A 53,750-nucleotide genomic window follows, 5' to 3' on the forward strand; every position below is an offset into this window, starting at 1 on the left:
CGTGGTCGTCATGTACGCCGGCAAGAAGGTGGAAGAGGCCGACGTGGTCGACCTGTTCGACCGCCCGCTGCACCCCTACACGCGTGCGCTGATGGCCTCGATGCCCGCCATGAGCACGTCGAGTGCGCGGCTGCACGAAATTCCGGGCATGGTGCCCGCCGCGCACGAGCTCGGGCGCGGCTGCGCCTTTGCCGCGCGCTGCGCGCAGGCGCGCGAACGCTGCCGCCGCGAGACACCGCCGCTGTCCACGCAGGGCGACGGCCACGTGGTCGCCTGCTTCGCGGTGCAGGAACAATGGACCGACGAGGCTGCCGAGGTGAGCGCATGACGACGACAACGACAACAACATCCACCAAGGCGCCGCTGCTGCAGGTGCGCGAGCTGCGCAAGCACTACATCTCGCCGCGGCGCTGGCTGCGCCCGGCCAAGCCGGCCATCCAGGCGGTCGACGGCGTGTCGTTCACCGTGGGGCACGGCGAGACGCTGTCGCTGGTCGGCGAATCGGGCTGCGGCAAGACCACCACGGCCAAGTCGGTGATGCGGCTGGTCGAGCCCACCTCGGGCTCGGTGCGCCTGAACGGCGAAGAGCTGCTGACCCTGCCCGCGAACGCGATGCGCCAGCGCCGGCGCGACCTGCAGATCATCTTCCAGGACCCCTACGCCTCGCTGAACCCGCGCCTCACGGCCGGCGACATCGTGGCCGAGCCGCTGCGCAACTTCGGCGACGTGTCGGTGGCCGAGCGGCGCGAGCGCGTGCAGTGGCTGTTCTCGCGCGTGGGCCTGCGGTCCGAGGCGGCGAAGAAGTTTCCGCACGAGTTCTCGGGCGGCCAGCGCCAGCGCCTGGGCATTGCGCGCGCGCTGGCGCTCAACCCCAAGCTCATCGTCTGCGACGAGCCCGTGTCGGCACTCGACGTGTCGGTGCAGGCCCAGGTGGTCAACCTGCTGATGGACCTGCAGGCCGAGTTCGGCATCGCCTACCTCTTCGTGGCGCACGACCTCGCCGTGGTGCGCCACATCAGCCATCGCGTGGCCGTGATGTACCTCGGCCACATCGTGGAGATCGCCGACCGCGACACGCTGTTCTCGGCCCCGCGCCATCCGTACACCGAGATCCTGCTGTCGGCCGTGCCCGTGCCCAACCCGCGCACGCCGGCACGCCGCCTGCTGCTGCAGGGCGATCCGCCGAGCCCGGCCAACCCGCCCTCGGGCTGCCGCTTTCACACGCGCTGCCCGATGGCGCAGGCCGTGTGCAAGGAGAAGACGCCCGAACTGAGCGAGCGCCCCTCGACTTCCCAGGGCGGCCACTGGGTCGCCTGCCACTTCCGTTGAAAGCATTGCCCTCATGACCGACAAGACACCCCACTACGACCTCTTGATCCACGGCGGCACCGTGATCGACGGCACCAAGGCGCCGCGCTTCGACGCCGACGTGGGCATCGTCAATGGCCGCATCGCCGCCATCGGCAAGCTCGCGGGCCACACGGCCGACCAGACGCTCGACGCCACCGGCCGCATCGTCGCGCCGGGCTTCATCGACTCGCACACGCACGACGACCAGGCCGTGCTGTCGCATGCGCAGATGCCCTTCAAGGTGTCGCAGGGCGTGACCACCGTGGTCGCGGGCAACTGCGGCATCAGCGCCGCGCCGCTGCGCGCCGACATGGACCTGCCCATGCCGCTGAGCCTGCTCGAGACGCCGCCGGAAGACCGCTTCACGACGTTTGCGGCCTACCTGGACGCGCTGCGCGCCACGCCCTCGTCGGTCAACGTGGCGGCGATGGTCGGCCACTCGACCCTGCGCGCCGTGACCATGTCCGACCTCGACCGCCCCGCCACCGCGCAGGAGATCGCCGCCATGCAGGCGCTGGTCGAAGAAGCCATGCAGGCCGGCGCCATCGGCCTGTCGACCGGCACCTTCTACCCGCCGGCCGTGAAGGCGACGACCGAGGAAATCATCGAGGTCGGCCGCCCGCTCACGGCGCGCAAGGCGCTGTATGTGACCCACATGCGCGACGAGAGCGACCACGTGATGGAGTCTCTGGAAGAAACCTTCCACATCGGCCGCGCGCTCGACATCCCCGTGGTGGTGTCGCATCACAAGGTGCAGAACACGCAGAACTTCGGCAAGACCAAGGTCACGCTGCCCTTCATCCAGGAAGCGATGAAGCACCAGTGCATCGGGCTCGACTGCTACCCGTACACGGCCGGCTCCACCATGATCCGCACCGACCGCGGAATGATGGACGGCCGCGTGCTCATCGCCTCCAGCGTGCCGCACCCCGAATGCGCGGGCCGCGACCTGAAGGACATCGCGGCCGAATGGGGCGTGTCGGGCGAAGAGGCCGCGCTGCGCCTGTCGCCCGGCAGCGCCATCTATTTCATGATGGACGAGGACGACGTGCAGCGCGTGCTCGCCTTCGACGAAACCATGATCGGCTCCGACGGCATTCCGCTGGGCGACAAGCCGCACCCGCGCCTGTGGGGCACCTTCCCGCGCGTGCTCGGCCACTACAGCCGCGACGTGGGGCTGTTCCCGCTGGAGACGGCGGTGTGGAAGATGACCGGGCTCACGGCGCGCAACTTCGGCCTGCACGAACGCGGCGCGCTCAAGGTCGGGCACCACGCCGACGTGGTGGTCTTCAATGCCGCCACCGTGCGCGACACCGCGAACTACGAAACACCGACCGAACCGGCCGAAGGCATCGACGCGGTGATCGTGAACGGCGCTGTCACCTGGCGCCACGGCGTGCACAGCGGTGCGCGCAACGGGCAGGTGATCGCGCGCCAGGACGCGGCCTGACAACGCACACCCCGGCGGCGCCTGCACGGTGCCCGCCTTCGCATCCTGGTGCATGCGCAGCACCGGATCGGTGAACACGCCGGGCCTCAGAGGCCCGGTTTTTCTTCCCTGGCGTCTTTCCCCTCTGGCGGCGCACCCCTAGGGGATTTCCCTCGACAGCTGGCCCGGAGCTTGCGTAGTTTGCCCACATAGTTGAACATTTCAACTATTGAAGACTTCTACCAACCCGCCATGCACGCCCCGCTTCGCCTGAAAGACGACTACCTCAACGTGCTGATCGACCTGGCGTCGCAGCGCACGCGCGACCGCGGCTCGCGCATCTACGAGATCGAGCTCGGCCTGTCGATCCGCGACGTGCGCCTCTTGCGCATGATCGGCGCCGCGCCCGGCATCACCATGGGGCAGCTGGTGCAGACCTGCGCCATCGAGAAGACGCTGGTCTCCAAGCTGGTGAGTTCGCTGGTGCAGCGCGAGCTGGTCGAACGCCAGATCGGCGCCGAGGATGCGCGGCAGATCCGCCTGTGCCTGAGCCCCGCCGGCATCGACATGGTGCTGCGCGCCGAGCCCATCGGGCATGAGATGGAAGCGCGCTTTCTCGACTGCCTGAGCGTCGCCGACATCGAGAACCTGCGCCGCATCATGCACAAGCTCATCGACGCCGAAGAAGGCTCGCGCGACATCTTCGAATTCCTGCTGGTGCAGTTGCGCGAAAGCAAGGAATCGCCCCCGTCCTCCTCTCCCGCGTCTTCCGCTCCCTCCCGAAAGAAGTAAGGCTCCATGGCAATCCACCTTTCACCGCGCCGCGTCGCGGCGGCGTCCCTGTCGGCGCTCGCTTTGTGCTTCGCCGCCACCGCGTCCGCCCAGACCGTGCTTCGCACCGTGCCCTCGTCGGACCTGAAGATCGTCGACCCGATCTGGACCACCGCCAACATCACGCGCAACCACGGCCTGATGATCTACGACACCCTCTTCGCGATGGACGAGAAGGGCGTCATCAAGCCGCAGATGGTCGACAAGTACAGCGCGAGCGCCGACAACAAGGTGTGGAGCTTCACGCTGCGCCCGGGCCTGAAGTTCCACGACGGCGCCCCGGTCACCTCGCAGGACGTGATCGCCTCGCTGGCGCGCTGGGCCAAGCGCGACACGCTGGGCCAGAAGATGTACGAGGCGATGGACAGCATCGCCGCCGAAGGCCCGAACGGCTTTCGCATGACGTTCAAGCAGCCCTTCGGCGTGGTGCTCGACGCGCTCGGCAAGCCCAACCCGCTGGTGCCGTTCATCATGCCCAAGCGCGTGGCCGACACGCCCGCCGACAAGCAGATCGACGAGCTGGTGGGCTCCGGCCCCTTCACGCTCGCCAAGGAAGACTTTCGCCCGGGCGACCGCGTCATCTACCGCAAGAACACCGCCTACGTGCCGCGCAAGGAGCCCGCCTCGGGCCTGGCCGGCGGCAAGGTGGTGCACGTCGACCGCGTCGAATGGGTGATGCTGCGCGACCCGCAGACGCAGGCCAATGCGCTGCTCAACGGCGAGGTCGACATGCTCGAGACCGTGCCCTCGTCGGGCTACACGGGCATGCGCACCAACGACAAGATCGAGCTGGTCGACGTGATGCCGGCGGGCCCCTTCACCGTGCTCTACAACCACAAGGTGCCGCCCTTCAACAACCCGAAGGCGCTGAAGGCCGCGATGCTGGCCATCAACCAGGAAGCGATGCTGCGCGCGCAGGTCACCTTCCGCGACTTCTACAAGCCCTGCGCGTCGATCTACCTGTGCGGCTCGCTCTACGCGAGCGACAAGACGGGCTTCTACACCGGCAAGCCGCAGTTCGAAGAAGCGCGCAAGCTGCTCAAGGAATCGGGCTACGACGGCAAGCCCGTGGTGATCCTGCTGCCGGGCGACGCGCCCGCGCTGAACAAGCTGCCCGCGGTGTACGGCCAGCTGCTCAAGCAGGTGGGCTTCAACGTCGACGTGCAGACCACCGACTGGGCCACGCTCGTGACCCGGCGCGCCAAGAAAGACCTGCCCGAGAACGGCGGCTGGAACGCCTTCATCACCTTCTGGGGCGGCGTGGACGCGAGCAGCCCCATCGGCTACAGCCCGCTGACCGGCAACGGCGACCAGGGCTACTTCGGCTGGCCCGTGGTGCCCGAGCTCGAGGCGCTGAAGACCAAGTTCATCGCCACCGCCGACCTCGCGCAGCGCAAGGAGATCGCCACGCAGATCCAGCAGGTCGTGCTCGAGCACGGCGTGCTGGCCCCGCTCGGCGAAGGCAAGGCGCCCACGGCCGTGCGCCGCGGCACCATCACCGGCCTGCTGCCGTCGCCGGCGGTGCTGTACTGGAACGTGCGCAAGACGTCCGCGCCATCGCCATGACCGCGACATAGGCCGGCCCGCGCGCCCGCCCCTCTCCCTTTCTGATCGCCACCCCTGACCGGCTGCGCCTCGCGCGGCAGCCGGGCGGGACTTCCTTTGCCCGCGCCACACGCCCGGCCCCTCGTCAAGGACCTGATTCACATGCTCCACTTCCTGTTGCGCCGCGGACTGGCCACCGCGCCCGTGCTCCTGATCGTGGCCGTCATCGTCTTCCTGCTGCTGCGCATGACGCCCGGCGATCCCGCGGCGGCCATTGCCGGCGACGCGGCCAGCGCGCAGGACATCGCGCGCATCCGCGCCCAGCTGGGCCTGGACGCATCGATCGTGACGCAGTTCGTGCATTGGCTCGGCCAGGTGCTGCGCGGCGACCTCGGCTACTCGTTTTTCTACCGGATGCGCGTGACCGACCTGATCGGCCAGCGCCTGGAGCCCACGCTCTCGGTGGCGGCGGTGACGGTGGTGCTCACGGTGCTGATCGCCGTGCCGCTGGGCGTGCTCGCGGCCTCGCGGCGCGGCGGCCGGCTCGACCGCTTCATCATGGGCGCCTCGGTGCTCGGCTTCTCGGTGCCGGTGTTTGTGGCCGGCTACGTGATGATCTGGCTGTTCTCGATGCAGCTCGGCTGGCTGCCCTCACAGGGCTACCAGCGCATCGGCGACGGCATCGGCCCGTGGCTGCGCCACCTGGCGCTGCCCTGCGTCACGCTGGCCGTGATGTACGCGGCACTCATCGCGCGGGTCACGCGCGCGGCGGTGTCGGAGGCGCTCACCGAAGACTACGTGCGCACCGCGCGCGCCAAGGGCATCGCCGAGTGGCGCATGCTGCTGCGCCACGCGCTGGCCAACGCGGCCGTGCCGATCGCCACCGTCATCGGCCTGAGCGTGGCGGGCCTGATCGGCGGCGTGGTGGTCACCGAGACGATCTACGCGATCCCCGGCCTGGGCCAGCTCACGGTGGACGCCGTGCTCTCGCGCGACTACCCGCTGATCCAGGCGATCACCCTCTTCTTCTCGCTCGTGTACGTGGTGGTCAACCTGCTGGTGGACCTGAGCTACCTGCTGCTCGATCCGCGCATCCGGTACTGACCTTCCTTCGAAAGCCCCGCCATGACTTCGATCTCCCTGCGCGACGACGCGCCTGCCTCTGTCGCGGTTCCGCCCGCCGCACCCCGGGCCCCGGCCCGCTCGCTGCTGCGCCGCCTGCTCGCCAACGGCGGCGTGCGCATCGGCGGCGTCCTGCTGGCCGCGATGCTGCTGCTGGCGGTGGCCGCGCCCTGGCTCGGCACCATCGACCCGAACGCGATGGACCCCGCGAACTCGCACCTGCCGCCCGGCGCGCGCGCCGAGTTCACCACGCTGGCGGGCGACAGCTTCGATCGCTTCTTCCCGCTGGGCACCGACAGCATGGGCCGCGACCTGTGGAGCCGCACGGCCTACGGCGCGCGCATCTCGCTGTCGGTGGGCGTGGCGGTGGCGCTGGGCTCGGTCGCGTTCGGCCTCGTGGTGGGCATGGTGGCGGGCTACTTCCGGCGCCTGGACGGCGTGATCATGCGGGTGATGGACGGGATGATGGCCATCCCCGGCATCCTGTTCGCGATCGTGCTGGTGGCCGTGTGGCGGCCCAGCCTGCTCACGGTGATCCTGGCCATCGTCGTGCCCGAGACGCCGCGCGTGGCGCGGCTGGTGCGCTCGGTGGTGCTGTCGGTGCGCGAAGAGCCGTACGTGGAGGCGGCCGTCGCGCTCGACACGCCGACCTGGAAGCTGATGGGGCGCCACATCCTGCCCAACACGGTGGCACCGCTGATCGTGCAGGGCACCTTCATCTGCGCGGCGGCGATGCTGGTGGAGGCCGTGATGTCGTTCCTGGGCATCGGCCTGCCGTCCGAAGTGCCGACCTGGGGGAACATCATGTCCGAAGGCCGCACGCACTTCACCTCGCACCCCTCGACCGTGCTGCTGCCCGGCCTCTTCCTGGCGCTCACGGTGCTGGCCGTGAACATGCTCGGCGACGGCCTGCGCGACGCACTCGATCCCAAGTTCAAGGCACGCGGAGGCTGAGCATGACATCCACCCCTTCCACAACGTCCGCCGCGCCCTGCCTCGTGGTGCGCGACCTCGCCATCGACCTGCCCGCCGGCGCCGACCGCGCGCACGCGGTGCACGGCATCTCGTTCGACGTCATGCCCGGCCAGGTCGTGTGCCTGCTGGGCGAATCGGGCTCCGGCAAGTCGGTCATCGCGCAGGCCGCGATGGGCCTGCTGCCCACATCGCTGCGACCCTCGTCCGGGCGCATCGAGGTGCAGGGCGAGGACGTGCTCGCGGCCAGCCCGGCGCGGCTGCGCGCCCTGCGCGGCGCGCGCATGGCGATGGTGTTCCAGGAGCCGATGACCGCGCTCAACCCGGTGATGCGCTGCGGCGCGCAGGTCGACGAGATCCTGGCCGAGCACACGACGCTGGGCGCCGCCGCGCGCCGCGCGCGCGTGCTGGCCATCTTCGAGCGCGTGCGGCTGCCCGAGCCCCAGCGCATCTACGACGCCTACCCGCACCAGCTCTCGGGCGGGCAGCGGCAGCGCATCGTGATCGCCATCGCGCTGATCCTGCGCCCGGCCCTGCTGATCTGCGACGAGCCCACCACCGCGCTCGACGTGACCACGCAGGCCGAGATCCTCGCGCTCATCCGGGAGATGCAGCAGGAGAACGGCACGGCCGTGCTGTTCATCACACACGACTTCGGCGTGGTGGCGGACATCGCCGACCAGGTGGTGGTGCTGCAGCTGGGCCGGCAGGTCGAGAGCGGCCCGAAGGACGAAGTGTTGCGCCGCCCGAAGGAGGCCTACACGCGCATGCTGCTCGACGCGGTGCCGCGGCTGGCCCCGGTGCTACGCGCGCCCATCGACGCCCAGGCGCCGCTGCTCGATGCGCGCGGCGTGGGCAAGGTCTACCGCACGGGCAGCTGGCCCGGCAAGCGCCGCACGGTGCATGCGGCGGCCGACGTGTCGCTGAAGCTGCATGCGGGCGAAACGGTCGGCATCGTGGGCGAATCAGGCTCGGGCAAGTCGACCGTGGCGCGCTGCATCGCGCGGCTGATCGAACCGACCGACGGCGACATCCGCGTGCCGGGCATCGAGGGCTCGCGCGGCGCGCAGCGCTCGGCCTTCCGGCGCATGGTGCAGGTCGTGTTCCAGGACCCGAACCGCTCGCTCAACCCGCGCCGCACGGTGGGCCAGTCGATCGTCGAGGGGCCGGTGAATTTCGGCGTGCCGCACGTCAAGGCCTGGCAGCGCGCCGAGGAGCTGATGGCGCTGGTGCGGCTGCAGCCCGAGGTGCTGCACCGCTACCCGAGCGAGTTCTCGGGCGGCCAGCGCCAGCGGCTGTGCATTGCACGCGCGCTGGCCTGCGAGCCGCGCGTGCTGATCGCCGACGAAGCCGTGTCGGCGCTCGACGTGTCGGTGCAGGACCAGATCTTGAAGCTGCTCGCGGAGATCCAGCAGCGGCTGTCGATCGGCATCCTGTTCATCACCCACGACCTGCGCGTAGCCAGCCAGATCTGCGACCGCCTGATCGTGATGCACAAGGGCCGCATCGTCGAGCAAGGCAGCGCGCACGACGTGCTGCTGTCGCCGCGCGAGGCCTACACGCGCACGCTGCTGGCCGCGGCGCCGGGCCAGGGCTATGCGTTCGGGGGCGGCTGAGCGCCGTCCTCTTCCTCTCTTTCAACCCACCTTCATCCCACCACCCCAAGAAGAAACGAAGACATGACCACACCCCTGTACGAACTCAATGCCCTCCAGTTGCTCGAACACTACCGTGACCGCGCCTTGTCGCCGGTCGAGGTGACGCAGGCCGTGCTTGCGCGCATCGAACGCTGGGAGCCGCACATCCACGCCACCTACGGGCTGGACGCCGAAGCCGCGCTGGCATCGGCGCGCGCCTCCGAGGCACGCTGGGCCCAGGGCAAGCCGCAGGGCGATCTCGACGGCGTGCCGGTCACGCTGAAGGAGAACATCGCCACGCGCGGCACGCCCACGCCGATCGGCAGCGCGGCCACCGTGCTGGCGCCCGCCGCCGCCGACGCCCCCGCCGCCGCGCGCCTGCGCGAAGCCGGCGCGGTGATCGTGACCAAGACGACGATGCCCGACTTCGGCTTCCTCGGCGCGGCGCCCTCGAGCTTCCACGCGCTCACGCGCAACCCGTGGGACCTGGGCCGCAACACCGGCGGCTCGAGCTCGGGCGCCGGCGCCGCGGCTGCCGCGGGCTACGGCCCGCTGCACCTGGGCACCGACATCGGCGGCTCGGTGCGCATCCCGGCCAGCTTCTGCGGCGTGTTCGGCCTCAAGCCCAGCCACGGCCGCATCCCGGTCGACCCGCCCGCCGCGGCGCGCGTGATCGGCCCCATGACGCGCACCGTGGCCGACGCCGCGCTCTTGATGCAGGTGGTGACGCGCCCCGACGCGCGCGACTACATGAGCCTGCCGCCGAACGACTTCGCATGGCAGCGCCTCGAGCGCAACGTGAAGGGCCTGCGCATCGGCCTGTGGACCGAGACCATGGGCGGCTGGCCCATCGATGCGGAAGTGAAAGAGGCCGTGCTGGCCGCGGCCCGCCTGTTCGAGCAGGCCGGCGCCATCGTCGAGCCGCTGGCCGACTGGACCACGCTGGACATGCGCATGGGCATGGCCCACTTCTTCACCATGCGCTGCCGCGTCGACCTGGCCGCGATGCCGCCCGAACGCGCGAAGCTCGCGGCCGGCTACATCCACCAGGCGGCGGAGTTCGCTGCCTCGCTCACGCCCGAAGACACCTTCCGCGCCTTCACGCGCATGCAGGCCTTGCGCGCGGCCACCGTGGCGGCCACGCAGCCCTTCGACTACGCGCTGTCGCCGGTGTCGCCAGTGTTGCCGTTCGCGGCGGACGCGATCAACAGCGGCTCGGAAAACCTGCTGAAGGACTCGCACTTCACGTCGGTGTTCAACCAGTCGGAACAACCGGCCGCCTCGATCAACTGCGGCCATGCGAAAAATGGCCTGCCGATCGGCCTGCAGATCGCGGGACGTCGCTTCGACGACCTGGGCGTGCTGCAGATGGCGCGCTTCTACGAATCGGTGCGTCCGGCACAGGCGCGCTGGCCTGAACCGGCCTGACCGGGCTGGGTCAGGCGAATCAGTCCGGCGCGTTCATCACGCGGTCGAACTCTTCGTCGGCCGGCACGTTGTCGGCATCGAGCTCGCTGGCATCGGTGAGGTCGATGCCCGTTTCGTCCGACAGATCGTCGGACGCATCGGCTTCGAGTTCGTCGAAGTCGTCGGCAGGCGTGCTGTCGTCATCGTCGTCTTCGGACGACGAGGCGGAGCGCGCGGTGGCATCGGCTTGGGGCGTCATGATCGAATTCCTCGGCAGATGAGTAAACGGCCCTCTATGGTGCGCCTGTTTTGCCCCTTGCGGTGGATCGACGGGCTGACGTCGGTGTCGGAAAGTTTCCCGTCCCTCGAGGCCGCCCACACGCGCCGTCGTCAGTCTTTGTGGACGTGGCCGTGCTCGCCGTGTCCTTCATCATGGCCGTGTTCGTGGCCATGCTCGCCGTGCGCGAGCCGGCTCACGAGCGTGACCAGCAGGATGCCCGCTGCCAGCCACGCGATCTGCGCCGCGGTCTGGCGCGCGGGCAGGCGCTTTTGCAGCTGCGGAATCAGGTCGGCCAGCGCCACGTAGACGAAGCTGCTGCCCGCCAGCACCAGGAAGTACGGCAGCCAGCCATGCAGCTGGTCGACCAGCCACCAGCCCGCGATGCCGCCGAGCATGGTCATCGTGCCCGCAAGCGACACCTTCACCAGCGCCGCGCGCGAATTGGCCGAACTCTGGCGCAGCACCACGAGGTCGCCGATGTGGTGCGGCACTTCGTGCGCGAGCACGGCCAGCGCGGCCACGAGGCCCAGGCGGATGTCGGCCACGAAGGCCGAGGCGATCAGGATGCCGTCGCCGAAGCAGTGCACGCTGTCGCCGGTGAGCACGGCCCAGCCGCCGCCGCCCGTGGGGGGTGCGTGGTGGTGATGAGCGTGCGAATGGTCGTGATGATCATGGCCGTGGTGATCGTGCGCGCCCTCTTTCGCCGGTGCGGCATCGCCATGGTGATGCTCATGCCCGTGGTGCCACAGCTCGGCCTTGTCGAGCAGGAAGAAGAACACCAGCCCGAACAGCAGCACCGCGAACAGCAGCGCGGGCTCGATGCGGCTTTCGAAGGCCTCGGGCAGCAGGTGCATGAAGGCCGTGGCCAGCAGCGCGCCGGCCGCCAGGCTCAGCAGGTGCTGCGGGTTCACGCCGCCGCCACCGCTGCGCACGCCCACGCGCAGCAGCAGGGCCGCGAGCCAGACGCTTCCGATGCCGGCGACCAGGGTCGCCACGAGAATTACTATCAAATTCATAGCTGCTTGCGCAAGAGGGACGGCCGGTACGGCCTTGTTCCGTTCATAAAAAGAGAAAGGCCGTCACTTCGGACGGCCTTCGGCGGCAGGTGGCTACGGGCGCCGTCTTCGGTCAGGCGACACCATTGGCTTTGAACCAGGCCGTGGCACGCTGCCAGCCGTCTTCCGCGGCGCTCTTGAGGTAGCTGGGGCGGTAGTCGGCGTGGAACGCGTGGCCTGCTTCGGGGTACACGACGAAGCTCGATGCCTTGGCCGCTGCAGTTCCAGTGGCCAGAGCAGCTTTCATCTTATCAACCGTGTCAAGGGGGATGCCCTGGTCTTTTCCGCCGTACAGGCCGAGCACCGGCGCCTGCAGGCTGGCGGCGATGTCGACGGGGTGCTTGGGCTGCAATTCGCTGGCCTGCCCCACCAGCCGGCCGTACCAGGCCACGCCGGCCTTGACCTTGCCGGTGGCCGCATAGAGCCACACGATGCGCCCGCCCCAACAGAAACCGGTGATGCCGGCCTTGCTCGTGTCGCCGCCGTTGGCCTTGGCCCAGGCCAGCGCGCCGTCGAGGTCGGCCATGACCTGCGCGTCGGGCACCTTGGTGACGATGTCGGCCTGCAGCTTGGGAATGTCGGTGTAGCCGCGCGGATCGCCCTGGCGCGCATACAGCTCGGGCGCGATGGCCAGGTAGCCCAGCTCGGCGAAGCGGCGGCAGGTGTCGGCGATGTACTCGTGCACGCCGAAGATTTCCTGGATCACCAGCACCACGGGCAGCCCGGTCTTGCCAGCCGGCGCCGCCGCATAGGCAGGCACCCCGAAGCCGTTGACGGTGTACTTGATGGGGCCGGCCTTCAGGCCGTCGGCCGGGGTGGTGATGGCCGTCTGCGCGGCCACCGGCAGCACGGCGGCGGCGTAGCCGACACCGAGGGCGGCCTTGAGCGCGGTGCGGCGCGTGGCCCCCTGCTCGGTGCTGTCGCCGGGGCGCAGCGAATCGAATTCGGAACGGTTGTCGTCGAAGGAGGTCATGCAAGGGCTCCGGTTGAATCGTCTGACAAGGGGGTGTGGCGTAGAAAAACGCACGCCGCAATGTAGGCGAAATCGGGCCGGGCCGTGTGACCGGACCGTAAAGCAGCCGGGCCGCTTCGGGCTGTGGCTACGTGCCGTAGGCCCGCCGTGCCAGCGCCTCGGCCAGCACCTGGGCCGGATCGACGAGGCGCAGCCCCGCCACCGCGGCCGAGCCCTGCAGGCCCAGCGGCACCTCGGTGCAGCCCATGATGATCGTGACCGGGCCGTGCCGCTCGGCCAGCCGCAGCGCGACCTCGGAGAAGCAGCGTTCGGCCAGCGGCAGGTTGCCGGCCTTCACGCCGTCGAAGATGCCGCGCATGATGGTCTGGCGCTCGTCGGCCGACGGCACGTGGCAGCCCAGGCCGGCCTCGGCCAGTGCCTGCTCGTACAGCCGCACGCGGTAGGTGCCTTCGGTGGCCATCAGCGCCACTTCACTTGCGCCCTGCGCGGCCAGGTGCTGCGCGGTTTCGCGCGCCATGTGCAGCAGCTCGACCTGCGGAAAGCGCTCCTGCAGGTTGGCGTGCCACGCATGCGCGGTGTTGCAGGCGATGGCCACGGCACGGCTGCCCAGCGCGGCCAGCCGGCCCAGCGCCTGCAGCATCGGTTCGAGCGGCTGGTGCGCGCCCTGCGCGTCGGAGGCCAGCGCGCCGGTGCGATCGGGCACCGGCACCTGCGCCAGCCAGTGTTCGGGAAAGGACTGGTCGCGCACCGGCTCGCCGCGCGCACGCATCTGCTGCGCGCAGGCCTGCACGAAGAGCCGGACGAAGTCGGCGCCCGCCGCGGGGCCCATGCCCCCCAAGATGCCAACTACGTTCGTCGAAGCCATGGTCTTTCTCTGTTTCAGGAATACCGCGGAACCGGCTTTGCCGGGCCGCTGGTATTGCCCCCGGTAGGGGGTTGGCGAAGCGACACGAAGTGCGCGCAGCCTGGGGGCGAGCTCAAGTTGCCGGCTTGTCGCTGAAGGCCTTCAGGTTTTCTTTGAGCTGGTCGCTCATCGGCAGGTTCAGCGGCACGTTCTTCGGCGGGATCGGCTGCATGAACCACTTGGTGTAGAGCTTCTCGAACTCGCCGCTCTTCATCATGGCGGTGAAGGTGTCGTCCACCAGCTTCTTGAAGGCCGGGTCGTCCTTGGGCAGCATGCAGGCGTAGGGCTCGACCTGCAGCGACTCGCCCACCACTTCGTAGTCGGCCGGGTTCTTCGAGTTGGCGATGAGGCCGAACAGCAGGATGTCGTCCATGGCGAAGGCCACGGCGCGGTCGCTCTCGACCAGCAGGAACGCGTCGGCGTGGTCCTTGCCGAGCACGATGTTCATGTCGAGGTTCTTCTCGGTGTTGTACTTGCGCATGACCAGCGCGTTGGTGGTGCCGGTGGTGCTGGCCACGGTCTTCTTCGCCAGGTCGGCGTAGTCCTTGATCTTGGAAGACTTCTTCGTCAAGAGGCGCGTGCCCGTATAGAAGTGGTTCACCGCAAAGGCCACGTCCTTGCCGCGCGCGGTGTTGTTGGTGGTGGAGCCGCACTCCAGGTCGATGGTGCCGTTCGTGATCAGCGGGATGCGGTTCTGCGAGGTGACCGCCATCAGCGAGACCTGCAGGTTGGGCTTGTTCAACTTCTTCTTCACCGCCTCGACCACGGCGTTGGAGAGTTCCACCGAGAACCCGATCGGCTTGTTCGGGCCGTCCAGGTAGCTGAAGGGCACCGACGACTCGCGGTAGGCGAGCGAGATCTTGCCGGACTCGGCGATCTTGGCGAGCGTGTCGGCAGCTTGCGCGGCCGGTGCAGTGAAGAGGACCGCGGCAGCCAGGGACGCCATCAAAACGGAGAGTTTCATTCGAGCCTTCATCGGTTGGATTGAACAGACGGCCAGTGTAAGAAGGAGTGACACATCGGGACAATTCCAATTAACCCCGGGGTCATGCCCAAAGGTTATGGGCTGGGTTCTTTTGGCATTTCCGGGCACGGCGAGGGGCCTCTACAGTCGCACGCTGTCTCTTCTGTTCCCTTTCTTCTTCACTTCCGGAAAGTTGCCTCCATGCATGTGTGCGTGCTCGGCGCCGGCATCGTGGGCCTGGCGACCGCCTGGCAACTCGAGCGCCAGGGCCACCAGGTCACGGTGATCGACCGCGCGGCGCCCGGCGCGGGCGCCAGCGGCGGCAACGGCGCGCAGCTGAGCTACTCGTACGTGCAGCCGCTGGCCGATCCGTCGATCTGGACGCAGCTGCCCAAGCTGCTGTTCTCCCCCACTTCGCCGCTGAAGCTGCGCCCGCAGCTCGATCCGCTGCAATGGCGCTGGGGCCTGGCCTTCCTGGCCGCGTGCAACGCCGCGACCTCGCGCGACACCACCGCGCAGCTGCTCGCGCTGGCGGCCGCGAGCCGCACCGGCTTCGAGGCCATGCAGGCCGACATCGCGCCCGACTGCGATTTCTCCGCCACCGGCAAGCTGGTGCTCTATGCGAGCGCCGCCTCGCTGGCCGGCGCGCAGGCGCAGGTCGAGTTGCAACGCACCCTGGGCAGCGAACAACGCATCGTCACGCCCGACGAGTGCGTGGCCATCGAGCCCGCGCTCGCGGACTACCGCGGCCAGATGGCGGGTGCGGTCCACACGCCGAGCGAGTGCGCGGCCGACTGCCTCAAGGTGTGCGCCGAGCTGATGCGCGCACTGAGCGCGCGCGGCGTGCGCTTCATGCTCGGTGCCGACGTGCACGGCTTTGCGCGCAGCGAAGGTCGCGTGGCGGCGGCGCAGACGAGCGAAGGCGACATCGAAGCCGATGCCTTCGTGATGGCGCTGGGCTCGGCCTCGCACAAGCTCGGTCGCGCGCTCGGCGCCTACCTGCCGGTGTATCCGCTCAAGGGCTACAGCATCACGGTCGACGTCGACCCCGCGCCCGGCGCGGCGCCGCGCGTGAACGTGACCGACAGCGCGCGCAAGGTCGTCTTCGCGCGCATCGGCTCGCGCCTGCGCGTGGCCGGCATGGCCGAGCTCGTGGGGCACGACGCAAGCATTCCGGCCACTCGCATCGAGACGCTGGCCGACGCCACGCGCGCCGTGTTCCCGCGCGCGAGCCGGCTCGCCGAGCTGCACCCCTGGACCGGCATGCGCCCCGCCACGCCGAAGGGCCTGCCGATCATCGGGCGGCTGCCGCATGCGCCGTCGAACATGCTGTTCAACACCGGCCACGGCGCGCTGGGGTTCACGCTGGCCTTCGGCTCGGCGCAGCGGATCGCGCAGGCGCTGGACGCGGCCCCGTCGCGCTTCTGAGCTTGCGGCCCAGGCGCCGCCAGCCGATCACCACGCCGGTCAGGCTCAGCAGCGCACCGCCCGCGCTCAGCGCGACCAGCAGCAGGTCCCACAGCGGACGGCGTTCGAGCAGCGGCAGCCAGTCCCAGCTGTGCAGCATCGCGAACAGCCAGCGGCTCCACCGGCGCGCACTGTCGCTGCGGCCGAGCACGGCGCCGGTCTGCGGATCGACGTGGACCCAGGTGGCGTGCGCGTCGGCGAACACCACGCGCCAGACGGGCAGCGGCTTCTCGCTGCCGCCGGTCATGGTGTGCGGCTCGCGCGTGTAGTAATGGCTGTCGTAGGCGGTGAGCACGTCGATGCGCGCGACCGGATCAGGCAGCAGTTGCGCGACGGCGGTGCGCAGCGCCTCCGGGTCGATCTGCCGCGGCTGCGCGCTGGCCGCGTCGCGCACCAGCGGCCGGCCGCTCGCGGTGCTCGCCAGCACCAGTGTCTGCCCTGCCGCGCGCACCCAGCGCAGTTCGCGAACGTCGCCACGCGTTGAAGCCAGCAGTGCAGCGGGCGCCGCATCGCCAGCGTTCACCACGAGCGGCCCGCCCTGCATCGCCGCCATGCGCAACGCCGGCGCGCCGCTGTCGAACACGCGCCAGGGGTTCATCGACATCAGCCCGCTGAAGATCCACGTCAGCGTGACGAGCGCGAACAGCAGCCCGCTGATGTGATGCCAGCGCATCATGAAGCCCTGGTACGGCGAGTGCGAGCCGCTCTTGTAGGTGCGCCGGAAGCGCCAGCGCATCACGCCCACCACCGTGCCCGTGAGCGTGACGGCGACGCCGACGATCGACAGCCAGTTGACGATGTCGGCCCAGTAGCGGTCCAGGCCCGTGCCGCGCAGCGGGTACAGCCAGTGAATCCACGCGCCGGCGTAGTTCCACAGCCGCTCGGCGCGCGGTGCATCGCGCACCACCTCGCCGGTGCGGCCCGAGATGTACAGCCGCGTGGCCTGCGCATCGGCCAGGTCGACCACATGCAGCGGGCGGTGCGCGTCGAGCCCGCGCGAATGGGTGAAGGCGTCTTCGTCGATGGTGCCCCGGTACTGGAGCACCACGCCCTCGCCCCCATAGGCCTGCGCGCTCACGAGTGCGCGGGCGCGGTCGACCTGGCGCAGCACGGCGCCGGTCTGCGCATCGACGACAACCACGCCGCGCCCGGGCGGCGACCGGCGCGCGCCGGGTTCTGCCGCGCTCGCCGGCACCGCGAGGTACACCGACTGCCCGCCGCTGGCCACGGCGAGTCGCAGGTCCTGCAACGGCCCCGCGATACCGGCCGCATCGAGCGCCTGCCGCGGCCCCAGCAAGGGCGCCTTCGCATCGAGCGGCGGCAGGTGCTGCAGACGCTCGGCCTCGGTGAGCTTGGGGTAGCCCACGTACATCATCACCACGCCCGAGACGAACCACATCGCGAAGAAGGCGCAGACGACCACGCCGAGCCAGCGGTGGATCAGGAACAACCAGCGTTTGGCATGCATGGCGGCGCTCCTTCGATTCAGAAGCTCACGCGCACCGACACATCGGCCGTGCGCGGCGCGCCGAGGTAGGCGAAGCCGGCGCCGACGTTCGCGGCGTACACGCGGTCGGTCGCGTTGCGCACGCGCCCCACCAGCGTGACGTTGCGGTTCACCTGCCAGCTCAGCCCGAGGTCGAGCAGCGTGTAGCCGGGCCAGTGCATCGTGTTGGCCGCATCGGCGTACACCTTGCCCACATGCCGCACGCCTGCCGTGGCCTGCAGGCGCGGCGTGATGGCGTACGACACCCATAGGTTCGCGACCACCGCCGGCGTGTTGGTCGGCGTGCGGCCCGCGAGCGACACGCCGCCCTGGCGGAACTGCTCGTAGCGCGCATCGACGTAGGTGAGGTTGCCCTGCAGCGACCACTGCGGCGTGGGCTGCAGCCCGAGCGCCAGCTCCACGCCCTTGGACGACTGCTCGCCGACGAGCACCGTGAGCGCGCTGTTGGCCGGGTCCTGCGTCGCGATGTTGGTGCGGCGGATGCTGTAGGCCGCGAGCGTGGCTGTGCCCTTGCCCTGCCAGAAATCGAGCTTGGTGCCGACCTCGACCTGCCGGCCGGTGGTGAGCTCGCTGTTGTTGCGCACGTCGGCGAACGAGGCGGTCGAGAGCACGCCCGAGGGCGGGTCGGCCGCGGTGGCGTACTGCGCGTACAGGTTGGCGCCGGGCGCGATGTCCCACACCAGGCCGATGCGGCCGGTGGTCGGCCGGTAGCCGCGATGGAAGGTGGCCGGGTTCGCCGCGTCCACGGTGCGGCGGTTGACCAGGTCGAGGTCGATGCGCTCGTGGCGCAGCGCCGTCACGAGGTGCAGCGACGGCTGCAGCGCGGTGCGGTTCTCCAGATACAGCGCGGTGGTCCGCACCTTGTTGTCGCGGTCGGGCCGGAAGCCCGGCGTCATGCCCGGCACGTCGAAGAAGCGCTCGGTGGCAAAGACGTACGGGTTCACCGTGCTCACGGTGCCGGGCAGGCTGTTGGGAAAGCGCGTCTGCCGGTTCACGCTGAAGTCCAGCCCGAAGGACCAGTCGCTCTTCAGCCCGCCGATCTGCCCCTTGTAAAGGCCCTCGACGCGGTTGCCCCACACGTCCTGGTCGTGCCGCTGCAGCAAGGCGCCCGAGCGGATGACGGCCGTGTTGCGCGCGTTGTAGCGGTAGTTCTCGACGTTGCGGTAGTCGCGCAGCGCGTCGTAGGCGTAGAAGGTGTTCTTGAACTGCAGCGCATCGCTGGCTTGCCACTCGGTGACCGAGCGCAGCCACTGCACGCGCTGCGCGTAGAGGCCGTCGGCACTGTTGTAGTTCTTGAAGCGCGTGCCGCGGTCGATGCGCATCTCGCCACCCGCCGGGTTCAGCACCGGCGTGCCCCAGTAGGGCCGCGTGACGTCTTCGTCCTGGTACTCGTAGGCCAGCGTGTGCTTCAGGCCGCCGCCGAAGTCCGACAGCAGCGAGGCCGCGAGCTGCGTCGCCTTGCTCTTGGTGCCGTCGGTCCAGCCGTGGGCGTCGCGGTGGTTCACGTCGATGCGCGCGTAGTGGCTGCCCGCGCCGCCGTCGCCGGCGATGCGGCGGTTCAGGCCGAAGGAGGCCTCTTTCAGGTTCTGCGTGCCCAGGCGCAGTTGCGCCTCGGCGAAGTCGCTGCGTTCCGGCGCCTTGGTGATGTAGTTGATCGAACCGCCCAGCGCACCCGAGCCGAACAGGAAGCTTGACGGGCCGCCGATGGCCTCGACGCGGTCGTAGATCCAGCTGTCGACCGGGCGCGCCGCGATCGAGTACTGCAGGTTGATGCCGTTGAACAGCTGCGCGATCGAGCCGCTGCCGAAGCCCCGGTAGCTCACGCCGACGTTGCCGGGCGCATCGTGCGCGGTCACGCCGGGCACGGCGCGCAGCGCCTCCTGCGTGTTCTGCGCGCCGCGCGCATCGAGCACCGCGCGGTTCACCACCGTGACGGAAGCAGGCGTCTCGCGCGGCGTGAGGCCCAGGCGGCTCGCGGTGTCGGCGGGCGTGTCGAGGTCGAGCCGGCCGTTGGGGCGCGGGGCGTCGTCGGCCACTTCGATCGGGGGCAGCGAAGACACGGCGGTCTGGGCATTGGCAGGCGCATGGACGGCGCCGAACAGGGCAAGCAGCCCCAGGGCGGGGGCACGGGAAAGGGTGGGCATGGCATCTCTCTTGCGACGGCGCTGGCGAAAACAATGAAGCGCAGCGCCGGCCGCACAACGACCGGGAACGCACCGCGCGGCCCGTTCAGGCGGCGTCAGGTGCAGGAACGACGAAGCTCAGGAGAGATGCGTGGGCGGCCCGCGCGCCGGCAGCGGCGAGGCCGTGGCTGCCGCGAGGCGGGCAGCGGGAATCGATTGCAGCGCGCGGCCCAGCGGTAGCGGCGTGGGCAGCGTCACCTGCACGGTGGCGGGCGGCGGGCCGGAGACCATGCACAGCGGGCAGTCCATGGCCGCCATGCCGACTTCGGTGGCGCCGTCGTCGCCCTGCACGATGAGCTTGACGGTGCCCGCGGCGGAACACACGAGTTCCATTGCCTGCGGGTTCACGAGCGGCGACGCGCCCGCGACCAGCAGCGACGCCATGAACCACGCCAGCACCAGGCGGTGCATTGCGCAGAAGGTTCGAAGGGCGTGCATGGGCGCGGATTATGGCGCGAGGCGAATGCCCCGCATCTTTCTCAGGCGGTCTGCTCGATCGCTTCGCGCATGCAGCGCGTGATGCCGCGCACCGCCACCGAGTCCGGCCGGCCCGCGAAGCGCAGCGCGCGCACCGGCACCGGAATGTGCGGCTCCAGCGTCAGCACGTCGACCTTGGCACGGTCGGCCGAGCGCGCCGTGCAGCCGTCGACCAGCGCCACGCCCAGCCCGTGGTGCGCCATGGCCAGCGCCGCGTGGTAGGTCTGCACCGTGACCACGGCCTGCTGGAAGCCCACGCCCGCCTGCCGGCAGGCCTGACTCAGGCTGGTGCCGACCGGGTCGCGGCCGTCCAGGCCGATCACCGGGCGGTCGATGAGGTCGTGCAGCGCCACCGAGCCGTTGCGCACGAGCGCGCGCGGCAGCATGCCCTTGGGCGCCACGCACACCATGCGGCTGTCGGCCAGCGTCTCCTGCGTGAGCGAGGGATGCACCGCGGGGCTGAAGGCGAAGCCCACGTCGGCCTCTTGCAAGAGCAGCGCCGACATGATCTGCGGCGAGTGCAGCGACTCGACCGTGATCGCGTAGCCCGGATGCATCTCGCGAAAGGCCTTGAGCGCGCGCGGCAGGATTTCGTAGCTCAGCGCGAGCACGCTGAGGATGCGCAGCTCGCCCGTGTCGTTGCCCGCGCGCAGGTTCGCCGCCAGCCGCTGCACCTCGTCGAGCTGCGCGAACAGCCGCTCGATGTGCGGGTACAGCGTGAGCGCCTCGGTGGTCGGCGTGAGCCGCCCCTTGGCGCGCTGGAACAGCGGAAAGCCCAGCTGCAGCTCGGCATGCTGCAGCGTGCGGCTCACGGCCGGCTGCGTGATGTTGATGAGCCGCGCGGCCGCGCTCACGCTGCCCGCGAGCATGATCGCGTTGAAGACCTCGATGTGGCGCAGCCGCATGGCCGACAGCGGTCGGTGGCGGTCAGCGGACGGTGGCCTTGCCGGTGGCGATGTCCATCACCATGCGCACGCCCAGATAAAGGCGCGGTTCGATCGAATCAATCAGCACGTACTCCGCGTCGGCCGTGTGCGCGCCGAAGCCCTGCAAGCCGAAGCGCTCGATGACCGGCGCCTTGGTCTTGAGCGAAGCGAACGCCGCGTCGGTGCCGCCACCGGCCGCCTTGTCGTCGGCGCCCAGCGGGCGGCCCAGCTCGTCCTTGTAGATGGCCTGCGCATGCTTGGCCAGCGCGCGCGACGCGTCGGTGGCCTCGAGCGGCGGACGGCGGCGTTCGAACTTCAGCTCGACCTTGGCCTCAGGCACCAGCTGCTTCTTCACGCGCTCGTTCACCTGCTGCTCGATGCGGTCGTAGTCGGCCACCTTGAGCACGCGCACGTCGGCGCCCGCCGTGGCGCTGGCCGGGATCACGTTGCGGTTGGTGCCCGACTTGGAGATGGTCCAGTTCATCTTCAGGCCCGCGGCCGGGTCGGACAGGTCGCGCATCTGCAGGATCTGATGCGACAGCTCGTACAGCGCATTCACGCCCAGCTCGGGCGCGGAGCCCGCGTGCGAGGCCTTGCCCGCCACATTCAGCGTGACCGAGGCGATGCCCGCGGTGGCCAGCGAGAGCTTGTCGTCCTTGATGGAGGCGCCCTCGAACGACAGCACGGCATCGTGCTCGCCGCCGAGCTTGGTGAGCAATGCGCGCGAACCGGGCGAGCTGATTTCTTCGTCGCCGTTGATCAGCACGGTGAGCGTGCCGTAGTCCTTGAACTTCAGCGTCTGCAGCATCGACACCAGGTGCGTGATGACCGCCACGCCCTGCTTGTCGTCGGCAATGCCCAGGCCGTAGGCCTTGTCGCCGTCGACGCGGAACGGCTGCTTGTTGAGCATGCCCACGGTGTAGACCGTGTCCATGTGCGCGATGAGCATGATCTTCTTGGTGCCCGTGCCCTTGAAGGTGGCGCGCACCACGCGGCCGATTTTTTCGGGCGTGTCTTCCATGCGGTAGGCGTCGGCGCTCGGGTCGATGAGCTCGACCTCGCCGCCCAGTGCCTTGAACTTGGCGGCGATGAGATCGGAGATTTTCTCGAGGCCTTCGATGTCGCGGCTGCCCGACTCGATGGAGACCAGCTCCTTCAGCGTCTCGAGCAGGGCGGGCTTTTCCTTGGCGGCCAGCGCGGCGATGCGGGCATCAGGGGCTGCGGAAGCGGTGCCGAGGAAGGCCGCGCAGACGGCGGCGAGCAGGAAGGTGCGGGGCTGGAGTTTCATGGGCGTGTTTCTTCTTTCTGTCGTTTGTCTCTTGGGGATCGTGCGAACGTGGATCAGTGAGGATCAGTGGGCCTTGTCCCAGTTGGGACCGACGCCGATCTCGGCGAGCAGCGGCACCTTGAGCGCCGCCACGCCGGCCATCAGGCGCGGGATTTCGGTGCGCACCCATTCGACCTCGGCCTCGGGCACTTCGAACACCAGTTCGTCGTGCACCTGCATGATCATCCTGGTGGCGCGCTTTTCTTCGTCAAGCACGTTCTGTACCTTGACCATGCTGAGCTTGATGAGGTCGGCCGCCGTGCCCTGCATCGGCGCGTTGATGGCCTGGCGTTCGGCCGCCTTCTTGCGGGGGCCGTTGCCGCCGTTGATCTCGCTCAGGTAGAGGCGCCGGCCGAACACGGTCTCGACATAGCCCTTGTCGCGCGCGAACTCCACGATCTGGTCCATGTAGGTCTTCACGCCCGGGTAGCGCGCAAAGTAGCGATCGATGTACGAAGCCGCGGCCTTGGTCTCGATGCCCAGGTTCTTCGCCAGGCCGAAGCTGCTCATGCCGTAGATGAGCCCGAAGTTGATGACCTTGGCGTAGCGGCGCTGCTCGCTGGACACCTGGTCGGGCGTGGTGCCGAACACCTCGGCGGCCGTGGCGCGGTGCACGTCGACGCCGTCGGTGAAGGCGCGCAGCAGCGACTCGTCGCCGCTGATGTGGGCCATGATGCGCAGCTCGATCTGCGAGTAGTCGGCACTGGCGATCACGCTGCCCGCCGGTGCCACGAAGGCCTCGCGCACGCGCCGGCCTTCGGGCGTGCGGATCGGGATGTTCTGCAGGTTGGGGTCGTTGCTGCTGAGGCGGCCCGTGACGGCCACGGCCTGCGCGTAGTGCGTGTGCACACGGCCGGTGCGCGGGTTGGCCAGCTGGCCGAGCTTGTCGGTGTAGGTGCCCTTGAGCTTCGAGAGGCCGCGGTGCTCGAGGATCTTGGCGGGCAGCGGATAGTCTTCGGCCAGCTTCTCGAGCACTTCTTCGTCGGTGCTGGGCGCGCCGCTCGGCGTCTTCTTGACCACGGGCAAGCCCAGCTTGGTGAAGAAGATCTCGCCGATCTGCTTGGGCGAACCCAGGTTGAAGGGCTGGCCCGCGATGTCGTAGGCCTCCTGCTCCAGCGCCATGATGCGCGTGCCCAGGTCGTGGCTCTGCGCGGCCAGCGTGGGCGCATCGATCAACACGCCGTTGCGCTCGATGCGGTACAGCGCCTCGCTCGAATCCATTTCGAGCTGGTAGATGTAGGCCAGCTTTTCTTCCTTCTGCAGCAGGGGCCACAGCGCGTGGTGCACGTCGAGCGTCTGGTCGCTGTCTTCGCACGAGTACTCGGCGGCCTTGGCGATGTCGACCTGGCTGAACGGGATCTGGTGCGCGCCCTTGCCGCACAGGTCTTCGTACGAGATGCCGCTGCGCCCCAGGTGGCGCTCGGCCAGGGACGACAGGCCGTGCGGCTTGTTCACTTCGAGCACGTAGCTTTGCAGCATGGTGTCGTGGGCGTAGCCCTGCACCTCGATGCCGTGGTTGGCGAACACGTGGCGGTCGTACTTGATGTGCTGGCCGAGCTTCTTCTTGTCGGCGTTCTCGAGCCAGGGCTTGAGCCTGGCGAGCACCTCGTCGATGGGCAGCTGCGCGGGCGCGTCGGGGTAGTTGTGCGTGAGCGGAATGTAGGCCGCTTCGCCCGGCGTGACGCTGAAGCTGATGCCCACGATCTGCGCGACCATTTCGTCCAGCGAGGTGGTCTCGGTGTCGATGGCCGTGAGTTCGGCGGCCTCGAGTTTGGCGAGCCAGGCGTCGAACTGCGCCCATTCCATGATCGTGTCGTACTTGAGGTTGCTCGCGGGCGCGGCGGCCTCTTGGGCGTCCAGCTCGGAGGGCTCGTCGAACAGGCCGCCCTGGTCGCGGTCGGCCTTGGCGGCGGCCTTCTTCTTGGCGTTCTCTTCGATCAGCTCGGGCGGCACTTCCTGCGCTTCGAGCGACTTGACCAGGCTCTTGAAACCGAACTTCTCGTAGAAGGGCTTCAGCTCGGCCGTCTGCGGCGCGCCAACGGGCAGGCCTTCGAGCGAGGGCAGGCCTTCGACATGGCCGTTCAGGTCGCAGTCGGTGCGGATGGTGACGAGGCGTTTGCTCAGCGGCAGCTTGTCGAGCGCCTGGCGCAGGTTTTCGCCGGCGGCGCCCTTCACTTCGGCGGCGCGTTCGACCAGCGCATCGAGCGAGCCGTATTCGAGCAGCCATTTGGCCGCTGTCTTGGGGCCGACCTTGGGCACGCCGGGCACGTTGTCGACCGTGTCGCCGATGAGCGTCTGGTAGTCGACCATGAGGCTGGGCGGCACGCCGAACTCGGCCGTCACGCCGGCGATGTCGCGCTTCTTGCCGTTCATCGTGTCGATGATGGTGATGTGCTCGTCGACCAGCTGGCTCAGGTCCTTGTCGCCGCTGGACACGATCACTTCGACGCCCTGCGCGGCCGCCACCTTGGCGAGCGTGCCGATCACGTCGTCGGCCTCGACATCGGGCACCGTGAGCACCGGCCAGCCGAGCAGCTTGACCACTTCGTGGATGGGGTCGATCTGGCTGCGCAGGTCGTCGGGCATCGGCGAGCGGTTGGCCTTGTACTCGGGGTACCAGTCGTCGCGGAAGGTCTTGCCGGGGGCGTCGAAGATGCAGGCCGCGTAGTCGGCGCGCACCTCGCGGCGCAGCGCGGTCATCATGTTGATCATGCCCCGGATCGCCCCAGTGGCCGGGCTCTTGGGGTCGCCGGGCACGGCGCGCAGATCGGGCATCGCGTGGAAGGCCCGGTACAGGTAGCTCGAGCCATCGACGAGCAGCAGCGTTTTCTTGTCGGTCATCGGGGCATTTTGCCGTGCCCGGACCGGCGTCCGGAACGACACCAGGGTCGGCTGGCGGCCGACACGCCGCCAGCGGGTGCACGCCTACAATCCGTGCATGCCTAGCTCCCCACTCCTGGTCGCCCGCCGCATCCTGCTGGCGCTGGCTTTCGCCACCCCCGTTGCCGCCCTCGCGCAGGCGCCGGCCGCGCCCGCCGCCAAGCCGGCCCCGGCGGAACCGCTACAAAATCAGGAGCAGGCCGACGGCCGGCGCAACCAGAAGGTCGAGCACATCCACACGGAAGACAGCGGCGCCTCGGTCGACGAGGTGCGCTACGGCGGCCGCACGCAGAGCATCAACGTCAAGCCCAAGTCGAACATGCCCGGTTACGAAGTGCTGCCCAACGACGGCGGCAGCGCCCGCCCCGGCACGACCGGCGACGCGAACAGCGGCGGCAACGGCCCGCGTGTCTGGAACGTGCTGAAGTTCTGACCGTGACGCTGTCGTTCTCCTTCCCGCCCTCCCTCTTTTCTCCCGCAGCCGCCGTCCGGCGCTGAGCATCGCCATGGCAGTTTTTACCGAAGTCCAGTTCGGCGAGGCAGACGCGCTCGTCCAGCGCCTTGGCATGGGCACCCTGCGCGAGCTGCGCGGCATCGAGGGCGGCATCGAGAACACCAACTACTTCGCCACCACCGAGTCGGGCGAATTCGTGCTGACGCTGTTCGAGCGCCTGAGCGCCGAGCAGCTGCCGTACTACCTTTGCCTCATGAAGCACCTGGCCGGTGCCGGCCTGCCGGTGCCCGCGCCCGTGGCCGACCCGGCCGTGGCGCCGCCGACCGGCCATGCGCTGTCGATCCCCGCGCAGGCGCCCTGCGAGCTGCTGCACCGCGTGGCCGGCAAGCCCGCGGCGCTGGTGCAGAAGCTCTCGGGCCGCAGCGAGCTGGCCCCCACGGCCGCCCACTGCGCCGAACTGGGCGCCATGCTGGCCCGCATGCACCTGGCCGGGCGCGACTACCCGCGCATCCAGCCCAACCTGCGCGGCCTGCCCTGGTGGAACGAGACCGCCCCGGTGGTGCTGCCCCACATGGACGAGGCCCAGTCGGCGCTGCTGCGCGCCGAGCTGGCCTACCAGAACCATGTCGCCGAATCGTCGGCCTACGCGGCGCTGCCGCGCGGCCCGGTGCATGCCGACATGTTCCGCGACAACGTGATGTTCGCGACCGACGGCGGGCCTGATGCGCCGCCGCGCCTCACGGGCGTGTTCGACTTCTACTTCGCCGGCACCGACACCTGGCTGTTCGACTTGGCCGTGTGCCTGAACGACTGGGCCATCGACCTGGCCAGCGGCCGGCACGACGCCGCCCGCGCCGACGCCTTGCTCGCCGCGTATGAGAGCGTGCGCAGGCTGAACGCCTCCGAGCGCGCCCTGCTGCCCGCGATGCTGCGCGCCGCCGCGCTGCGCTTCTGGATCTCGCGCCTGTGGGACTTCCACCTGCCACGCGAGGCCAGCATGCTCAAGCCCCACGACCCGACGCACTTCGAGCGCGTGCTGCGCGAGCGCGCCACCCACCCGCACGCCATCGCCCACGTCCTCGAACCGGCGCTGGCAGCCTAAAGAAGGTGTGACCGAACCCGCCATGCCCGCTCATCCCGCCCAGACACACCCACTCTGCGTTGCAAATGCTCGCCATAGCCCAAGCTATGGCTGCGCTTTGCGCCTTGATTGGGCGCGTCTGGGCGGCCTGCTCGGCCACGCCGGATTCATTCACACCTTCTGACCCCCACATGAAACTCCACCTCGTGCCGGCGCGCACCGGCTTCGACTGGGTCCGCCTCGGACTCAAGACCTTCTGGCGCCAGCCGCTGGCCTTCATCTCGCTGTTCTTCCTGCTGATGGCGATGATCTCGACGGTGTCGATGCTGCCGCTGCTCGGCAGCGTGCTCGCACCGATCCTGCTGCCCTTCATGACCCTCGGCCTGATGGTCGCGACCTCGGTGGCCGCAACCGACAACGCCGACGGCCTGGGCAATGCGGGCGACCTGGGCCGCCCCACGGGCTCGGCCATGTTCATCGCGGTGTTCGACGCCATGCGCACCGAATGGCGCTCGCTGGTGGTGCTGGGCGTGATCTCGGCCGTGTACTTCGTGCTGGCCGTCACGCTGACGGCGCTGGTCGACGGCGGCCAGCTCATGCGCGCCTACCTGTTCGACGAAGCGGTGACGCCCGAAGTCATGAAGAGCAGCGAGTTCCTCACGGCGCGCACGCTGCTGATGTGCCTGAACCTGCCGCTGTCGCTGGCCATGTGGCATGCGCCGGCGCTGGTGCACTGGCACCGCGTGGAGCCGGTGAAGAGCGTCTTCTTCAGCATCGTCGCGCTGTTCCGCAACTTCGGCGCCTACGCGCTGTTCGGCCTGGCGTGGTTCGGCGTGTTCATGCTCGCGGGCATCGCCATCGGCCTGCTCGCCACCGTGCTGATCGGCGTCGGCGCCATGGGCTCCGACGGCGCGGCCCTGGCGATCGGCAACATCCTGATGATCGGCACCGCGCTGGTGCTGGCGGCGATGTCGCTGGCCTCGACCTGGTTCACGTTCCGCGACAGCTTCGACGCGAACTGAGCGGGCATCGCCCGCTGCCCTTTCGGGCAAGCGGGACCGCCGGACTCAGACCGGCGTGAGCTTCGCCACCGACAGCGCCAGCCACTTCACGCCGTGGCGCGCGAACTTCACCTGTGCCCGCGCATCGTCGCCGGTGCCTTCGAGCGCGGTCACCGTGCCCTCGCCGAACTTGTTGTGGAACACCTGCATGCCTGAGCGCAGGCCGTGCGACGGCGCGGTCTTCTGCGGCGGCACGGGCGGGCTGGCGAAGGTGTCCTTGCCGGCGCTGCTGCCGCCCCCGCTGTAGCGATTGCCGCCACCCCCACCACCGTAGCCACCGGCACCGCCGCGCGTGCTGCCGTAGCCGCCGCCATAGCCGAAGGCCGAGGGCGCAAAGCCCTGGTTCTTCGGCGTGAGCCACTTGAGTGCGCTTTCCGGCAGCTCGTCGAAGAAGCGGCTCTTGACGTTGTAGCGGGTCTGGCCGTGCAGCATGCGCGTCTGCGAGTGGCTCAGGTACAGGCGCTTGCGGGCGCGCGTGATGGCCACGTACATCAGGCGGCGTTCTTCCTCGAGGCTCTCGAAATCGCTCATCGAGTTCTCGTGCGGGAACAGGCCCTCTTCCATGCCGGTGATGAACACGCAGTCGAACTCCAGGCCCTTGGCGGCGTGCACGGTCATGAGCTGCACCGCGTCCTGGCCGGCCTGCGCCTGGTTGTCGCCCGACTCGAGCGCTGCGTGCGTCAGGAAGGCCGCGAGCGGGCTCAGCGTTTCGCCGGTTTCGGCATCGGGTGCCAGCGGCTCGTCGAGCACCGGCCGGCTGGGGTCGAGCCCCTGGCTGGCGGGCGACTGGCGCAGTTCGTCGACCGGCAGCGCCACGGCGTCGCGGCCGAAGCCTTCCTGCGTGACGAAGCTTTCAGCCGCGTTCACGAGTTCGTCCAAGTTCTCCAGGCGGTCGGCACCTTCGCGATCGGCCTTGTAGTGTTCGACGAGGCCGCTGTGGTCGAGCACCAGCTCGATGATCTCGCGCAGGCTCACACCTTGCGTCTGCTCGCGCAGCACGTCGATCTTGGCGACGAAGGCCGTGAGGTTCGAGCCGGCCTTGCCGCCGACCGCGCTCACCGCGTCGTGCAGCGAACGCCCGGCGGCGCGCGCCGCGTCCTGCAGGCTTTCGAGCGTGCGCGCGCCGATGCCGCGCGGCGGGAAGTTGACGACACGCAGGAAGCTGGTGTCGTCGTCCTTGTTCTCGAGCAGGCGCAGGTAGGCCAGCGCATGCTTGATTTCGGCGCGTTCGAAGAAGCGCAGGCCGCCGTACACGCGGTACGGCACCGAGGCATTGAACAGCGCCGTTTCGATCACCCGGCTCTGCGCGTTGCTGCGGTAGAGCACGGCCATTTCCTTGCGGTCGAAGCCGTCGCGCGCCAGCTGGCGCATTTCCTCGACCATCCACTGCGCTTCGGCGAGGTCGGTGGGCGATTCGTACACGCGCACAGGCTCGCCCGGCCCCTGATCGGTGCGCAGGTTCTTGCCCAGGCGCTTCTTGTTGTGGCTGATGAGCTCGTTGGCCGAATCGAGGATGTTGCTGTAGCTGCGGTAGTTCTGCTCCAGGACGATCTGGCGGCGCACGTCGAACTCGCGCACGAAGTCGGTCATGTTGCCCACGCGCGCGCCGCGGAAGGCGTAGATGCTCTGGTCGTCGTCGCCCACGGCGATCACGCTGTTGTGCTCGCCCGGCGTGAAGTGGCCGCCGATCGCCGTGTGGCCCGCGAGCATCTTCAGCCATGCGTACTGCAGGCGGTTGGTGTCCTGGAACTCGTCGACCAGGATGTGGCGGAAGCGCCGCTGGTAGTGCTCGCGCACGGGCTCGTTGTCGCGCAGCAGCTCGTAGCTGCGCAGCATCAGCTCGCCGAAGTCGACCACGCCTTCGCGCTGGCACTGCTCTTCGTACAGCTGGTAGAGCTCGACCTTCTTGCGGTCGTCGTCGCTGCGGGCCTCGATGTCGCCGGGGCGCAGGCCGTCTTCCTTGGCGCCGGCGATGAACCACTGCGTCTGCTTGGCCGGAAAGCGCTCGTCGTCGACGTTGAACTGCTTCATCAGGCGCTTGATGGCCGAGAGCTGGTCTTGCGTGTCGAGGATCTGGAAGGTCGAGGGCAGGTTCGCCAGCTTCCAGTGCGCGCGCAGCAGGCGGTTGCACAGGCCGTGGAAGGTGCCGATCCACATGCCGCGCACGTTCACCGGCAGCATCGCGGTCAGCCGCGTCATCATTTCCTTGGCGGCCTTGTTGGTGAAGGTGACGGCCAGGATGCCGCCGGCGGACACCTGCCCCGTCTGCAGCAGCCAGGCGATGCGGGTGGTGAGCACCCGCGTCTTGCCGGAGCCGGCACCGGCGAGGATGAGGGCATTGCCCGCGGGCAGCGTGACGGCAGCAAGCTGCTCGGCGTTGAGGTTGTTCAGCAACGGCGAGGCAGGGCCGCCCGTATCGGCTGCGGACGCGCCGGAAAACAGGTCGTGAGGGAGCATGGGTGCCATTGTAGAAAGCTGCCCCGCCCAGGGCCTCGCCGAGCGCGCTTGCCCCTGCAGGCATGACCTGGATCAAGGCCGGGCCCGCCGGCGTGCGCGGGCCCGCCGCGCTTGCGACAGATCAAGCGAGGCGGCCATGCCCGGCGGGAGACTGCCTTCCAGTTGCCGGCCCTGCGCGCCGGCCGTCACTGGAGAACCCATGCCCAAGAAACTCGCCCCCGCCTGCCTCGCCGCCCTGCTCGGCGCCATGGCCGTCCTGCCGGCCGCCGCGCAGGAAGCACAAGGCAACTGGCTGGTGCGCGCCCGCGCCGTGTACCTGAAGCCGGCGAACCACTCGGCCCCGGTGGCCGACCTGTCGATTCCGGCCGATGCCATCACGGTCAACAGCAAGACCATTCCCGAGCTCGACGTCACCTACTTCTTCACGCCGAACATCGCCGCCGAGCTGGTGCTGACGGTGCCGCAGAAACAGACGGTCACCGTGCAACAGAGCGCGCTGGGCGGCCCGGTGGACATCGGCACCTTCAAGCACCTGCCGCCCTCGCTGATGCTGCAGTACCACTTCATGCCGACCGCGAAGATCCGGCCCTACATCGGCGCGGGCCTGAACTACACGCGCCTGAGCAGCGTCAGCCTGCAGGTGCCGACGGTCGGGCGCCTGCAGCTGCAGAACGAAAGCTTCGGCCTCGCGCTGGGCGCCGGCGTCGACATCGAGGTGGCGAAGAACACCTACCTCAACCTCGACGTGAAGAAGCTGCGCATCCGCAGCGCAGTGAACATGAATGGCGTGCAGCTGTCGACCGTGAAGGTCGACCCGTGGCTGTTCGGCGTAGGCATCGGCTACCGGTTCTGAGGAAGAGCCGCACCATGGTCGTCGGGTATACGCAGCAACCCATAGGGTCAATACGCCTCGACGACTTGCGCATCATCGCCATGGCCGTAAAATCAATCACCGGGCCCAAGTTTCTTGCGTCCGGTTTTTTTTGGCCGTCATTTTCATGACGCGACCACGAGAACCGGCCGGACCAAGCGCTCATTCGTTCCACTCAACGATTCCTTTCAGGAGCCTGGTCATGCAAATCTTCGATTACGACAACATCCTTCTGCTGCCGCGCAAATGCCGCGTGGAAAGCCGCTCGGAATGCGACGCCAGCGTCACGCTGGGCGAACGCACCTTCCGCCTGCCGGTGGTGCCTGCCAACATGAAAACGGTGGTCGACGAGTCGATCTGCCTGTGGCTCGCGCAGAACGGCTACTTCTACGTGATGCACCGCTTCGACCTGGACAACATCCAGTTCGTGAAAGACATGCAGGGCAAGGGCGTGTTCGCCTCGATCTCGCTGGGCGTGAAGAAGCCCGACTACGACACCGTCGACCAGATGGTGGCCCAAGGCCTCGTGCCCGAATACATCACCATCGACATCGCGCACGGCCATGCCGACAGCGTGAAGAACATGATCGGCTACCTCAAGGCCAAGCTGCCCAAGTCGTTCGTGATCGCCGGCAACGTCGGCACGCCCGAAGCGGTGATCGACCTGGAGAACTGGGGCGCCGACGCCACCAAGGTCGGCATCGGCCCAGGCAAGGTCTGCATCACCAAGCTCAAGACCGGCTTCGGCACGGGCGGCTGGCAGCTGTCGGCGCTCAAGTGGTGCGCGCGCGTGGCCACCAAGCCGATCATTGCCGACGGCGGCATCCGCGACCACGGCGACATCGCCAAGAGCATCCGCTTCGGCGCGTCGATGGTCATGATCGGCTCGCTGTTCGCGGGCCACGAAGAATCGCCGGGCAAGACGGTCGACGTCGACGGCACGCTCTTCAAGGAGTACTACGGCTCGGCCAGCGACTTCAACAAGGGCGAGTACAAGCACGTCGAAGGCAAGCGCATCCTCGAGCCCATCAAGGGCAAGCTGGCCGACACGCTGGTCGAGATGGAGCAGGACGTGCAAAGCTCGATCAGCTACGCGGGCGGCCGCACGCTGATGGACATCCGCAAGGTCAACTACGTCACGCTGGGCGGCGACAACGCCGGCGAACACCTGCTGATGTAAGCGCGACGGGCGGCCCTCCGCCCGTCTTTTCTTTCAGGCCTCGAGCAGCTGCACTGCGTAGCGATGCAGCGCGTGCGCCGGATCGGCCAGCGCATCGACCACGCCGAAGTGGTCGAGCCCCGGCAGCACCTCGCACACCGGCACGGTGTGTCGGCCCCACGCCTCGCGGATCATCGCGTTGTGGCGGATGAACTCCGCGCTCTCGTTGCCCCCCACCGCCGCATAGAGCTGGCCGCGCGCCGGCGCGGGCCACAGCGCCGGGCTCGCGCGCCGCGCGTCGGCATCGGTGAGCTTCAGCGTGTGCTCGAGGAACGGCGTGCGCTGCAACGGACGCAGATCGAACAACCCCGACACCGACAACGCATTGCGCACGAGTTGCGCGGGCAGGTCGGGCGCGACCGCTTTCCAGTCGCAGGCCAGCAACGCGGCCGCCATGTGGCCGCCTGCGGAATGCCCCGCGACGGTGATGCGCGACGGGTCGCCGCCATAGGTCGCCACATGGCGCCACGTCCATTCGAGCGCCCGCACCATCTGCAGCAGGATGCCCGGCACCGTCACCGGCTGGTCGACCGGGCCCGGGCACAGCGCGTAGTTGGGCTGCACCACGCAGATGCCGCGGTCGTGGAAGGCGGGGCTGATGAACGAGTGGTCCTTCTTGTCCATGGCGCGCCAGTAGCCGCCGTGAATGAAGACCAGCACCGGCGCATCGGGCACAGGCGCCGGAAAGACGTCGAGCGTTTCGTTCGGGCCGGTGCCGTAGGGCACGTCGATGCGGCACGGCAGCGTGTCGCGCGCCGCGGCGGAATCGCGCCCCCAGCGCGCGAAGTACGCGGGGTGGTCCTTCACCCGCGCCAGGTTGTTGTACATGCCTTCCAGCCAGGCGGGGTCGTGCGCTTCCATGCGGTGTTTGCTCCTTGTTTTTCCGGGGCGCATCTTGGCACGGCCGCGTGCATGGAAATGCGCGGCTGGATAAAATGTGGGCTGTGTTGGGGGGGTAGCTCAGCTGGGAGAGCGCCGCGTTCGCAATGCGGAGGTCGGGAGTTCGATCCTCCTCCTCTCCACCAACCGACCCAGCAAAAAGGCCTTGGCAATCGCCAAGGCCTTTTTCATTTGCAGCTGTGCGCTGCGGCCGGGAAATGTCAGGCGTCGAGCGTCAGGTGCTGGCCGTGCAATGCTGCGGCGCCCGGCGATGCCAGGAAGCCGATGGTCTGCGCCGCAACCGAGGTCGACACCCACTCGGCCGGGTTCGCGTCGGGCATCGCCTGGCGGTTGGCCGGCGTGTCGAGCACGCTGGGCGCCACGCTGTTGATGTTCACGCCGTGCGGCGCGGCCTCGGCCGCCATCGACTCCACGAGGCGCTGCAGCGCGCTCTTCGACGCGATGTACGCCGCCATCGCCGGCAGGCCGCGCGCCGCCACCTTGGCCGTCACCGCGACGATGCGGCCCGCGCGGCGCTCGATCATCGAGGGCAGCACGGCCTGCGTCACGGCGACGAACGACCAGGCGTTGAGGTTCATCATCCGGTCCCAGCTCGCACGCGTGAGTGCGTGCGTCGCCTCGCCCATCTCGAAGCCGCCGGCGATGTGCACCAGCGCGTCGACGCGGCCGAAGGCCTGCAGCACCTGGCCGGTGAGCGCGGCCATGTCGGGCGCCGAGGTCACGTCGCCAGCCAGCAGCAGGTGCTGCGAGTTGTCCAGGCCCGGGAAGACTTCGGCCAGGCGACCGGCGTGGTGATCGACCAGCGCGAGCCGCGCGCCCTGGTCAAGAAAGTGCTGGGCCACGGCCCGGCCCAGCGCGCCCGCGGCGCCGGTGATCAGTACATGGGGCGTGTTGCTTGCATCGCTCATCGAAAACTCCTCGGATAGGGGGTGGGGCGGGGCCCCGACGGTCGCGCATCCTAACGCTCTCGTACAAATGTGCAGAAAATTTTTGAAGTCCCAAAAAGATTGGTATATACTCGTGGTCTTGCCAGAAAACACTAACGGTTTTCAAAGCAAGGGCTCTTAGCTCAGTTGGTAGAGCAGCGGACTCTTAATCCGTAGGTCGAGTGTTCGAGTCACTCAGGGCCCACCAACCAACATCGCGGCAACGCTGGAAAGCCTGCTACCCACAAGGTAGCAGGCTTTTTTCATGGTGCGTTCACTTGTACGTTTGATCGCGCCGACGCGACCCTTCGCAAGCCTCTCCCCGACATCCCGTGAAGAAATCCAAACCCGCGCCATCGCCGAAATCCTTCGACCTCAAGCAGCACTGGCATTGGGGCCGCGGCATGCGCCAGCTGCGCATCGCCGACTTCCTGAAGGACGGCCGCCTGCTGGTCCCCGGCGACCTCACGGGCGAAGGCCCGGCCACCGACGACGGCACCGGTGCGCTGCGCACCGTGGGCGGCGTGCAGGTCGGCAGCGCCGACTATGAAACCGGCCTGATGTGGGTCGGCCGCAAGCTGCGCGAAGGCGACCTGCCGAGCAAGCCCCAGGGCTGACCTAGCTACGGCGCCGTGACGCGCCGCAAGAACTGCAGCGAGCGCTCCAGCGCCAGCCGTCCCGGCGCATCGTCGAGGTTGAACTGGTACTCGTGCGGCAACGCCGGCGTTTGATCGGCGGGGAAGAACAGGCTGTCGACCTGCACGCCCTTCGCGGTCAACGTCTGCGCCATCGACCGCGACTGCCCTTCGAGCGGATCGCCGTTGCCCGCGGTGATGAACGACGGCGGAAAGGCCCCGGTCACATAACGGCGCACCGACGCAGTCTCGAAGGCCGGCGCGTTCTGGAAATCCTTGCTGCCGCTGTACGACCAGAACACGGTCCGCAGGAAGCCGCCGAAGGCACCGTCGAGTTTGGCCTGCGCCGCGTCGTAGGCCCCGCAGTGCAGCAGCATGCCGCGCAGCTGCTCGCGCGCGATGACGGGCGTGAGACCGACGGCTTTCGCGTAGCCCGGCACGGCCACGGCGTTCGCAACCTGCGCGACGATGTGCGCGCCCGCCGAGTCGCCGGCCAGCACGAGCCGCGCGGGGTCCACGCCCAGCCGTGCCGCCTCGCGCACCAGATAACCCAGCGCCGTGTTCACCTGCCGCACCGGCACCGGATAGCCCTCGCCCGGCGCGATCGAATAACCGACGGCCACCACGGTGAAGCCCTGCCCCGCCAACACGCGCGCGTAGTTCGCCACGTCGAGCCGGTGGCCCGAGACCCAGGCGCCGCCGTGCACCCACACGATGGTGGGCAAGGGCCGAGTGCCCGCCGAGGCCGGGCGGAACACGTCGAGGTAGGCATCCGGATCGGCCTCGTCGTAGTGCTGGTCGAGCACCGCCGCGATACCGGGCGGCACGTGCTTCTGCAGCGACTGCGATGCAGCGTCCGAGCCCTTGCCGAAGGCGTAACGAATCATCAGCACCGAAGGCCACGGGCTCCACTGGAACGCGGCATAGCCCACGACAACGAGGCCGGCGATGACACCGAGGATTCGCAGCAGGATGGTCTTGAGCTTCACGGTGGAGCGCCTGCACCGGACGGCCCGGCGCTTCAGGGAGCGCCCCGCATTCTGCTTGCCACGGGCAGTGCCCCGCTATGCTCGCCTCACATGTCGCCACCGCCCGTCATCGCACCCTCCTCCGCGCTCACACAACCGCTGCACCACGCCGCGCGCACGCTGTGCGCAGCCCTGGCGTTCGCGGCGGCGCCGACCTTCGCATCGGCCGCTTCCGGCTGCCTTGCCACGGCCTCCTACATTCCGCCGCCGCCACGCGCCCTCGCAATGGCCGCGCTGGCCCGACAAGAGCACGTTGCCTTCGGCAGCCAGACCATGGACGCCGAAGGCCGACTCACCGAGTCTGGCTATTCGGAAGCAGAAGACACGCGCTATCCGATCGACGCGCAGCCCGCATGGCAACGCGTGCTGCGCTACTGGCGCGCGGTCGATCCGTCGAGCGAGCGGTTGCCCTCGCTAGTTCGCTTCGGCGCCCCGCACGCGGCCGACCGCACGCGATTGACCGACGCGCTGAACCAGGCGAGCGCCGCGCGCCTGCAAGGCCTGGGTGTCGGCCCCGGCCAGGGGCTGGACGCGTCGGACCAGCGCGCCCTCGAAGTGGCCCTGCAGCGCGTCGCGGTGATCGACACGCCCTGGTCCGCCGCGTTCATCAGCTGGGTCGCGCGCGAGGCCGGGCTCGGTGCCGACGAGTTCGTCTTCTCCGAGGCCCACGTCGACTACGCGGGCGCCGCGTGGCAGGCCGGCATCGATGAAGCGGCGGGCCGCGCGACCCCGCAAGCCTTGCGCGCCTGCGACCTGATGCGCACGCCGCCGCGCCCGGGCGATCTCGTCTGCCATGCACGCGGCCCGCGCGGTGCCGCGCTCGACGGCTTCGGCAAGATCGGCGAGTGGCTCACTGGGCGCCCGACGGGCGGCGCGCCGTTGCCGATGCACTGCGATGTGGTGGTGGGCGTGGACGGTGCGGGCTTCGATGCCGTGGGTGGCAACGTGCTGCAGTCGGTCACCTTGCGGCGCCTGGCCTTTGCGCCCGGCACGCGGCTGCTGGACCCGAGCTACCTGCCCGAAGGCTGCACGGCGGGCGGCAGCGCATGCATCGATCGCCACATGAGCCGGCAGCCGTGGTCGCTGCTGCTGCAGTGGCGTTGAAAGAAAAAAGCAGGAACGGTGGGGCGCGTGCCCCCGGGCCGTCAGTCGCGGTAGTACACCTCGACAGCGCCCTTGAGCTTGATCAGCAGCGGATAGCCCTTGCGGTCCAGCGTGCGGCCGGCGGGCACCTTGATCCAGCCTTCGCTGATGCAGTATTCCTCGACGTCCAGGCGGTCCTTGCCGTTGAAGCGGATGCCGATCGGGTGCTCGAACACGGCGGGAATGTGGTGCGGGCTGCGCGGATCGGTCGAGAGATGGTCGGGCAGCGTGGGCTTGGAGGTGGCTTCTTCGGTCATGGGAAAACGGGTGTCTGAATCGACCCGAATGATAGAACCTGCCGCATGCCCCTTTGCGGGCGCCGCTAGCGCCGCTTCTTCCAGGCCTTGGGCGGCGGCTTCGGCCCGAAGCCCAGCGCGGCCCGCGCGAGCGCGTCGGCCTCGCCGTTGCGGTGGCGCGGAATCCATTGCACGCGCGCCTCGTCGAAGCCCTGCAACAGCGCGCGCGCCTCATCGAACAGCGGCGCCATGCGCACGATCGGCCGCACGTCGGCAGCGCCGCTCAGCTGTTCGACCAGCGTGCTGTTGTCGCTGAAGGCCTGCACCGCCGTGGCGCCGCGCGCCTGCAGTTCGCGCAGCGCGAGCGTGAGCGCCCGCAGCTCGGCCTCGTTGTTGCAGCCCGTGGTGTGCGTGGCCTGCGAGAAGGTGTGGCGGGTGCCGTCGGGCTGCGTGATGACAACGCCGACGCCCATGCGCCCGGGGTTCGGCATGGCGCTGCCGTCGCAATGGACGACCCACGGGGAAAGGCGCTCGGGCGCGGCAACGGTCATGAAGAAGCAGGAAGCAGAGAAAAGAGAACGAACGCGCTCAGCAGTTGTTGCGCTTGATGCCCGCGAGATTGCACGGCCGCTGGCCGGGTGGCGGCCCAGGATCGCGCGGCGGACGCGGCGGCCGGGGGTGATACCCCGGTCGCGGCGGGCCGTAGTACGGATCGCCACCCCAGATGTAGGTCGGCCCCGGGTCGGCCGCGGGCGCCTCGCCCACCGGGTAGCGCGGAATGATGGCCGGCCCCGAGGGCGCGGGCTGCGGCGGTGGCGCGGACGGTGCCGTGTAGTCCGAACGACGCGGCGTGTCTTCCTCGCTGGAGGCACGCGGCGGCGCAGGCGGCGGCTCGTCGATGCGCAGCTGCCGCGACTGCCTGGTACCCGGCGGGCAGGCGCCGTCGGTGTAAACGATGCGCCCGTCGGCATCGGTGCAACGCACCACCTCCGCCTGCGCGGCCGGGGCGGCCACGACAAGCCAGAGCAGCGAAACGAAAAGAATGGTGGGCGAGCGCATGGAGACGCCCTTTGTAACAGTGCGCGGCCGCTCGAACAAGCGGGCACGCAGAAACGGGTGGGGGATGAGGCTCGCAGCAGAGGAAAAGTCGATGCCGGCCGGCACGTCAACGCGACTTGGCTCGCGCCCCTTTCCTGGCCGGAGGACCGGCCTGCGTGGTGATGCGCGGGTAGTGCTCGAAGGTATGTTTCATCACATCGCGCAGCCAGACCACGGCAGGGTCGTGGTGAAAGCGCGGATGCCAGTGCTGGTTGAGTTGAAACTGGGGCACGGGCACCGGCGGCTCGAACATGCGCACCGTGCCCATGCGGGCGAAGACCTCCGCCAGTTCGCGCGGCACCGTCGCGAGCAGATCGGCGTGCCGGTCCATCAGGAGCGGAACCATCAGGAAGTGGGGCGTCATCACGGCCACGGTGCGGCGGATGCCCTGGTCTTCCAGCACCTTGTCGTAGCTCTCCGCCGAGTGGCCGGTGAGCGAGACCACGATGTGCCGCATCGCCTCGAAGCGCTCGCGCGTGAGGGTGGCGCCGATGTCCTTGTTCCGCGCGCTGGCGATGGTCACGAAGGAGTGCAGGAACAGGCGCTGATGAAACAGCCCCTCGGGCGCCGCACGGATGGACCCCACCGCCAGGTCGGCCTCGCCTGACGCAAGCAGCCCTTCGACCTGCTCGAGCGGCACCTGCAGCGTGCGCAGCGAACACCCGGGCGCCTCCTTCTTGAAGCGCTCGAGCAGCGGCGGCAGGAACACCAGTTCGCCCATGTCGGTCATGCACAGGGTGAAGGTGCGTCGCGCCAGTGCGGGCTCGAACCGGGCGCCCGCCAGGATCTGCTGGCGCACGGTGGTCATCACCTCCACCACCGCAGCGCGCATGCCCTCGGCCTTGCGCGTGGGCTCCATGCGGCTGCCGACCTTGACGAACAAGGGGTCGTCGAAGAAAGCACGCAGCCGGTTGAGCGCATGGCTCATCGCACTCTGCGTCAGTCCGAGGCCCTGCGAGGCCTTCGTGACACTGGCCTCACGAAACATCGCGTCGAAGACCGCCAGCAAATTCAGGTCGAGGTTTTCAGCATGCATGTCGCGCATTCTAGGAATGACTGAAATGACATTGATACATGGGAACCCTCGTCCTACGCTCTGCCCATGCCGTGACTCGGACGCGGCGAACAACAAAGGAGACGCCCCATGTTCATCAAAAACACCTGGTACGTGGCTGCCTGGGACAACGAGCTCACGCCGCAGGGCCTGTTCGCCCGCACCATCATCGGCGTGCCCGTTCTCATGTACCGCAAGGACGACGGCGAGATCGTCGCCATGGAAGACCGCTGCTGCCACCGCGGCGCGCCCCTGTCGGTGGGGCGGCGAGAAGGCGACTGCGTGCGCTGCATGTACCACGGCCTGAAGTTCGACGCCTCGGGCCAGTGCATCGAGGCGCCCGCCCAGAAGCGCATTCCCATCCAGGCCAGGGTGCGCAGCTTCCCGGTGGTGCAACGCCACCGCTGGGTCTGGATCTGGATGGGCGCTCCCGACAAGGCCGACCCTGCGCTGATCCCCGACACGCCCTGGCTGGACGACCCGCACTGGCGCAGCCTGGACGGCTACATCCACTACGACGTCAACTACCTGCTGATCTGCGACAACCTGCTGGACTTTTCCCACCTGCCCTTCGTGCACCCGACCACGCTGGGAGGCAGTGCGGACTACGCCGCCGCCCAGCCCAAGGTCGAACGCATCGACAACGGCGTGCGCATCACCCGGTGGGCCCTCGACACCGAGCCGCCGCCTTTCGCCCAGGCGGTCAAGGACTGGGGCAGCAGGGTCGATCGATGGAACATCTACAACTTCACCATCCCGGCCGTCCTGCTGATGGACTCCGGCATGGCGCCCACCGGCCAGGGCGCTGCCGAAGGCAACCGCGAAGGTGCGATCGAATTTCGCGGCTGCCAGGCCATCACGCCCGAGACGGAAAACTCCACCCACTACTTCTTCGCGCATCCCCACAACTTCGCCATCGACCAACCCGAAGTCACGCACTCGATCCACCAGGCCGTGGTGGATGCCTTCGATGAAGACCGCGACATCATCACCGCGCAGCAAAGGAGCCTGGCGCTGGCGCCCGACTTCAAGATGATGGCCTTCGGCATCGACGCCGCGCTGAACCAGTTCCGCTGGATGGTCTCGCGCCGGCTGGAAGAAGAAGCGCTCGAGGAAGCCGCGGCCCGCCCTGCCGCCACAGCAGCGCCCGAACCCGTCAAGGCCTGAGCCATGAAGCTCCTCGTCACCCGCCTCACGCAAGAGGCGCAGGATGTGCTCGGCTTGGAATTGCGTGCGCAGGACGGCACCGCGCTGCCGCCCTTCACCTCGGGCGCCCATGTGGACCTGCTGCTGCCCGGCGACATCCGCCGCCAGTACTCGCTGGCCAACTCGCCGCTGGAGCGCCACCGCTACGTGCTCGGTGTGGGCCTGGCGCCAGCCTCGCGCGGCGGCTCGGCCTTCGTTCACCAGCGTCTTGCCGTGGGCGATGTGCTCGAGGTGGGCGCGCCGCGCGCCCTGTTCGGCATCGACCCGGCCGCCACCGAGCACGTGTTCGTGGCCGGGGGCATCGGCATCACGCCCATCCTGAGCATGATCCTCTGGTGCGAGGCCCACGCCAGGCCCTGGAAGCTGCTGTACTGCGTGCGCACGCGGGCCCGTGCCGCCTATGCGTGGACATTGGCGCGCCACCATGACCGCGTGCAGCTGCACGTGGACCAGGAAGCGGCGGGCACGCCACCCGACCTGGCGGGCTGGCTGGCCGGTGCGGCCCCGGGCGCCCACGTCTACTGCTGCGGCCCCGAAGGGTTGATGAACGCGGTCGACGCGGCCGCAGGCGTTGTCGGCATCGACAAGGCGGCCACCCATTTCGAACGCTTCGCACCGCCGGAACCCGCCACGCCCGCAGCGCCGGCCGGCACCTTCACCGTGGTGCTGCATCGCAGTGGCCAGAGGATCGAGGTCGCACCGCGGCAGAGCCTGCTCGATGCACTGGAAAGCGCCCACATCAGCATTCCCTTCTCGTGCCGCGAAGGCATGTGCCGCAGCTGCGAGGTGCCGCTGCTCGAGGGCGAGGCGGATCACCGCGACTTCGTGCTCAGCGACGAGGAACGCGACAGCCACACCTGCATCCTGCCCTGCGTGTCTCGCGCGCGCAGCGCCGTGCTCGTCCTCGATCTCTGACGTTCCCCAACAACAAGCAGACCACCCAACCCCACCACTGGAGACAACCATGTTCAAGAAAATGACTGCCGCATGCGCAGCGATCACGCTGGCGCTGCCCATCGCCGCGCAGGAGAGCTACCCCTCGCGGCCGATCCGCCTCGTCGTGCCCTACGCCGCCGGCGGCGCGACAGACTTCGTGGCACGCACCCTGGGCGATCGCCTGTCGAAATCGATGGGGCAGCCGGTGGTGGTGGACAACAAGGCGGGTGCGGCAGGCGCCATCGGCGCCGGTGAAGTCGGCCGCGCCAAGCCCGACGGCTACACGCTGCTGATGACCATCACCGATTCGCAGATCAACAACACGGCGCTGTTCAAGACCCTGGCCTACGACCCGCAGAAGGACTTCGTCGGCGTCACGCAGGTGGTGCGCAGCCCGGCGCTGATTTCCACGCACCCCGGCACCGGCATCAAGAGCATCGAAGACCTGAAGGCCAAGGTGGCCAAGGGCGGCGCGAAGCTGAGTTACGGGTCCTGGGGCGTCGGCGGACTGGGCCATCTGGCCGGCGAGAGCCTCAACCGCGGCCTGAATGCAGGCATGGTGCATGTGCCGCAGCGCGGTGAGGGTCCCGTGGTGACCGACCTGCTGTCGGGCACCATCGACGTCGGCCTGTCGTCGGTGCCCAGCGCGATGCAGCATGTGCCAACGGGCAAGGTCGTGCCGCTGGCCGTGCTGGGACGACAGCGCTCCACCACGCTCCCGCAGGTTCCGACCATGAACGAACTGGGCTTCAAGGACCCGCTCTACGACACCAACGTCTGGATCGGGCTGCTGGCACCGGCGAAGACGCCACAGCCCATCGTCGACAAGCTGGCCCGTGAAGTGCGCGCCATCGTCGGCTCGCCCGACGTCAGCCAGCTGTTCGTGGGCCGGGGCTTCGAGGTGATGAACAGCACGCCCGAGCAGTTCGCGGCGTCGTACAAGGAGGAGTTCAACGTGATCACCAGGCGGATGCGCGAGCTGGGCGTCGAGGCGCAATGAGGCAGGCAACCACCCGGACCGTCATGCAAGGACGACCGACGCATCTGCCGGGCGCCAACCGCCAGTGACCGTGTGGCCGGCCGCATCAGGCGTTCCCTAGGCGACAGGCGCGGCGCGGAGACTTTGCCATCATCGCGAACTCGACTGGCGCCCGCCGCCGGCTACACGGAGCCCTCCCCCATGACCTCGCCTTTCACCACCACCGCCCTGGGCCTGTGCGGCCCGCTGCGCCAGCCGCGCCAGATGCTGGCCGACCAGACCTACGACGACCACAAGTCGATCCACGACGACGCGACGGCCGAAACGCTGGGCCTGCGCGCCGGGCCGATCGAAGGGCCGACGCACTTCAGCCAGTTCGATCCCCTGCTGTTCCATGTGTTCGGACAGGCCTGGTTCGAAACCGGCTGCATCAGCGCCCACTACCAGAACATGGTGGTCGAGGGCGAGTCGGTGCGCGCCTTTGTCGACCTGCCCGCGCCGGGCGCCACCTTCGTGCGCCTGCGCGCCGAGAAGGCCGACGGCACGCCGGTGCTGACCGGCACCGCGTCGGTGGGCGATGCCGGCCAGCACCCGCACGAGCTGCCGCAGCGCATCGCCAAGCTGCGCCCGCCCCAGGGCCTGGTCATCAACCGCGACCTGCGCGTGGGCCAGCGCGGCGCGGTCGTCGAGAAAATCCGCATGGGCTTCGACCAGCACATGGGCGACCACTACCCCTTCACGCTCGCCGACAAGCTCAAGGTCATCACCGAGCCCTGCGACTGGTACACGGCCGAAGGCGGCCAGCGCTCGCCGTGGGGGCGGGCCATCATCCCGACCGAGATGATCAGCGTGCTGCTCGGCTCCACCAGCGCCGAGGCGCAATTGGGCGGCCGCAAGCCGGCCGTGGGCCTGTTCGCCGGGCAGGAGATTCGCCTCATCAAGGGCCCGCTCTTCGTCGACCAGGACTACGAACTGGAGCGCGAGATCATCGCGCTGAGCGAGAGCGCGCGCACCGAGTCCGTGTGGGTGCGCACCCAGGTCTACGAGATGCCGTCGCGCACGCTCGTGGCCGAGATGATCCTCAATGGCGCGACGATGAAGGCGTCGTATCCGAACTACGAAGCCGAGGCCAAGGAGCTGGGGCTGGCCTGAGCCCCCACCAGTCGCACTACCGTCCCATACGCACACTTGGGCTGGATAGGAAGGAGTACCTTTGAGGACCTCTTCTTGACTGCGTCTCCTTGACCAGTATGAGTTGCAGGCAGAATTCATCGTTGCCCACTACGGGCGAGCGGTTAGGGGCTAACCTTTCCATCGAACAGAAAGTCGTCCCGCACCGCTGGGTACCTGCCGCTCATGCCAAACGTTAGGCGTCGCAAATGCATAGCTCGCAAGCCACAGCTTGGATCGCCCTCCGCACTCCATCGATCTTCCATCCAGAACGGCAGTGTGCGTACGCCGTCGCTCGAGACTCTTGGGTGTCCGGCCTTGAGACTGCTTGCCGTACGTTAAGCAGTACTGTTGAATTGCGCGGTTTTGAATTCGCAGATCCGCCAGACGATGTACTTCAGTGGATGGCAGAACGAAGCTTCATGGCCAACACCAAGCTCTGTGAGTATGTCAGGCTGGATGCAGACATCTCGATAGACCTGACTTCTCTCGCAGAAGCCAACTCCAAGAAGGTCGCAGACCTGGAGCCAGAACTTATCGCGGCCTGCGCTGCCATGGATCTATCTGGGGTTGTCGAGAATTTGCAACTCTTGTCTGAGCTGTCAGCCCCAGGTTACATCGACTGTCTTGCTGGCTTAGCTAGCGCCGAAGGGCTCGCGTCCTACCCGATACATAGCAAGGGTACTTATAGAGAACTGAGCTTTCCTGAACCTAGCGATCCAACCTGGCCACCACTGGAACAGATCGCTATTCAAGATGTCGCCAGATGGGCGAAGTCCGTTGGAATGCTCGAGTGCGGCCTAGCCACTTCCCGCATTCAGCGAGCACTCGCATCTTTCAGCCACGTTGTTGGATTGACTTGGCTACGTCACGGCGACGTGCTCTTCCGTGCCATGCAAGGGCTTGAAGCCTTCTACTGTGATGGTGTTGGAGACTTGAGGCGTCAACTCTCAGAAAAGTCCAAGATTTGGCTTGGCTCTTGGGAGGATCGTCGGAACGTCGTAGGCAATCTCTATGATCTCCGATCAAAGTTCGTCCATGGATCGGCAAAACTGGAGTTCTGGAATCATCACCATGATGCTTGGTCCGAAGATGAGAAAGTCATGAAGGAATTTTCGTACGGCCAATCCTTCGCCGTTCGACTGCTGATTGCTACCCTTCAAAAGTCCTGCACTACCAAGACCACTGATCTAGTTTGGTCCTATTCAGTAGCCGCCCACAACGACGCGTGATCCACGCACGAAGGGAGCACTGACGGCAAGCTGCCGCTCTGTGCCGTTGGTCAGATGACCGAATCGCGCCACTGCGCGCTCTACGCGCGCTCGTCGACCCCAAAGAATTGCCGGGGCAGAATCCGATCTTTTGGGTGCCGTATGCCAGCTGTACTTAAAGGAGGTTGCCTCTGCGGCAAGGTCCGATTCAGCACGACCCAGCCGCCGCTGCGCACGTTCGCGTGCCATTGCACGTTCTGCCAGCGCATGACCGGCACGTCCTTCTACGCCGAGTCGCTTTTTCCGATCGACGCCGTGCAGTTCAACGACGGCGAACTTCGGCAGTACGCGCACCGATCGGACGGCAGCCACAAGCAGGTCTTCGTTCATTTCTGTCCCTCGTGCGGCACGACGATGGGCCTGACCTTCGAGCGTTGGCCCGATGTGCGCGCCATCTCGCGCGGGTGCTACGACGATCCCAATGCGGTCGAACTCACGAGCCACATCTGGACCCGCTCCGCCCAAAGCGGCGTGGCCTTGCCGGCCGATGTGGATTGCTTTGCCAAGGCGCGGGCCACGCTCGATGGCCAGCCGGAGCCGGCCTCGCGGCATGAGGCGCCTGTCATGGCTCGGCAAGACGGCGGTGCCTGAACTCTCGCTTCAGCCGGCCATCAGCGGCCATTCGCCCGACGACGGCGAAGCACGACCCCCAGGTAGTAGACCGAGGCGCACGTGAAGAGGCCAGCGACCACGAACCAGACGGCGCTCCCGCCGATCAGATTGGCGCCGTCGGGCGTGATGCAGCTGGATGCGGATACTTCAATGCAGTCCCTGTGCCTGTAGTACCGCTCATGGAACGCCCACCAGAAGAACCCCGCCGCCGCGGCGCATGCGACGAAGAGGATGGCGGGCCGGGTGATTGGAAGAGGCTCTGTGGTCATGGGCCTGGATCGCTAAGCCGGGCAGCGTGGGAGCATCGCGGCGCACGATGCGAATAAGCGGCTATCCGATGCACCTCACGACGGGACGTTCAGCGCGGTCGCGACGCCACGCGGAGCGCCTCTTCCCTGAGGTACGAAGAGGCCGCCGTGTTCGCCAGATCGTGCAGCGTCTGCAGCAATGAGACGCCGCCGATCTCCGTCGTGCCGGCGTTCAGGATGCGCCCGACCATCGTGATGCCGAGTTCGCTGGGCTGTCGCGCGAGGGAGCGAAGAAGCTCAGGCTGGTAGTTGGGCAAGCTCTCCAATCCGTGAACGATGGTCCACATGACCCCGTAGCCGTCTTCCTCCGGGTAGCGCTCGAAAACGCTCAGCATTTCGGGCATGGCTTGCTCCGGACTGCCCGCCCGCCAGAGTTCATCCAGAAGCGAGTCCAGGTGGCGCCAGCTGCCGTCCTCCGGCGGTTCGAAGTTGGCGATGTCGTGAGCGATCTCGGAAGTGGTTCGAGGCATTGAAGTCTTGTGCGCGTGGCTGCTTCCGGCCGACTGTAGCCGCCCAGTGGCTCAGGCGGCCTTCTGCTTTTTCTGTACAGACCTCGGCGCCTCGCTGCGCGCCAGCCACAGTCCGCTCGCAACGATCAACGCTCCGCCGCCCAGCGTCCATGCATCGGGCGCGGCCTGCCAGAACACCCAGTCCATCACGAGCGCCCACGCGAGCGCGCTGTATTCGAAGGGCGCAATGGCCGCGGCCTGGCCGTGGCGGAAGGCCTCGGCGATGGCCAGCTGGCCCAGGAAGCCGCTGAGGGCCAGGCCCGCCAGCGCCCACGCGTGCTCAGCCTGCAGCGGCACCCATTGCGGCGCCGCGAGCAGGCTGCCGCCGACAGCCATGCCCGCCGTGGTCCAGAAGACCAGCGCGGCGCTCGGCTCGGTGCGGCTGATGAGCCGGCCCAGCATGTTCGACAGCGCATAGCAGACGGCGGCCACCAGGATCGCCAGCGCGCCCGTCGAAAGGAAGGCCCCCTGCTCGGGCCGCAGCGCGACCACCACGCCGACGAAGCCCAGCCCGATGGCGATCCAGTGCCGCGGCTGCACCGATTCGCCCAGCATCGGCACGGCGATGAGCACCATCAGCAGCGGCGCGATAAAGGTGAGCGTGTAGGCCTCGGCCAGGCCCAGGGTCTTCAGGCCGTGGACGAAGAGCACCAGCATCGTCATGTTCAGCGCGGTGCGCAGCAGGTGCAGGCGCCAGCGCAGCCGACGGTTGAAAACACCGGCTGCCTCGCGCCGCCAGGCGATGTACAGGCACACCAGGGGCAGCGCCGTGAGACCGCGCAGCGCCATCACCTGCACCGGCGGGTAGTGCCCGGCCAGGGTCTTGAGCAGCGCGTCCATGCAGGCGAAGAAGGCGCAGGCCAACAGCATCGCGGCGATGCCGCGCAGGGTTCCGGTCGGGTGCATGGTCAAGCTGTGGTCTCGCGGCGGTGGCCGGGACGGACGGGGTTTGTTCTTGAACGCCGAGCATAGGCGCTGCGAACGTCGGGGGCTTGGCCTGATGCCGCTGGCCCTTTTCTACCGACACTCGTTCCAGTACCCATCCGGGTTCGCCTCCAGCGGCGTGGCGACCCGCTTGAGCGACGTGCGGCCCTGCGCGTCCTTCGCGACCACGAAGACGTGCCCGTCCTGCACCGGGAAACCGTTGCGCAGAAACTTGAAACCACTGCGCACCGACGAGAAGTCGGCCTCGTTGAGTGCGTTGCGCAGGGCACCGCGATCGGCGACGGAGCCCTTCGTCTCCTTCAGCGCACTGTCGATCAGGAGCGCCGCATCGAAACCTTGCGCCGCGTACTGCGAGGGAATGCGCCCGTGCTTCTTTTCGAAGGCGGCAACGAAAGCCTTGCTCGTCGGGCTCGGCAGGTCGGGGCCCCAGACCGCGCCAGCCAGCACACCAAGCGCGGCATCCTTGAGCAGCGGCAGCGTCGTGCCGTCGACCGTGCCCACGGTCAGCAAGGGCACCTTGCTCAGCAGGCCCGAGCGGTTCATCTGCTGGATGAAGTTCACGCCCATGTCGCCCGGCAGAAACGCCACCACCGCATCGGGCGCCACGCGCTGGATCTGCGCCAGCGCTGCCGCGTAGTCGGTCTGGTCGGGCTTGACGTTGATTTCGCTCACCACCTCGCCCGAGTAGTAGCGCTTGAAGCCGCGCAGCTGGTCTTTGCCCGCTGCGTTGTCGGGCGCAATGAACAGCGTCTTCCAGTAGCCCTTGTCGACGGCGTAGCGTCCGACGATCCCGGCCTGGTACTCGTCCTGGTACGAGGCGAAGACGAACCTGGTGTTGCACTGCTTGCCGGCAATCGGCGCGGGGCCGGCGTTCGAGCCGACGAACAGCATGCCCGCTCGGGCCATCGGCTTGGCCATGGCCATCATCACGTCGGAGAAGGTCACACCGGTGATGAAGCTGACCTTGTCCTTCTCGATCAGGCTCTGCACCAGCTGCGCCCCGCGCTCGGGGTTGTGCTGGTCGTCTTCCTTGAAGACCGCCACGGGAACGCCGCCGAGCATGCCTTGGCGCTGCTCGACCGCCAGCATGAAGCCGTCGTACTGTTCCTGCCCGAGCGCGGCCCCGGGGCCGGAGAGCGTGCCGATGAAGCCGATGTTGACCTGCGCGGAAGCGGCCAGTGCCGCGGCGCCCAAGGTGCAGGCCGCGAGGGCCGTGCGGATGCGGTGGATCAATGTGTTCTCTGTGAATGAGTGGGATAAGTGGTCAGAAGCAACAGGGTTCGACCCTGGTCAGCTTTCGGCCTTGCTCGCGTTCCGTGGCTGCTTCTCATCGCTCATCAGCTCGTCGAGTTCAGACCAGAGCGCATCGCAGAGGCCTGCCCGAAATGCAGCGGCCTTGAACACTTCATGCTCACCACGATAGACGTTCCACAGGTCGCGATGGGCATCGGCCACACAGGCTCGAACGTTCGAGAGGCGGTCAGCCACTTTCACGACCAGCGCCAGTTCCTCCGCCCCTGTCACTCTGGCCAGCTTCGCGTAGGTCTTCGACTTGCGCTCCTTCCTGTTCGCGCCAGGCTCATCCGTGAGGAGTGCAACGCACGCAGCAACCTGATCGCCGAAGCGCAGACGCACTTCAGCAAGTGTCGCGTCGGTGTCTTCAACCACATCGTGCAGATACCCGATGACCTGAGCCTCCTGACCGTACGGCAGAAGGGTCAGCGCAACGGCATCCAGATGGTGCGAGTACGGGTGCGCTCCGTACATTTGCGCGCCGTGCATGCTGAGTGCATAGGCGCGGGCGGCGGAAAGGCTGGAGGTGTTCATGAGGCGTTTGGACGGGGCAGATGGGTCTGGCGTGACGCCGAATTTCGTTTGTGATGTCGGACTGTTCGACTACCCGGCTTTCAAAGGACCGGCGACTTTGTAGGCACTGAGGAGGATGCCTGATGGCATTGCTTTCGTGGTGACGAGTTCGAAGGCGCGGGGTGGCGTTCCCTGCGCGAAAAAGCGCTTTCCAGCCCCCAGCAGCACCGGATAGACGACCAGCAGCACTTCATCGGCAAGGCCATGCTCCAGCAGCGTCGATGTCAGCGAGGAACTGCCCCAGAGGATCAGGTTCGGGCCCGCCTGCGACTTGAGGCGGCGAACGCCCTCGACGACGTCCGGCCCCACGCTTTCGAACGGGCCCCATGCCAGGCTCTCGGGGCGGTGGGTCACGACATGCTTGGTTGCTGCATTCAGTCCATCCGCCATCGCACCGCTCGGTGCCTTGGGCCAGTAGTCCGACCACATGTCGTAGGTGCGACGCCCGAGCAGCAGATCGAAGCGCTCGCCATGCGCGGCGAGCACTTCATCCCGGCCGGCGGGGCTGCGGTAGGGCGTGGTCCAGTCCGCGTAGGGAAAGCCGTCTTCGCCCGAGGTCTGGATCACGCCATCCAGCGAGATGTGCTCCATGATTTTCAGCGTTCTCATGCGGGTCTCCTTGCTTGGGGTGGGAAGGTGCAGGTCTGTGGCCCTGGGCGAAGCAGGCGCTGTGTGCGCGGTGCGTGGGGGATGGTAGTGGAGCTCGGTGGCCGCCCTCTGCCCTAACCCAACGGGCGCAGCGGCGGAAGAGGAAGCACCGAAGGCGCATCAGTGGCCATCGAATAGACCTCGATCCCACTGAGCAGACCTCCGCTCTCGAAAATGAATGCACCTGCCGGCGCATCAACAGGGCCGCAGAGAAAGTCCCCAAGGATGTGCACGCCCGGAGGCGCAGGAGGATGGCCTTTGATCTGAAGATTGATGCTTGCGCAGCCGCATGGACACCGCCACGGGGTAACTTCCGCCAACTCCAACTGCGCCAGAAATGTCCGAGCCTCGGGAAGGCCGTTCTCCAACATCCACTGGGCGAGCGCACGTTCAGAGACGGTCAACGAGCGGCTTTTTTCGGTCGTATTCATGGCATCACCGTACTTCAACCGGCATGTGCTGCTCAATGGGCCTGCGCATCAAAGTATGCCGGCCACGACAGCGGCGAAGCCTGGAGCCCTTCGGCCCCACGGAATGCAGACATGGCTTTCGCGCGTGAGCCGAAGTTCATCGTTGCCACGCCGAGGTTGAAGAACGTGTTCCGATCGGTGGAGCCGAGTTCGACTGCACGTTGCAGGGCGGATGCAGCCTCGTTGTGCTTGCCTTGATCGGAAAGCACGGCGCCCAAGCACGTCAGGGCAAGGACATTGCCAGGAGATTCAACGAGCGCCTTCGAGAGCAACGCTTGCGCAGAGGCAAAGTTGACTTCCCACTTGTCGGGGTTGTTCCATGCGTCGTCGACAAGCAATCGGCTGACGGAGATGAAGTCCTCGCTCATAGGCTGTTCAGGTTTTTTTCGACTCTATTCCGTCCAACACTCGACCAACCGACCCCGGTCGATTCAGTTTGCAAGCAGATGTTGAAGCACCGCTCTTTGCACCGGCAAGAGGAGCTTCTTCTGCTCGTAGCCGGCGAAGTTCGGATAGCGACGAGGGTCCACCGAAAGTTCACCACCGACAGTAAACGGTGGCGTCGGCAACAGCACGGGGTTGCCCATCCGAGCCAGATCTTCGACGGACAGCGGACGGCTCAACTGCTCCGTGCTCCGAGGCCAGCCATCGGTGATGACCACGTCCGCCGCTTCTGGGGAAGACGATGAAAAGGCTACGCTGGGGATGGTCTCGTGGAAGCTCTCATGGCAGACATGAACCAGCGAAAGGCCCATCACGCCTGCCAGCTCGTGCCATGAACGAAACACGTTGGTCGGCGGCCCCCAAAGGCAGATACGCACCTTTTGAATCGGGCCCATGGTTGTTTCGATGAAGCAGGCATCGGTAAGAACTTCGCATGGATGGCCGGCGTTCGACATCGCGTTGACGACCGGCCTGCGGGACGAAGCAGCGAACTCCGCGAGGCGTTCATGGTTCGACTCCCGGATGACGTAGATGTCATAGAACGGGTCGAGATAGCCTGCGAGATCGCACACACGTTCGCTTGTGTTCAGGAGATTCGGCAGCTCGATGACGGACAGGTTCAGTTCCTGGAATGCCTTGAGGAACGTCGTGCGCGTGCGAATGCCATTTCCTTCGAACGACCAGGCGGCGGTGCCTTGAACATCCACAGCGGGCGATGCGGCCAGGCACCAGATCGCGTGAACATCCTCGGGGGCAAGTACTGACAGGCTGACTAGGTGCATGGCTGGGGATACGCCAGAGACTTGAGATTGGAGGCTGCGATTGCACGTCCGGTTCTGGTCGACTTTCTGTCGGACGCGCTCACAACGATCGGGCCATAAGCGGTTCCACATTGCGGCCCTGAACGTACTACCTGTTCGAGCTGCACTGCACCTCGACCAGCCAAGTTCCGTCGCTATGAACCGGCTCGCGCGAAACGTGTAATCACAATGATGTCGGTCTGCTGACTGGTACCAGCCGACGGCGGCATGATCTTCGCTAGCTCAGCGGCTGTCTGCTCAACAATCAACTGCAATTTCCCTTGATCAAATTCCACGCGCTTCCTGGAAACCATTCCAAGCTGAATTGCCAGATTCGACTCAATGATGGTCGTTTCGATGGTTTGATCGTCAATCCACCTGTAGGTCCCGGCAGATCGAAAGTTTGGGCCGGTTGAAGACCATGTAGTTGGTCCGAACTCCGCAAAACTTTCTCCGTTGCTGGGCTGCGGTACAAGCCGCGTCCCGTTCACGATCTTCACCAGATCAATGTGACGCCATTTGCCCAAGAGCAATTGCTTCGAGGCGAACGCAGCTGGCCCCTCTCGCAAGTCGGCCGCAACGTTCGCAGACGCGGAAGCCGTCGACGGTTGTTTTGGGACGGAGCACGCAGCACAAAGCGCAAAAACAAGTGGCACAAGAAGATGTCGCATGTCTGACTGTAAAACACAGAGTAGGAACAATCGCGCAGCTCATCGAGAGAACGTCGCCAACAGCCTTTGTGCCGAAGCGCGCCGCGCAGTGCGCCCTCTGCGCGGAAGCCTCTCTACCGACCTTCGCCAGGAGCGGACACAATCACCCCATGGCCAAAGGAAAACGAATCTCTTCCGACATTGGGGACGACGCGATCGAAGCGATCAAGGCGTTCGAGGCTGCCGCCAAGCTGGCGCGCACCACCGCTGGCGAGGGCCAGGCCGCTGCTGCCACGCGCCTGGGCGTTCATGTCCAGACGATCGCGCGGATCGAATCGGGGGAGCCGGGCGTTGCCATCGGGCACGTGCTCGGCATGCTGGCGCTCTACGGCATCTCGACGACGCTACAGCAGCGACAGCCGCGACCGCCGGCGGAGAACGGCGAGCGCCCCGCCTGAACCGTCAGCCCCGCTGGGCATCGCCCACGGCAGCACGCAGCGACTGCAGCGTGGCCTCGGCGGCTTCGATGCGCCGCTGCAGTTCTTCGTTGACCAGCCGCACGAGCGCGCCGAGCTCGGTGCGCGTCGGGTACACATCGTCGGTGTCGTTCACGTGTTGCGGCACGATGAGTTTCTCGATGCACGCATACGCGCGGCGCACCATGTGAAAGCTGTCGAGGTCATCGCAGGCCTGCAAGGCGAGCGATTCGGCTGTGACGGAAGGGGCGAGAGCCATGCGTGGCCTCCAGGCAGTTCGGTTTGCAACAACCGTCGCACCCAACGCCAATTGAGGGCGGCAGCTCGAACAGGTTGGCGTACCGGGAACTGCTTGCGCAAACCGGCGAGCCTCGCGGCTCCCTGCTCGAGCCGCCAAAAAATGGAGGCACGAACGACAAAGCCACAGAGTCTCTGCGGAGAAATCTGCGGCTTTCGTCGCAGCAGTTACACGGGACGCCAATCCCGGTCACGCCTGTTTTTGACGTGACGGCCGCAGTATAGCCACGCACCCCCACCCCCTTCGCAGCGCAAAACCGGGATGCCCCTACGACCCGTGCCCCCTCCCCCGATGCTGGAACAATGCGCCGATCTATGGATGGTCTCGATCTCATCAAAACGTTCCGCGAAGTCGCGTTCCGGCGCAGCTTTTCCCGCGCGGCCCTCTCGCTGGGCATGTCCAAGGCCACGGTCAGCCGCTATGTGGCCGAGCTGGAAGCGCGCAGCGGCGTGCGCCTGCTCAACCGCTCGACCCGCTCCCTGAGCCTCACCGACGCGGGCGAGGTGCTGCTGGAGCGCAGCACCGAGCTGGTGACGATGGCAGAGAACACGCTCAACGACCTGCAGGCGCACGGCTCGCACCCGCGCGGGCGCCTGCGCATGAGCGCGCCGCACGGGCTCATCGCGGGTTGGCTTTCGGACGTGATCGCGGAGTTCATCAAGCTCTATCCCGACGTGTACGTGAGCCTGAATTTCACCAACCACGACATCGACCTGATCGAGGAAGGCATCGACATCCACCTCACGGGCGGGCGCATCGACGA

55 protein-coding genes and 2 tRNA genes (2 of these 57 only partly in view) are annotated in these 53,750 nt (G+C 67.7%); 27 read left to right on the forward strand and 30 right to left on the reverse strand.

Annotated features, from left to right (window positions below):
• The 9 genes from AC1RLW_RS17230 to AC1RLW_RS17270 all read left to right on the forward strand — a co-directional run.
• A protein-coding gene (locus AC1RLW_RS17230) for an ABC transporter ATP-binding protein (protein ID WP_070095027.1) crosses the window boundary here: on the forward strand, nucleotides 1–328 show its 3' portion. It extends 707 nt beyond the left edge of the window; only the last 328 of its 1,035 coding nucleotides appear in the window; its start codon lies off the left edge, out of view; the stop codon is at nucleotides 326–328.
• The gene (locus AC1RLW_RS17235) at nucleotides 325–1,329 is read left to right on the forward strand and encodes an ABC transporter ATP-binding protein (protein ID WP_493194131.1); all 1,005 of its coding nucleotides are present in this window, start codon (nucleotides 325–327) and stop codon (nucleotides 1,327–1,329) included. Before AC1RLW_RS17230 ends, AC1RLW_RS17235 begins: the two co-directional genes overlap by 4 nt.
• 13 nt (nucleotides 1,330–1,342) lie before the next feature.
• Nucleotides 1,343–2,800: an N-acyl-D-amino-acid deacylase family protein gene (locus AC1RLW_RS17240; RefSeq protein WP_493194133.1), complete on the forward strand. Its 1,458-nt coding sequence runs from the start codon at nucleotides 1,343–1,345 to the stop codon at nucleotides 2,798–2,800.
• A 231-nt stretch (nucleotides 2,801–3,031) separates the two neighbouring features.
• A complete protein-coding gene (locus AC1RLW_RS17245; protein WP_447742223.1) occupies nucleotides 3,032–3,571 on the forward strand; it encodes a MarR family winged helix-turn-helix transcriptional regulator in 540 nt (179 codons plus the stop codon).
• A gap of 6 nt (nucleotides 3,572–3,577) precedes the next feature.
• Entirely contained in the window at nucleotides 3,578–5,176 is a 1,599-nt protein-coding gene (locus AC1RLW_RS17250; RefSeq protein ID WP_493194135.1) for an ABC transporter substrate-binding protein, read from the forward strand.
• A 141-nt stretch (nucleotides 5,177–5,317) separates the two neighbouring features.
• Entirely contained in the window at nucleotides 5,318–6,259 is a 942-nt protein-coding gene (locus AC1RLW_RS17255) for an ABC transporter permease (RefSeq protein ID WP_070061794.1), read from the forward strand.
• Between the two features lie 21 nt (nucleotides 6,260–6,280).
• Nucleotides 6,281–7,231, forward strand: coding sequence for an ABC transporter permease (locus tag AC1RLW_RS17260; RefSeq protein WP_493194137.1), 951 nt, complete (start codon nucleotides 6,281–6,283; stop codon nucleotides 7,229–7,231).
• 2 nt (nucleotides 7,232–7,233) lie between these two features.
• On the forward strand, nucleotides 7,234–8,865 hold the full coding sequence (locus AC1RLW_RS17265; RefSeq protein WP_493194138.1) for a dipeptide ABC transporter ATP-binding protein: 1,632 nt from the start codon (nucleotides 7,234–7,236) through the stop codon (nucleotides 8,863–8,865).
• A 63-nt stretch (nucleotides 8,866–8,928) separates the two neighbouring features.
• A complete protein-coding gene (locus tag AC1RLW_RS17270; RefSeq protein WP_493194140.1) occupies nucleotides 8,929–10,314 on the forward strand; it encodes an amidase in 1,386 nt (461 codons plus the stop codon).
• 19 nt (nucleotides 10,315–10,333) lie between these two features.
• On the opposite strand, the gene AC1RLW_RS17275 is transcribed toward AC1RLW_RS17270, so the two are convergent.
• The 5 genes from AC1RLW_RS17275 to AC1RLW_RS17295 form a co-directional block, all read right to left on the reverse strand.
• Complete coding sequence (locus tag AC1RLW_RS17275) at nucleotides 10,334–10,552, reverse strand: hypothetical protein (protein WP_062468907.1); 219 nt, start codon at nucleotides 10,550–10,552, stop codon at nucleotides 10,334–10,336.
• Nucleotides 10,553–10,683: 131 nt separating this feature from the next.
• A complete protein-coding gene (locus AC1RLW_RS17280) occupies nucleotides 10,684–11,589 on the reverse strand; it encodes a ZIP family metal transporter (RefSeq protein ID WP_139701903.1) in 906 nt (301 codons plus the stop codon).
• Between the two features lie 112 nt (nucleotides 11,590–11,701).
• The gene (locus AC1RLW_RS17285; protein ID WP_492686076.1) at nucleotides 11,702–12,601 is read right to left on the reverse strand and encodes a dienelactone hydrolase family protein; all 900 of its coding nucleotides are present in this window, start codon (nucleotides 12,599–12,601) and stop codon (nucleotides 11,702–11,704) included.
• Between the two features lie 127 nt (nucleotides 12,602–12,728).
• A complete protein-coding gene (locus AC1RLW_RS17290; RefSeq protein WP_070061788.1) occupies nucleotides 12,729–13,466 on the reverse strand; it encodes an aspartate/glutamate racemase family protein in 738 nt (245 codons plus the stop codon).
• Between the two features lie 112 nt (nucleotides 13,467–13,578).
• Complete coding sequence (locus AC1RLW_RS17295; protein ID WP_062468917.1) at nucleotides 13,579–14,469, reverse strand: transporter substrate-binding domain-containing protein; 891 nt, start codon at nucleotides 14,467–14,469, stop codon at nucleotides 13,579–13,581.
• A gap of 201 nt (nucleotides 14,470–14,670) precedes the next feature.
• Here AC1RLW_RS17295 and AC1RLW_RS17300 point away from each other — a divergent pair, with 201 nt between their 5' ends.
• On the forward strand, nucleotides 14,671–15,897 hold the full coding sequence (locus AC1RLW_RS17300) for a D-amino acid dehydrogenase (protein WP_493194143.1): 1,227 nt from the start codon (nucleotides 14,671–14,673) through the stop codon (nucleotides 15,895–15,897).
• Here the strand turns inward: AC1RLW_RS17300 and AC1RLW_RS17305 are convergent.
• The 6 genes from AC1RLW_RS17305 to polA form a co-directional block, all read right to left on the reverse strand.
• A complete protein-coding gene (locus AC1RLW_RS17305) occupies nucleotides 15,830–17,404 on the reverse strand; it encodes a PepSY domain-containing protein (RefSeq protein WP_493194144.1) in 1,575 nt (524 codons plus the stop codon). The genes AC1RLW_RS17300 and AC1RLW_RS17305 overlap by 68 nt on opposite strands.
• Before the next feature lie 17 nt (nucleotides 17,405–17,421).
• Nucleotides 17,422–19,587, reverse strand: a complete 2,166-nt coding sequence (locus AC1RLW_RS17310; protein ID WP_493194146.1) for a TonB-dependent receptor — start codon at nucleotides 19,585–19,587, stop codon at nucleotides 17,422–17,424.
• A gap of 117 nt (nucleotides 19,588–19,704) precedes the next feature.
• On the reverse strand, nucleotides 19,705–20,064 hold the full coding sequence (locus tag AC1RLW_RS17315) for a hypothetical protein (RefSeq protein ID WP_095946820.1): 360 nt from the start codon (nucleotides 20,062–20,064) through the stop codon (nucleotides 19,705–19,707).
• Nucleotides 20,065–20,105: 41 nt separating this feature from the next.
• Nucleotides 20,106–21,008 (reverse strand): LysR family transcriptional regulator, encoded by a 903-nt coding sequence (locus AC1RLW_RS17320; RefSeq protein WP_062468929.1) that lies wholly within the window; start codon nucleotides 21,006–21,008, stop codon nucleotides 20,106–20,108.
• Between the two features lie 22 nt (nucleotides 21,009–21,030).
• Nucleotides 21,031–22,317: a M20/M25/M40 family metallo-hydrolase gene (locus AC1RLW_RS17325; protein WP_493194148.1), complete on the reverse strand. Its 1,287-nt coding sequence runs from the start codon at nucleotides 22,315–22,317 to the stop codon at nucleotides 21,031–21,033.
• A gap of 63 nt (nucleotides 22,318–22,380) precedes the next feature.
• Nucleotides 22,381–25,197, reverse strand: coding sequence for a DNA polymerase I (gene polA / locus AC1RLW_RS17330; RefSeq protein WP_493194150.1), 2,817 nt, complete (start codon nucleotides 25,195–25,197; stop codon nucleotides 22,381–22,383).
• Nucleotides 25,198–25,294: 97 nt separating this feature from the next.
• Between polA and AC1RLW_RS17335 the strand changes: the two genes are divergently transcribed.
• From AC1RLW_RS17335 to AC1RLW_RS17345, 3 genes are all read left to right on the forward strand, one after another.
• On the forward strand, nucleotides 25,295–25,669 hold the full coding sequence (locus AC1RLW_RS17335) for a hypothetical protein (RefSeq protein WP_062468938.1): 375 nt from the start codon (nucleotides 25,295–25,297) through the stop codon (nucleotides 25,667–25,669).
• 73 nt (nucleotides 25,670–25,742) lie between these two features.
• Nucleotides 25,743–26,792 (forward strand): homoserine kinase, encoded by a 1,050-nt coding sequence (locus AC1RLW_RS17340; protein ID WP_492694545.1) that lies wholly within the window; start codon nucleotides 25,743–25,745, stop codon nucleotides 26,790–26,792.
• 170 nt (nucleotides 26,793–26,962) lie between these two features.
• Nucleotides 26,963–27,793 carry a BPSS1780 family membrane protein gene (locus AC1RLW_RS17345; RefSeq protein WP_062468943.1) on the forward strand — a complete coding sequence of 277 codons (831 nt, stop codon included), beginning with the start codon at nucleotides 26,963–26,965 and terminating at the stop codon, nucleotides 27,791–27,793.
• A 45-nt stretch (nucleotides 27,794–27,838) separates the two neighbouring features.
• Here the strand turns inward: AC1RLW_RS17345 and AC1RLW_RS17350 are convergent, their stop codons facing one another.
• Nucleotides 27,839–30,289 carry a UvrD-helicase domain-containing protein gene (locus AC1RLW_RS17350; protein WP_492694543.1) on the reverse strand — a complete coding sequence of 817 codons (2,451 nt, stop codon included), beginning with the start codon at nucleotides 30,287–30,289 and terminating at the stop codon, nucleotides 27,839–27,841.
• Between the two features lie 199 nt (nucleotides 30,290–30,488).
• Between AC1RLW_RS17350 and AC1RLW_RS17355 the strand changes: the two genes are divergently transcribed.
• On the forward strand, nucleotides 30,489–31,142 hold the full coding sequence (locus AC1RLW_RS17355) for an OmpW/AlkL family protein (protein ID WP_492694541.1): 654 nt from the start codon (nucleotides 30,489–30,491) through the stop codon (nucleotides 31,140–31,142).
• 220 nt (nucleotides 31,143–31,362) lie between these two features.
• Nucleotides 31,363–32,340, forward strand: coding sequence for a GMP reductase (locus AC1RLW_RS17360; protein WP_095744259.1), 978 nt, complete (start codon nucleotides 31,363–31,365; stop codon nucleotides 32,338–32,340).
• A gap of 33 nt (nucleotides 32,341–32,373) precedes the next feature.
• On the opposite strand, the gene AC1RLW_RS17365 is transcribed toward AC1RLW_RS17360, so the two are convergent.
• Nucleotides 32,374–33,240, reverse strand: coding sequence for an alpha/beta hydrolase (locus AC1RLW_RS17365; RefSeq protein WP_493194152.1), 867 nt, complete (start codon nucleotides 33,238–33,240; stop codon nucleotides 32,374–32,376).
• A gap of 88 nt (nucleotides 33,241–33,328) precedes the next feature.
• On the opposite strand from AC1RLW_RS17365, the gene AC1RLW_RS17370 reads away from it, so the two are divergent.
• Nucleotides 33,329–33,404 (forward strand) — tRNA-Ala (locus AC1RLW_RS17370).
• A 75-nt stretch (nucleotides 33,405–33,479) separates the two neighbouring features.
• Here the strand turns inward: AC1RLW_RS17370 and AC1RLW_RS17375 are convergent.
• Nucleotides 33,480–34,187 (reverse strand): SDR family NAD(P)-dependent oxidoreductase, encoded by a 708-nt coding sequence (locus AC1RLW_RS17375; RefSeq protein ID WP_095946812.1) that lies wholly within the window; start codon nucleotides 34,185–34,187, stop codon nucleotides 33,480–33,482.
• A 150-nt stretch (nucleotides 34,188–34,337) separates the two neighbouring features.
• Here AC1RLW_RS17375 and AC1RLW_RS17380 point away from each other — a divergent pair.
• Together AC1RLW_RS17380 and AC1RLW_RS17385 are read left to right on the forward strand one after the other, a co-directional pair.
• Nucleotides 34,338–34,413: transfer RNA gene (locus AC1RLW_RS17380), tRNA-Lys, on the forward strand.
• Between the two features lie 124 nt (nucleotides 34,414–34,537).
• Nucleotides 34,538–34,822, forward strand: coding sequence for a hypothetical protein (locus AC1RLW_RS17385; protein ID WP_062468955.1), 285 nt, complete (start codon nucleotides 34,538–34,540; stop codon nucleotides 34,820–34,822).
• Nucleotides 34,823–34,827: 5 nt separating this feature from the next.
• Here the strand turns inward: AC1RLW_RS17385 and AC1RLW_RS17390 are convergent, their stop codons facing one another.
• Nucleotides 34,828–35,829 carry an alpha/beta hydrolase gene (locus AC1RLW_RS17390; RefSeq protein WP_492694535.1) on the reverse strand — a complete coding sequence of 334 codons (1,002 nt, stop codon included), beginning with the start codon at nucleotides 35,827–35,829 and terminating at the stop codon, nucleotides 34,828–34,830.
• 90 nt (nucleotides 35,830–35,919) lie between these two features.
• On the opposite strand from AC1RLW_RS17390, the gene AC1RLW_RS17395 reads away from it, so the two are divergent.
• Complete coding sequence (locus AC1RLW_RS17395) at nucleotides 35,920–36,972, forward strand: DUF2272 domain-containing protein (RefSeq protein WP_493194154.1); 1,053 nt, start codon at nucleotides 35,920–35,922, stop codon at nucleotides 36,970–36,972.
• Nucleotides 36,973–37,013: 41 nt separating this feature from the next.
• Here AC1RLW_RS17395 and AC1RLW_RS17400 read toward each other — a convergent pair whose 3' ends face one another.
• The 4 genes from AC1RLW_RS17400 to AC1RLW_RS17415 all read right to left on the reverse strand — a co-directional run bounded on the left by AC1RLW_RS17400 (nucleotide 37,014) and on the right by AC1RLW_RS17415 (nucleotide 39,381).
• Entirely contained in the window at nucleotides 37,014–37,268 is a 255-nt protein-coding gene (locus AC1RLW_RS17400; protein ID WP_062468964.1) for a DUF3297 family protein, read from the reverse strand.
• A gap of 65 nt (nucleotides 37,269–37,333) precedes the next feature.
• Nucleotides 37,334–37,798: a ribonuclease HI family protein gene (locus AC1RLW_RS17405; RefSeq protein WP_307694482.1), complete on the reverse strand. Its 465-nt coding sequence runs from the start codon at nucleotides 37,796–37,798 to the stop codon at nucleotides 37,334–37,336.
• A 37-nt stretch (nucleotides 37,799–37,835) separates the two neighbouring features.
• A complete protein-coding gene (locus AC1RLW_RS17410) occupies nucleotides 37,836–38,306 on the reverse strand; it encodes a DUF4124 domain-containing protein (protein WP_493194155.1) in 471 nt (156 codons plus the stop codon).
• 106 nt (nucleotides 38,307–38,412) lie between these two features.
• On the reverse strand, nucleotides 38,413–39,381 hold the full coding sequence (locus AC1RLW_RS17415; protein ID WP_492694527.1) for a LysR family transcriptional regulator: 969 nt from the start codon (nucleotides 39,379–39,381) through the stop codon (nucleotides 38,413–38,415).
• Nucleotides 39,382–39,489: 108 nt separating this feature from the next.
• On the opposite strand from AC1RLW_RS17415, the gene AC1RLW_RS17420 reads away from it, so the two are divergent.
• The 6 genes from AC1RLW_RS17420 (at nucleotide 39,490) to AC1RLW_RS17445 (ending at nucleotide 45,552) form a co-directional block, all read left to right on the forward strand.
• Entirely contained in the window at nucleotides 39,490–40,566 is a 1,077-nt protein-coding gene (locus tag AC1RLW_RS17420) for an aromatic ring-hydroxylating dioxygenase subunit alpha (RefSeq protein WP_493194156.1), read from the forward strand.
• Nucleotides 40,567–40,569: 3 nt separating this feature from the next.
• Nucleotides 40,570–41,520: a PDR/VanB family oxidoreductase gene (locus AC1RLW_RS17425; protein WP_492694523.1), complete on the forward strand. Its 951-nt coding sequence runs from the start codon at nucleotides 40,570–40,572 to the stop codon at nucleotides 41,518–41,520.
• A 49-nt stretch (nucleotides 41,521–41,569) separates the two neighbouring features.
• Nucleotides 41,570–42,541: a Bug family tripartite tricarboxylate transporter substrate binding protein gene (locus tag AC1RLW_RS17430; protein ID WP_492694522.1), complete on the forward strand. Its 972-nt coding sequence runs from the start codon at nucleotides 41,570–41,572 to the stop codon at nucleotides 42,539–42,541.
• A 180-nt stretch (nucleotides 42,542–42,721) separates the two neighbouring features.
• A complete protein-coding gene (locus tag AC1RLW_RS17435; RefSeq protein WP_493194159.1) occupies nucleotides 42,722–43,672 on the forward strand; it encodes a hypothetical protein in 951 nt (316 codons plus the stop codon).
• 440 nt (nucleotides 43,673–44,112) lie between these two features.
• Nucleotides 44,113–44,922 (forward strand): hypothetical protein, encoded by an 810-nt coding sequence (locus AC1RLW_RS17440; RefSeq protein WP_493194161.1) that lies wholly within the window; start codon nucleotides 44,113–44,115, stop codon nucleotides 44,920–44,922.
• A 141-nt stretch (nucleotides 44,923–45,063) separates the two neighbouring features.
• The gene (locus AC1RLW_RS17445) at nucleotides 45,064–45,552 is read left to right on the forward strand and encodes a GFA family protein (RefSeq protein WP_493194679.1); all 489 of its coding nucleotides are present in this window, start codon (nucleotides 45,064–45,066) and stop codon (nucleotides 45,550–45,552) included.
• A 20-nt stretch (nucleotides 45,553–45,572) separates the two neighbouring features.
• Here the strand turns inward: AC1RLW_RS17445 and AC1RLW_RS17450 are convergent, their stop codons facing one another.
• The 10 genes from AC1RLW_RS17450 to AC1RLW_RS17495 all read right to left on the reverse strand — a co-directional run bounded on the left by AC1RLW_RS17450 (nucleotide 45,573) and on the right by AC1RLW_RS17495 (nucleotide 52,090).
• Entirely contained in the window at nucleotides 45,573–45,842 is a 270-nt protein-coding gene (locus tag AC1RLW_RS17450) for a hypothetical protein (protein ID WP_493194162.1), read from the reverse strand.
• An 89-nt stretch (nucleotides 45,843–45,931) separates the two neighbouring features.
• Entirely contained in the window at nucleotides 45,932–46,351 is a 420-nt protein-coding gene (locus tag AC1RLW_RS17455; protein WP_493194164.1) for a hypothetical protein, read from the reverse strand.
• 51 nt (nucleotides 46,352–46,402) lie between these two features.
• Nucleotides 46,403–47,296 carry a DMT family transporter gene (locus AC1RLW_RS17460; RefSeq protein WP_095744248.1) on the reverse strand — a complete coding sequence of 298 codons (894 nt, stop codon included), beginning with the start codon at nucleotides 47,294–47,296 and terminating at the stop codon, nucleotides 46,403–46,405.
• 111 nt (nucleotides 47,297–47,407) lie between these two features.
• A complete protein-coding gene (locus AC1RLW_RS17465; RefSeq protein WP_493194165.1) occupies nucleotides 47,408–48,568 on the reverse strand; it encodes an ABC transporter substrate-binding protein in 1,161 nt (386 codons plus the stop codon).
• Nucleotides 48,569–48,625: 57 nt separating this feature from the next.
• Entirely contained in the window at nucleotides 48,626–49,162 is a 537-nt protein-coding gene (locus AC1RLW_RS17470; RefSeq protein ID WP_493194167.1) for an HD domain-containing protein, read from the reverse strand.
• Nucleotides 49,163–49,231: 69 nt separating this feature from the next.
• On the reverse strand, nucleotides 49,232–49,810 hold the full coding sequence (locus tag AC1RLW_RS17475; RefSeq protein ID WP_493194169.1) for a dihydrofolate reductase family protein: 579 nt from the start codon (nucleotides 49,808–49,810) through the stop codon (nucleotides 49,232–49,234).
• Nucleotides 49,811–49,923: 113 nt separating this feature from the next.
• Nucleotides 49,924–50,280, reverse strand: a complete 357-nt coding sequence (locus tag AC1RLW_RS17480) for a hypothetical protein (protein WP_493194170.1) — start codon at nucleotides 50,278–50,280, stop codon at nucleotides 49,924–49,926.
• Between the two features lie 32 nt (nucleotides 50,281–50,312).
• Nucleotides 50,313–50,687: a tetratricopeptide repeat protein gene (locus AC1RLW_RS17485; RefSeq protein ID WP_493194172.1), complete on the reverse strand. Its 375-nt coding sequence runs from the start codon at nucleotides 50,685–50,687 to the stop codon at nucleotides 50,313–50,315.
• Between the two features lie 63 nt (nucleotides 50,688–50,750).
• Entirely contained in the window at nucleotides 50,751–51,545 is a 795-nt protein-coding gene (locus AC1RLW_RS17490; protein WP_493194174.1) for an ornithine carbamoyltransferase, read from the reverse strand.
• 173 nt (nucleotides 51,546–51,718) lie between these two features.
• Entirely contained in the window at nucleotides 51,719–52,090 is a 372-nt protein-coding gene (locus AC1RLW_RS17495) for a hypothetical protein (RefSeq protein WP_493194176.1), read from the reverse strand.
• Nucleotides 52,091–52,383: 293 nt separating this feature from the next.
• Between AC1RLW_RS17495 and AC1RLW_RS17500 the strand changes: the two genes are divergently transcribed.
• The gene (locus tag AC1RLW_RS17500) at nucleotides 52,384–52,671 is read left to right on the forward strand and encodes a helix-turn-helix domain-containing protein (RefSeq protein ID WP_493194177.1); all 288 of its coding nucleotides are present in this window, start codon (nucleotides 52,384–52,386) and stop codon (nucleotides 52,669–52,671) included.
• A 4-nt stretch (nucleotides 52,672–52,675) separates the two neighbouring features.
• Here AC1RLW_RS17500 and AC1RLW_RS17505 read toward each other — a convergent pair whose 3' ends face one another.
• The gene (locus AC1RLW_RS17505) at nucleotides 52,676–52,948 is read right to left on the reverse strand and encodes a hypothetical protein (protein WP_493194179.1); all 273 of its coding nucleotides are present in this window, start codon (nucleotides 52,946–52,948) and stop codon (nucleotides 52,676–52,678) included.
• Nucleotides 52,949–53,301: 353 nt separating this feature from the next.
• Between AC1RLW_RS17505 and AC1RLW_RS17510 the strand changes: the two genes are divergently transcribed.
• Nucleotides 53,302–53,750: the 5' portion of a LysR family transcriptional regulator gene (locus AC1RLW_RS17510; RefSeq protein ID WP_493194181.1), read on the forward strand. It continues 553 nt past the right edge of the window; the window shows 449 of its 1,002 coding nt (coding positions 1–449); the start codon lies at nucleotides 53,302–53,304; its stop codon lies off the right edge, out of view.

This window comes from Variovorax sp. GW822-FHT04A09 (assembly GCF_058801005.1).

Excerpts from the sequence above, each read along its gene's own strand:
- AC1RLW_RS17235 (WP_493194131.1), top strand. The coding sequence starts at position 325 with ATGACGACGACAACGACAACAACATCCACCAAGGCGCCGCTGCTGCAG.
- AC1RLW_RS17240 (WP_493194133.1), top strand. The coding sequence starts at position 1,343 with ATGACCGACAAGACACCCCACTACGACCTCTTGATCCACGGCGGCACC.
- AC1RLW_RS17245 (WP_447742223.1), top strand. The coding sequence starts at position 3,032 with ATGCACGCCCCGCTTCGCCTGAAAGACGACTACCTCAACGTGCTGATC.
- AC1RLW_RS17250 (WP_493194135.1), top strand. The coding sequence starts at position 3,578 with ATGGCAATCCACCTTTCACCGCGCCGCGTCGCGGCGGCGTCCCTGTCG.
- AC1RLW_RS17255 (WP_070061794.1), top strand. The coding sequence starts at position 5,318 with ATGCTCCACTTCCTGTTGCGCCGCGGACTGGCCACCGCGCCCGTGCTC.
- AC1RLW_RS17260 (WP_493194137.1), top strand. The coding sequence starts at position 6,281 with ATGACTTCGATCTCCCTGCGCGACGACGCGCCTGCCTCTGTCGCGGTT.
- AC1RLW_RS17265 (WP_493194138.1), top strand. The coding sequence starts at position 7,234 with ATGACATCCACCCCTTCCACAACGTCCGCCGCGCCCTGCCTCGTGGTG.
- AC1RLW_RS17270 (WP_493194140.1), top strand. The coding sequence starts at position 8,929 with ATGACCACACCCCTGTACGAACTCAATGCCCTCCAGTTGCTCGAACAC.
- AC1RLW_RS17275 (WP_062468907.1), bottom strand. The coding sequence starts at position 10,552 with ATGACGCCCCAAGCCGATGCCACCGCGCGCTCCGCCTCGTCGTCCGAA.
- AC1RLW_RS17280 (WP_139701903.1), bottom strand. The coding sequence starts at position 11,589 with ATGAATTTGATAGTAATTCTCGTGGCGACCCTGGTCGCCGGCATCGGA.
- AC1RLW_RS17285 (WP_492686076.1), bottom strand. The coding sequence starts at position 12,601 with ATGACCTCCTTCGACGACAACCGTTCCGAATTCGATTCGCTGCGCCCC.
- AC1RLW_RS17290 (WP_070061788.1), bottom strand. The coding sequence starts at position 13,466 with ATGGCTTCGACGAACGTAGTTGGCATCTTGGGGGGCATGGGCCCCGCG.
- AC1RLW_RS17295 (WP_062468917.1), bottom strand. The coding sequence starts at position 14,469 with ATGAAACTCTCCGTTTTGATGGCGTCCCTGGCTGCCGCGGTCCTCTTC.
- AC1RLW_RS17300 (WP_493194143.1), top strand. The coding sequence starts at position 14,671 with ATGCATGTGTGCGTGCTCGGCGCCGGCATCGTGGGCCTGGCGACCGCC.
- AC1RLW_RS17305 (WP_493194144.1), bottom strand. The coding sequence starts at position 17,404 with ATGCATGCCAAACGCTGGTTGTTCCTGATCCACCGCTGGCTCGGCGTG.
- AC1RLW_RS17310 (WP_493194146.1), bottom strand. The coding sequence starts at position 19,587 with ATGCCCACCCTTTCCCGTGCCCCCGCCCTGGGGCTGCTTGCCCTGTTC.
- AC1RLW_RS17315 (WP_095946820.1), bottom strand. The coding sequence starts at position 20,064 with ATGCACGCCCTTCGAACCTTCTGCGCAATGCACCGCCTGGTGCTGGCG.
- AC1RLW_RS17320 (WP_062468929.1), bottom strand. The coding sequence starts at position 21,008 with ATGCGGCTGCGCCACATCGAGGTCTTCAACGCGATCATGCTCGCGGGC.
- AC1RLW_RS17325 (WP_493194148.1), bottom strand. The coding sequence starts at position 22,317 with ATGAAACTCCAGCCCCGCACCTTCCTGCTCGCCGCCGTCTGCGCGGCC.
- polA (WP_493194150.1), bottom strand. The coding sequence starts at position 25,197 with ATGACCGACAAGAAAACGCTGCTGCTCGTCGATGGCTCGAGCTACCTG.
- AC1RLW_RS17335 (WP_062468938.1), top strand. The coding sequence starts at position 25,295 with ATGCCTAGCTCCCCACTCCTGGTCGCCCGCCGCATCCTGCTGGCGCTG.
- AC1RLW_RS17340 (WP_492694545.1), top strand. The coding sequence starts at position 25,743 with ATGGCAGTTTTTACCGAAGTCCAGTTCGGCGAGGCAGACGCGCTCGTC.
- AC1RLW_RS17345 (WP_062468943.1), top strand. The coding sequence starts at position 26,963 with ATGAAACTCCACCTCGTGCCGGCGCGCACCGGCTTCGACTGGGTCCGC.
- AC1RLW_RS17350 (WP_492694543.1), bottom strand. The coding sequence starts at position 30,289 with ATGCTCCCTCACGACCTGTTTTCCGGCGCGTCCGCAGCCGATACGGGC.
- AC1RLW_RS17355 (WP_492694541.1), top strand. The coding sequence starts at position 30,489 with ATGCCCAAGAAACTCGCCCCCGCCTGCCTCGCCGCCCTGCTCGGCGCC.
- AC1RLW_RS17360 (WP_095744259.1), top strand. The coding sequence starts at position 31,363 with ATGCAAATCTTCGATTACGACAACATCCTTCTGCTGCCGCGCAAATGC.
- AC1RLW_RS17365 (WP_493194152.1), bottom strand. The coding sequence starts at position 33,240 with ATGGAAGCGCACGACCCCGCCTGGCTGGAAGGCATGTACAACAACCTG.
- AC1RLW_RS17375 (WP_095946812.1), bottom strand. The coding sequence starts at position 34,187 with ATGAGCGATGCAAGCAACACGCCCCATGTACTGATCACCGGCGCCGCG.
- AC1RLW_RS17395 (WP_493194154.1), top strand. The coding sequence starts at position 35,920 with ATGTCGCCACCGCCCGTCATCGCACCCTCCTCCGCGCTCACACAACCG.
- AC1RLW_RS17400 (WP_062468964.1), bottom strand. The coding sequence starts at position 37,268 with ATGACCGAAGAAGCCACCTCCAAGCCCACGCTGCCCGACCATCTCTCG.
- AC1RLW_RS17405 (WP_307694482.1), bottom strand. The coding sequence starts at position 37,798 with ATGACCGTTGCCGCGCCCGAGCGCCTTTCCCCGTGGGTCGTCCATTGC.
- AC1RLW_RS17410 (WP_493194155.1), bottom strand. The coding sequence starts at position 38,306 with ATGCGCTCGCCCACCATTCTTTTCGTTTCGCTGCTCTGGCTTGTCGTG.
- AC1RLW_RS17415 (WP_492694527.1), bottom strand. The coding sequence starts at position 39,381 with ATGCATGCTGAAAACCTCGACCTGAATTTGCTGGCGGTCTTCGACGCG.
- AC1RLW_RS17420 (WP_493194156.1), top strand. The coding sequence starts at position 39,490 with ATGTTCATCAAAAACACCTGGTACGTGGCTGCCTGGGACAACGAGCTC.
- AC1RLW_RS17425 (WP_492694523.1), top strand. The coding sequence starts at position 40,570 with ATGAAGCTCCTCGTCACCCGCCTCACGCAAGAGGCGCAGGATGTGCTC.
- AC1RLW_RS17430 (WP_492694522.1), top strand. The coding sequence starts at position 41,570 with ATGTTCAAGAAAATGACTGCCGCATGCGCAGCGATCACGCTGGCGCTG.
- AC1RLW_RS17435 (WP_493194159.1), top strand. The coding sequence starts at position 42,722 with ATGACCTCGCCTTTCACCACCACCGCCCTGGGCCTGTGCGGCCCGCTG.
- AC1RLW_RS17440 (WP_493194161.1), top strand. The coding sequence starts at position 44,113 with ATGGCCAACACCAAGCTCTGTGAGTATGTCAGGCTGGATGCAGACATC.
- AC1RLW_RS17445 (WP_493194679.1), top strand. The coding sequence starts at position 45,064 with ATGCCAGCTGTACTTAAAGGAGGTTGCCTCTGCGGCAAGGTCCGATTC.
- AC1RLW_RS17450 (WP_493194162.1), bottom strand. The coding sequence starts at position 45,842 with ATGACCACAGAGCCTCTTCCAATCACCCGGCCCGCCATCCTCTTCGTC.
- AC1RLW_RS17455 (WP_493194164.1), bottom strand. The coding sequence starts at position 46,351 with ATGCCTCGAACCACTTCCGAGATCGCTCACGACATCGCCAACTTCGAA.
- AC1RLW_RS17460 (WP_095744248.1), bottom strand. The coding sequence starts at position 47,296 with ATGCACCCGACCGGAACCCTGCGCGGCATCGCCGCGATGCTGTTGGCC.
- AC1RLW_RS17470 (WP_493194167.1), bottom strand. The coding sequence starts at position 49,162 with ATGAACACCTCCAGCCTTTCCGCCGCCCGCGCCTATGCACTCAGCATG.
- AC1RLW_RS17475 (WP_493194169.1), bottom strand. The coding sequence starts at position 49,810 with ATGAGAACGCTGAAAATCATGGAGCACATCTCGCTGGATGGCGTGATC.
- AC1RLW_RS17480 (WP_493194170.1), bottom strand. The coding sequence starts at position 50,280 with ATGAATACGACCGAAAAAAGCCGCTCGTTGACCGTCTCTGAACGTGCG.
- AC1RLW_RS17485 (WP_493194172.1), bottom strand. The coding sequence starts at position 50,687 with ATGAGCGAGGACTTCATCTCCGTCAGCCGATTGCTTGTCGACGACGCA.
- AC1RLW_RS17490 (WP_493194174.1), bottom strand. The coding sequence starts at position 51,545 with ATGCACCTAGTCAGCCTGTCAGTACTTGCCCCCGAGGATGTTCACGCG.
- AC1RLW_RS17500 (WP_493194177.1), top strand. The coding sequence starts at position 52,384 with ATGGCCAAAGGAAAACGAATCTCTTCCGACATTGGGGACGACGCGATC.
- AC1RLW_RS17505 (WP_493194179.1), bottom strand. The coding sequence starts at position 52,948 with ATGGCTCTCGCCCCTTCCGTCACAGCCGAATCGCTCGCCTTGCAGGCC.